Raw genomic sequence first — 57,671 nt, forward strand, 5'->3', positions numbered from 1 at the left:
GATTGATCACTTGCTGAGGCTGCGGATCAGGGTAGCGATTTAAATCCGTTAAATTGATATTTGGCGTACGTGAATACGGGCTTTCATTGGCATTTAACCACGTTGTGCCTGTTAGTTTTTCACTTTTCGCTGAACTATAGGCTGTAAGCGCTGCAATGTTATCTGGCAACAGCGTTGTTATTTTTGAATTATCGCTCATTGTTCATAGCCTCAAGACGAATTGAAACAGCATTAGCGTGAGCATCAAGCCCCTCTGCTGCGGCCAAAGGTAAAATTGCTTTAGATAATTCACGTAAGCCATTTTTACTGATGGTTTGCACTGTGTAAGTTCTAAAGAAGTCCAGTAAGTTTAAGCTCGAATAGGTCGCACTGTAACCATACGTTGGTAGTACGTGGTTCGTACCCGATGCATAGTCTCCGGCAGACTCCGGAGTGTAATCACCCACAAATACTGAACCGGCATTTTTCACTAAGCTTAAATAAGGCTGCGCATCAGCAAGCTGTAGAATAAGGTGCTCTGGACCATATTGCGCAGACACTGCAAAGGCTTGATCAACCGAGTCCACTAATATCAAGCTTGAGTTTGCTAGGGCTTGCTCGGCAGTGTCTTTACGACTTAATTTTGCTAGTTGCTCTGTTAATGCTTGCTGTGTTTTTTCAATAATGCGTTCGCTGTTACACAGTAAAATAACCTGTGAATCTGCACCGTGCTCTGCTTGCGACAATAAATCTGCCGCAATAAACTCTGGGTTTGCACGCTCATCAGCGATCACTAGCACTTCAGAAGGGCCCGCTGGCATATCAATCGCCATACCTGGAATAGTTTGCGCAACAAGTTGTTTTGCCATGGTGACAAAGCTATTTCCCGGGCCAAAAATCTTGTTCACTTTAGGCACTGATTCTGTACCGTAAGCCATCGCTGCAATCGCACCCGCGCCGCCACTTTCTACAATGGTTTTAATACCACATAGTTTTGCCGCATATAAAATGGCAGGGTTGATAGTTTCATCGGCTTTCACAGGTGTAGTAAGCACAACGGTTTGTGCACCACTCAACTGTGCAAGCACCCCTTGCATAATTACTGACGATGGCAGTGGCGCACTACCACCTGGCACGTAAATACCTACCGCTTCAATGGCTTGATATTTAAGTTCACACAATACGCCAGGTTGCGTTGTTAACTTAATGTCTTTAGGTAATTGTGCTTGGTGAAAACGTTTTACATTGGCATAGGCCGTTTCGATGGCAGCTTTTAACTCGTTTGATAATAGCTGCTCAGCTTGGTTTATTTCTTCAACTGGCACTAATAAGCGAGGTGTTTCGCGCTTATCAAACTCTGTTGCCATCTTTAATAACGCTGCGTCACCTTGTGTTTTAACTGCATTTAAGATGTCGATGCAAATTGCTTCAACCTCTTTACTTGCAGTAACAGCAGGGCGGGTAAGTACCGCCTGCTGTGCTTGTTGATTTTCCTCATTCCAGCGAAACATGGATAATTACTCCATCATTTTTTCAATTGGCATAACAAGAATTGAGTTAGCACCTAGTGCTTTTAACTGTTCCATTGTTTCCCAGAAAAGGGTTTCGCTGCTAACCATATGTAGCGCAACATAATCGTCGCTACCAGCAAGCGATAGTAAAGTTGGTTGACCTGTGCCAGGTAGTAAGTCGCATACTTCATCAAGCTTTGCTTTTGGTGCATGTAGCATGATGTATTTACTTTCTTTTGCTTGGCGTACACCACGTAAACGCGGCATTAGCGTATTGATTAAATCAAGTTTGCTTTGATCAGTTAGATTCTTGTTTTGAATTAAACATGCGTTTGATTCTAAGATGGTATCGCCTTGCATTAAGCCGTTTGCTTCTAACGTTGCACCTGTAGATACTAAGTCACAAATTGCATCAGCTAAACCAGCACGCGGCGCAACTTCAACAGAGCCCGTTAACATAACTGTGCTTGCGTTAATACCTTCGCGTTTTAGGTATTGGCTTAAGATTTCTGGGTAGGTAGTGGCAATGCGTTTACCTTCGAACCAGCTTTTATCTTGTGGACCAAGTTCTTGCGGCCATGCAAGTGCAAGGCGACAGTAACCAAAATCAAGCTTAGAAAGTTTGTTTACTTCGAATTCCACACCTTGGCGTTCGCGTTCGGCTTGTACTTCAACAAGTACGTTTTCACCTACGATACCCAAATCACACACACCGTCCATTACTAGGCCCGGAATATCGTCATCGCGTACACGAAGTACATCAATTGGCATATTGGTAGAGTGTGCGATTAAACGTTGTTCACGAAGATTTAATTTCACACCAAGTTGTTTTAGCAACTCTTGGCAGTCTTTTGATAAGCGGCCGCCTTTTTGGATGGCGATTCGTAAACGGTTGGTATTGCTCATTATTCATTTTCCTTTAATTCAAAAACTAAAAACCCCGAGGGAACCTCAGGGCGAAAATAAATAATTTGGTTGATTGCTCGCCAGAGGTTCCTTTTAGGAATAACCTCTCAGCGAAAAACCTGACAGGCTATTCCGGTGAATGATGGTGATGATGGATAGTTGTCAGATTGAAGCGCATAATTTTTCCTGTATTGCACTCGTTTATGTAAACCAGTGCGTTAATCTGTTTAAATAAGTTACGTATATAGATAAACATGCTTTGCTAATCTTTGGCAAGCATTTTTTTGCGAAATTAAAGTATATGCTATAACCGCCGATAATAAATGGATAGATAGGAGGTACAAATGGATATCATGATCCCCTTTTTAGGTCGAATTACACGGCTACAGTTAGAAAGTAAAGGCGCATTTCACATTGCGGGCGTAAAAGATGCGAACGTGCAGCGAATTGAACTTGAAAAACGCCAAAAACGAGAAATAGAGCGACGAAAAAAAGCTGCTAAAAAAGATGATAAAAGCGGTAAAAATGCCATAGAAGAAGATGAAGAGGGTAATAAACACCTAGATACATGGGCATAGCAGAAATTTAAGAAATTGTTTGTATGCAATAGACCATTTTTTTCTGCTAGGGTTAAGAAATACATGTGATTTTGATCAAAAGGCAATCTAATGGAACGACCAGCAGTGCCGTTAAATGAGCAAGCAAGGCTTGAAGAGCTTCGCTCTTTGGATGTATTAGACTCTCAGAGCGACCCCGCCTTTGACCGAATCACTCGCCTTGCCCAACAGTTTTTCTCTGTGCCAATTTGTGTCATTAGCTTAATTGACGAGCATAGACAGTGGTTTAAGTCATGTGTGGGGTTAGATGTGACAGAGACTGCAAGAGACATTTCTTTTTGCGCCCATGCAATTTTATATAAAGACCCCCTAGTGGTTGAAAATGCCTTAAACGATAAACGTTTTGCAGATAACCCGCTGGTAATGGGTGACCCAAATATTCGTTTTTATGCAGGTTGCCCAATCACACTTAAATCAGGAAATAGAATTGGCACTTTGTGCCTTATTGATCACCAACCTCGCAGTTTTAACAATAAAGATACTAAAGTTTTAAAAGACTTTGCAGCAATTGTCGAGCGTGAGTTTGCGGTTATGCAATTAGCAACCACAGACGAGCTTACCTTATTACCTAATCGTCGGGGTTTTATTAGCACAGCTGAACATTACCTTGATTTATGCATTCGCCAGCATTTAAAAGCAAAATTGGTATTTATAGATTTAGATAACTTTAAAGCAATTAACGACCAGTTCGGTCATGCTGCAGGCGACCGGTTGCTAAAAGATTTTGCAAGGTTGCTGGAAAGCTGCTGTCGCAAAGCGGATTTATATGCGCGGTTGAGCGGTGATGAGTTTGTAATTTTGTTTACAGATTTAAATACCAGTGATTGCGAGGCTATTATGCAGCGTTTATTTTTGTCATTCAGTCACTTACCTAATAGTTTTAATAACCAGGCTGAACTTAGCTTTTCCTATGGCATTGCCGATTTTTCAGATCAGCAGCCTTGCTCGCTGACTAAATTACTTGCTGTTGCAGACGCACGAATGTATGTCGATAAAGCACAAAAAAAGGCTCGATAATCGAGCCTTTAAAGTAAAAATTAGTGCTTAATTTTTGGCTTCTGCTGATTGAATACTGCTTTGGATCAACGGCGAAATTGTCAAACCTTGTACGATAATCGAAAAGATCACCACCACATAAGTGACAATAACAATCAAGTCATGTAAATCAGAGCCTGCGATCATTACTTGATCGCGTGGGATGGCAGCTGCCATTGCCAGCGCTAAACCACCCCGTAAGCCACCCCAAGTGAGTATTTTCACTGAGTGCTTATCGTACTGGCGGTACTTTTTAAAGAATACAAATGGCGTGCCTACACTTAAAAAACGAGCCAGCAACACCACAGGCACCATGAGTAAACCTAAGCCAATTTCTTCAAGAGTAATAGGCATGGTGACAATTAGCATTCCGATGATCAAAAACAGCAAGGCATTTAAAAAGCTATCTGTGGCATGCCAAAAGTCTTTCACGTAGCGAGTATCTTCAGGCCCGGTACGCTCTGTTGCTTTTGAACGAGTAATATTGCCAAGTAAGATACCACTGGTGACCATAGCAAGGGCACCTGAGATTTCCCAAATATTTGCTGCTGCAAAGCCGGCTGTTGGAATGGTCAGGGTTAGTAGCAAACGAATGTTCACATCGCGGCTATTAATAATTAAAAAATGCCCGACTAACGCAATCACCAGACCAAACACGATACCGCCAATTGCATCAACTAAAAACAATTCTGCAACATCAGTAAAGGTAGCTTCGGTGCCATAAAAGGCCACTGAAAATATCGTTGTGAAAATCACTAAACCAATACCATCATTAAACAAAGACTCACCTTCAACTTGCACAGAAATACCTTCTGGGGCTCGCATTTGTTTAATAATGGCTAACACTGCAATCGGGTCGGTTGGGCTGATCAAAGCACCAAACAATAAACAGTAAATAAACGGTACTGGCCAGCCAACAAAAGCAAACAAATAATAGCTTAAGTAACCAACGATAACCGTTGAGGTAATGGTTGAAAATAATACTAATGCGGTAATTTCCCACCGTTGCTTTCGAAGGGCTGCTAAGTTGATTTCTAGCGCACCCGCGAACAGCAAAAAGCCGAGCATCCCTTTTAATAGCAACTGATTAAAGTTGATACTGGAGACAACTTGAGTCATTTCGAGGGCGGTGGTATCACCAAGCATTTTAACGGCAAGTATAAGAAGTAGAGAAATAACAACTGAACCTGTTGTTATAGCAATTGTAGTTTGCATTTTGAGGATGAATTGGTTAGCAAAAGCAATAAAAATAGCTAATGCTGAAAGAAAACAAATGAGGTACCAAGCATTCATTGTTTGACCTTAAATATTTGTATAACAAGACGCAGAAAGCAGTCACTTTCTGGCCGCATATAGTACGCCTCTAAAATAGGTATGTCACAGTGTTTATGCGATTTTTATGACATTTTAGAGTAAAAATTCAAGGTTCTGATTGCATATGTATAATCGCTGTTAATAATGTCTAAAAAGAGACAAAAAAAACCTGATGAATGTGCAATTATAATAACTTCAGTTAGGTCAATCAGCCTGTTTAAAGTGGGCTGATTCTTGGCTGGTATTAATCGCTCTGATTGGGTAAGGGATCACAATTCCTTCTTTTGCGTAACGTTGATGTAATGCTTTGATAAACGCAGATTTTACCCAAAAGCGGTTAAAGTACTCTTTTGCTCTTAACATCACCGTAAAATTGATGCTTGATTGGTCAAAAGTATGAAAGACCACAAAGGTCTCGTAATCATCGATGCCCCATTCATGGCTTTTTAAGATCTGTCTTGCTACATCCAAAGTTACTTGCTCAACTTTTTCAAGGTCGGAGCCATAATGAACACCCACCTCAACGGGGACGCTGAGCTCTTTTTCAGGGTAAAAATAGTTAATGATGCGTGATTTAGACAGCTGACTATTGGGGATGACTATCATGTTGTTCGGCAACATTTTCACCCAGGTTGAGCGCCAACCAATTTTCTCAACAAACCCTTGATCGCCACTTTCAAGTTCTATAAAGTCGCCGACCCGAATTGGTTTATCAATCACCAACTGCACGCCAGAAAAAAAGTTTTCGAGTGTCGGTTGCAAAGCCAAAGCGACGGCAAGAGAGGTAATGCCTAATGAGGCAATAATTGGGGTGATTGATATGCCTAACGTGCCTAATAACACCAATAAGCCAACACACACAATTGCACAGCGGATCAAGCCTTTAATGATGCTATGACTATTCGAAACCACCACCGAGCGGGCACTGTAATAATCAACGGTACCAAATAAGAAATGATCTAAAAATAACACTAAGGCAAAAATACAAATGGCTTTAGCGGTGGCCGCAATAGGTAAGGGGTGCTCAGCCATAAAGCCGGTGGTGTTCAATAACTGACCAAAAATGATCACAAGCACCATCATTGTGCACAAGGTCAATGGTGTAGAGAGTGAGTCAACCAATAAAGAGTCGAACACAAAGTCAGTGCGTTGAGTCCATTTTTTTAAACAATAGATAATTACAAACCTCAATAAGAACAAAGCGATAGCGGCTAGTGCAGTGCCTCCAATGACAACCAGCCAAGGCTCATTTAGCCATTCATTTTGTATCAACTCAGTATTCATGCTTAGTCCTTAAATCCTAGGTGCTTGGTATTGCTGCAAATTATGTACCCAGGCTTTTTGTGGATATTTAAGCCTTCAGCTTTGAACCACAAATAATGAAATGAGCAATATTAAATGCAAATAAAAGGTACAAATGTATATCAAATGTTATTATTTTGTATCAATATTTTTACACTTTCACTTTATTTGTTAACAATTAATAAACTTTAATTTTCTTATCCTACTGTTAATTAAAGGGTTTTAGTTTAGAGTTAATACTTTATTTGTAAATTTTTTGTTTCATTTTCAATTTCATTCCAATCAATCTAGGCTGGTCACTAATCGGGAACAGTGCAGTCCGGTTACTAGGAAAATATTAAATACATAACAATCTAACGGAGCGTAAACGTGAATTTATCTAAAATCACACTAGCAACTCTTGCTGCTTTTGCTTTGACTCAAGCAACAAGTGCAGTAGCTGCGAACAAGAAATACCTAAACGAACAAACAGGGATTAACCAAGCTTTGCAAACCAATGCATCATCTGTATTGAGTGCAAATCCAAATCAGTTAGTTGGTTTAGGTGCAGGGAATGATTTAGTTGTATTAAAAGAAATCAAAACCAGTAACGGCAACACCACGCGCCGTTATCAGCAGATGTATCAAGGTCTACCTGTCATCGGCGATACGGTTAGCCTTACATTTGATGGTAATGGCCAATTAAAACGCGCACATGGTGCAGCAGTGTATGACATTGCCGCCGACATCGATTCAGTGTCTCCGGCACTTAACAAGAAAAAAGCAATGGCGAAGGGCCTTGCTAACTCACCCGCAGCAATTAAATCAGTTGGGTTAAAAAAGCATAATGAACAATCACGCTTAGCTATTTGGCTAGATGAAGACAGCGTTGCACACCTAGTGTATGAAGTATCTTATGTGACGTATGGTGATAACCCATCTCGTCCGTATCAAATTATTGATGCAAACAGCGGTGAAGTTTTATTTAGCTTCGATAACTTACAACATGCCAGTGCAACGGGCCCAGGCGGTAACTTAAAAACCGGTAAATACATTTACGGTACTGATTTTGATAGCCTAGATGTTACTCAGTCAGGCAGTACTTGTACGATGAATAACGCTAACGTAAGAACCATTAATTTAAATGGTGGTACAAGTGGTTCGTCAGCGTATTCGTTTACATGCCCAGAAAATACCTTTAAAGAAATAAACGGGGCATACTCGCCATTAAATGATGCACATTATTTTGGTAACGTTATTTTCAATATGTATAGCGACTGGTTAGGTACCGCGCCTTTAACCTTCCAGCTAAAAATGCGTGTTCACTATGGTAATAATTACGAAAATGCGTTTTGGGATGGTAGTGCTATGACCTTTGGTGATGGTCAAAATACCTTCTATCCACTGGTAAGTCTTGACGTATCAGCGCATGAAGTAAGCCACGGTTTTACCGAGCAAAATTCTGGGCTTATTTATTCTGGTAAATCAGGTGGTTTGAACGAAGCGTTCTCTGATATGGCAGGTGAAGCGGCCGAGTTTTACATGAAAGGCTCAAATGACTGGTTAGTGGGTCAGGAAATCTTTAAAGGTAACGGTGCATTACGTTACATGAATAACCCTACCCAAGATGGCAGCTCAATTGATCATCAAAACAACTATTACTCTGGTATGGATGTGCACTACAGCTCAGGTGTATTCAACAAGGCATTTTATAACCTTGCAACCACACCAGGTTGGGATACGCAAAAGGCGTTTGTTGTGATGGCGCGCGCTAACCAACTTTACTGGACTGCCAGCACAAACTGGGATTTAGCAGGTAACGGCGTGATGGATGCGGCGTGTGATTTAAGCTATGACCCAGCAGATGTTCAAGCGGCACTTGCTGCGGTGGGTGTGACTTCAAGCTTAAGTGCGGGTAGTAGCTGTGGCACGACAGAGCCACCTCCGGGCGGTGATGAAGAGCTAACTAATGGCGTTGCACGCACTGGGATCAGTGGTGCTGCTAAAGATCAAATGTTCTTTACTCTTGAAGTACCAGCAGACGCAACGAATTTACAATTCAATACAACAGGTGGAAGTGGTGATGCAGACCTTTACGTTATGTATGGCGCAAAACCAACACTGAGCAACTTTGATTGTAAAAGTACTTCATCTACTAGCACAGAAAGCTGCGCTATTAGCAATGTGCAAGCAGGTACTTACTACGTAATGGTAGAAGCGTGGAATCAAATTTCAGGTGTATCACTTACTGGTAGCTTTGATTCGGGCAGCGGTGGTGGTGTAACACCAATAAACCGTACTGAGTCTAACTTAAGTGTTGGCACAAATAGCTGGACTCGTTTCACGCAAGAGCTAGATGCTGGTTATTCATCTCTTGATGTGACTATTTCTGGTGGCTCTGGTGATGCTGACTTGTATGTGAACTTTGGCTCGCAATCGACAACATCTAGCTATGATTGCCGTCCTTATAAAAATGGCAATAGTGAAACCTGCACATTTACAAACCCACAAGCGGGTACTTGGTATATCGACCTTCGCGGCTATCGCGCTGCAAGTGGTGTAACACTCACCATTTCGGCTAACTAGCCACCCTTTTAGGGAGCTTCGGCTCCCTTTTTTATTTTCATTAAAATGCAAATCATAAAAGGATTGATTATGACAACCCGCCTAACACAGTGCTTAGTGGGCTTTGCCACACTGTCACTGAGCCAACTAAGTTATGCAGCGCAAGACGAAACAATTTGGGTCACCATTGATGCCCTTGCTGCAGAGCACTTTCAACAAGATACAGTAAGTAAACGTAAACAAAGCAGTAATTTTGCGATGCAAAAATCGGCTTTGAATCAAATTAATTTTATGCGCGTTAACAAGCAGGATATCGCTGGGTTAAGTGAGTTTATGCACGATAACTATCATCGCTGCGGTGGTTTTGTAGCCCATGACTCACTAGCAGATGCCGAGCTCTATACTCAGCAATTAAATGCTGTAGCTCAGACAGCTATGAATGCGAGCCTAGTAAACTACAGTATTGATAATGCCGCGACAGTTAACGCACTAATATCATCGATTGATAGTAGCGAACTGAGCGATACGGTTAATAGCATGATGAACTTTCATAACCGATATTATTCAGTGCAAAGTGGTGTTGATGCAGCTGATTGGTTAAAGAGCCATTGGCAGCAAATAGCCAGTAGCCGCAGTGATATAAGCGTTGAGTATTTTAACCATAGTTTTTCGCAATCATCAGTTATTGTGACCATTCTTGGTGCAGAAAAAGCAGATGAAATCGTCGTTATTGGTGGTCATTTAGACTCAATCAATCAGTCTAATCCAAGTAATGGTCGTGCTCCTGGTGCAGATGATAATGCCTCGGGTATTGCAGTGCTCACACAAACCTTAAAAGCAATAGTGGAAAATAACTACCAACCTCAGCGAACCATTCAAATTATGGGGTTTGCCGCTGAAGAAGTGGGTCTTAGGGGCTCAAAAGATATTGCTCAGAGTTATAAAACTCAGGGTAAGAATGTTGTAGGTATGGTGCAGTTTGATATGACTGGCAATAACGGCAGCAGCACAGATATTGTGATGATGACCGATTACACAAACTCTTCTCAAAATCAGTATTTATCGCAGTTGCTCGATGCTTACCAGCCCACAGTGAGCTATGGCTTTGATCAATGTGGTTATGGCTGCTCAGATCATGCCTCTTGGTATCAACAAGGGTTTGCCGCCTCAATGCCATTTGAATCAACAATGAGTGATATTAACCCATTGATCCACACATCAAATGATGCTCAATTTGATGCGGCTCACGCGAGTAAATTTGCAAAATTGGCAGTGAGCTATGTTGCTGAAATGGCAAAGAACGCTGGTGATGTGGTAACTGAGCCGACTAATCAGCTTGAAAATGGCGTAGCTAAAACAGGTTTGTCGGGCGCAGCAAAAGAGCAGTTATTCTTTACACTTGATGTACCCGCAATGAGCAGTAACCTTGAGTTTGTAACTGAGGGCGGCTCGGGCGATGCCGATTTATACGTTAAATTTGGCAGTAAACCAACTTTACAAGACTTTGATTGTAAAAGCACAACCTCTACAAGTAATGAAAGTTGTGTGATGTCGTCAGTTCAAACTGGCACGTATCATGTCATGGTTGAAGCGTGGAATGAGATTTCGAATGTGTCACTCACGGGAAGTTATAGCACCTCAGGTGGCGGCGAAAACGTTGACCGAACTGAGACAAACGTGAGTGTCGCTACAGGTAGTTGGCAGCGCTTTACTCAACAAATACCGGCAGGCCTTAGTAATTTAACGGTGACTATATCTGGCGGTAGTGGTGATGCAGATTTGTATGTTAACTATGGCTCAGCGTCAACAAGTTCAAATTATCTATGTCGGCCCTACAAAAATGGTAACGAAGAAAGTTGTCAATTTGATAACCCACAAAGTGGAACTTGGTACATAGATTTACAGGGTTACCGAGCTGCATCGGGCGTGACATTAACGATTCAAGGACAATGATTTAAACGCAATCATACTTTTAACCATGAGGAAGCAACGCTTCCTCATTTAGTCTTGCCCTTGGCAAGTCAGTTACGTAAAATCTGCCCATCACTTTTAATCTATTGGCGAAGTTTATCAAACAACTTTTCAGTGCCACTGGCCCCCTTGCACTTTCTCTTGATGGATATACTCCTCGGCAGCCACAAATTGACATGGCTGTTGCAGTTGATGATGCCTTAAAAAAACGTCACCAATTAGTGGTTGAGGCGGGCACAGGCACGGGTAAAACCTATGCTTACTTAGCGCCTGCGTTAAAATCAAAAGGCAAAACCATTATCTCAACGGGTTCAAAAGCACTACAAGAGCAGTTGTTTCACCGTGATTTACCCAATTTAGTCAAAGCACTGAGCGCCACTAAAAAAGTCGCCCTTTTAAAAGGCCGCGCGAATTATTTGTGTACCTATCGTTTAAGTCAGCACGTTGCGCATGTGCCAACAGATGATCCAGATGTAATGCATCAACTTGCGATGGTGGCAAAGTTTGCAAGTGAAACCCGTTCGGGCGATTTGGCAGATTGTATTGGCATAGAAGAAGATGCCAAGGTACTGCCTTATGTTAGCTCAACCGCTGATAACTGTTTGGGTAAAGAGTGCCCCGATTTTCAAGATTGCTATATTCGTAAAGCCCGCTTAAATGCCATGGAAGCTGACGTGGTGGTGATCAACCATCATTTATTCTTTGCAGATATGGCTGTAAAAGACACAGGCTTTGCTGAATTAATGCCTACGGCAGATGCCTATATTTTTGATGAGGCTCATCAGCTCAGTGAAATTGCCAGTGACTATTTTGGTGAAAGTGTTAGTACCAAAAAGCTGGTGGATTTAATTAATGACTTACGAGCAATTTACCGTGCCGATATCCCTGATATGCTGCAATTAGGCAAAACCCTCAACAAGTTAGAAACTAGCGTGGCAGATTTACGCTTGCAGTTTGGGCTTGATGGTAGCCGTGGTGATTGGCGTGAAAAGCTTGCTGATAAAGAGATTTGTGCAGCACTGCACCGGGTCATTAGCGACCTCGACTTTTTATACCAAGTATTAAAGTTATGCTTAGACCGTAGCGAAAAAATAGAGCATCCGTTTGAGCGCACACTGGCCTTTAAAGGTCAGTTAGAGCGGGTATTTGATACCGCACAAACGGGTTATAGTTATTGGTACGAAACCACTCGCCGATACCTAACGGTAAACATTACACCGCTTAATGTATCGGCTAAATTTGCACAGATGATGAAAGACACAGGAGCAGGTTTTGTGTTTACATCGGCGACTTTATCGGTCGATAACGACTTAGCGCACTTTAACGCTAGTCTTGGCTTAAAGCCAACGCAAAGCATGATTGTTGAAAGTCCGTTTGATTATCAACAACAAGCATTACTTTGTTTGCCGCGCTACTTACCTGAGTCTCATGCGAATAATATGCCCCATGCAATTATCAAGCTGACCCTTGAGTTGATTAAATCAGCAAAAGGTCGCTGCTTTGTGCTGTTTACTAGCTATCGTATGATGCACTTAGTGGCGGAAGGTTTAACCACGCAGATGGATTATCCGGTTTATATGCAAGGGCAAATGTCTAAACGCATTATCCTTGAGAAGTTTACCCGTCACGGTAATGCCGTTTTACTTGGCACAGCTTCATTTTGGGAAGGCGTAGATGTTAGAGGCAGTACATTAAGTTGTGTTATCATTGATAAATTGCCGTTTGCCGCACCAGATGACCCATTGCTGCAAGCAAAAATGCAAGATTGCCAGTTACAAGGCAAAGACCCATTTGCGCATATTCAATTACCCCAAGCGGTCATTGCATTAAAGCAAGGGGTAGGGCGACTTATTCGCGATAGTAAAGATAAAGGTGTGTTGGTTATTTGTGATAACCGCCTAGTAACACGCCATTACGGCCAAGTATTTTTAAAAAGTTTGCCACCTATGCGCCGCACGCGCGATTTAGCAATGGCAAACGCGTTTTTAGAACAGATCAATTAGAGTAACTTAGATGATTAAACACAATATTCTTGCCTTAGATGCATCAACTGAAGCGTTATCGCTGGTGCTACATTATCGAGGGCAAACATTTCATCATTTTGAAGAGTGCCCACAGCAGCACAGCCAAAAGATTTTGCCTTTAATTGATGAGTTACTCGCAAAGGCGCAATGTAAACTAACCGACTTAGATGTGATTGGTTTTGGTCAAGGACCGGGTAGCTTTACGGGCGTGCGTATCAGTGTTGCGATTGCACAAGGTTTAGCTTATGCAGCACGCTTACCTTTGGTTGGCGTATCAACATTGCAGATGATGGCACAACAAGCGTTTGAGCAAGACCAAGCTAACGATGTGTTTTCTGCTATTGATGCACGTATGGGTGAGATTTATTACGCTCATTATAAAGCTGATAATAATGGCCTGATGACGCTTGTTGATGAAGAGCAAGTCATTAAACCTGAGTTGCTAACGCTACCTGAAATGGCTGCAACAGCGGTGGGTACAGGTTGGCAGACCTATCCTGCACTTGTTACTGAACTTGCAAATGTAAGTCTAAATGAAAACATCTTACTGCCCGATGCAAAGTACATGCTGGCCTCGATTGCAACTGCTTATGCTCACGGTGATACAGTGACTGCAGCCAATGCGCAGCCTAAATATGTGCGTGATACAGTGACTTGGAAAAAGCTACCGGGCCGAGAGTAACTGAAAGAATAACGGGACTTGCGTGCCCGTCAGTTATGGCACATAATTTAGTCATGTTTGATGTGGAATTACGAGTTTGACTTTACCTATTGGCTCAGGCTTTTATACCGGTGACATTCCCGGTCAATATAGCCGTAAAAATACCATTACTGATAAGCCTAAAGCGATATCAGACCAAACGGCTGAGCAAAAATCGTCAACAGAGTATGTTAAATCAAGTCCTCAAGCTGTTGCTATTGCCGATGAATTTAAAGCTGAGTCGCAAAGCTATCAGCAAACAATTTATGACAAACCAAGCAACCCAAAAACCAGTCGCGCGATTTCAACCTATACGGAATTTGCTAACTTAGAGCGCCGCGCCGAAGTGCAAAGCCTTATTGGCGTTGATGTATATGCATAGCTAACTGGTATGATTAATAAAAGCTAAAACTGAATTCACAAAAAAGCCTAAACAATATGTTTAGGCTTTTTTATGATTGAACAGTATTTCTAAGCAATAAAATTACTGCTTAATAAAATCTATCAGCTTGTCGGCAATCGCAGTATTGTTTTGCGAACCGTAGAAATCTTCTGCACGTTTACCATAGGCAAATACTTGTACATCAATAGCGGTGTGGCCACCAGTAGTCCACCCCGTGAAGCTGGCATGATTGATGATATCTTTTACAGCAAGTAGCAGTGCTTTATCGCCCATTTTCTTAGCTTCGCTTAGCTTGATGCTGTTTGCATCAGTAAATTCGATATCAGAATACTTTTGCCATACTGCTTTTAAGTCATCGTTTTCAAGTAGATCTTTTGTGATAGTGCCGGCAGTTGCTTTAACACCTTTAACAACGTCAGTTTCCCACTTATATTGACCATGCGCGCCCAGTGTTAAGCCACCTGTTGAGTGATCGGCAGTGATAACAAGTAGGGTATTTGGGTTTTTATCTACATACGCTTTTGCTTGTTCAATCGATTTAGCAAAGTCGTCCATTTCGCCCATTGCACATGCAATGTCGTTTGCATGACCACACCAGTCAATTTGGCTGCCTTCGATCATTACAAAGAAACCTTTGTCGTTTTGACCATCAAGTAAATCAAGCGCTTTAGTCGTCATTTGCGTAAGGCGTGTTGGATTTTCGTCAAGGGCAAACGGTAAACCTACTTCAGCGAATAAACCAAGTGCAGGAACCTGTTTTAAGTCATTCATAGCTGTAAAGTCATCGCTGTACTGATAGCCAGCTGCTTTGAATTCTTCCACTAGATTACGGTCTTCTCGAACGTAATATTTCGTGCCGCCACCTAACATTAAATCAACCGGTAATTTACCCGCGATTTTGTTATCGATATAGTCGTTAGCAATCTCGTCGTAGTTACGGCGTGATTCGTTATGTGAAGCAAAGCTTGCTGGTGTAGCGTGGTTGATTTGCGAAGTAGCTACGAGTGCTGTTGTCATACCGCGCTCTTTGGCAACTTCAAGCATAGTTTTTACAGGTTTTTTATCAGTATCAACGGCAATTGCGCCATTATAACTTTTATGACCACTGCTTAGCGCTGTTGCACCTGCAGCGCTATCTGTTACATAGGTATGATCGTCAGGGTAGGTATGTGCCATACCACGCAAAATAGTATCGAAAACAGTTGGGTCAACAACTTTAGTATTTGGATCATCTTTAAAGTAACGATATGCAGTTGTGTACGCCGGGCCCATACCATCACCAATCATATAAATGATGTTTTTTGGTGCTGATTCAGCCATTACTGAGCCTGCTGAGCATAATAATGCTAAAAGACTTAATTTTAATTTCATTGATGTAACCTTATTATTGTGCCCTTATTTATACTGCGAGGATTATTGTATACTAGCCAGACGATAAATAAACGCCTTTAAGTTGAAACGCTTAATAAATAGGAGCAATTGTGCAACCTTTTTCTTTTCAAACTGGCACTCAGGCAATGCATGGCCTAACCTTTGGTCATGGCGAAGAGGTTGTGATTGCCTTACATGGTTGGCTTGATAACGCACATAGTTACATACCTATGTTACAAAATGCGCAGTTAAATCAGCGTTGGTATTGCCTTGATTTTCCTGGCCATGGTTTATCTGATTGGCGAAGTAGTGACGCCCATTATTACTTTATTGACTACATTGATGACGTCTATAAGTTTATTGAGTCGCTTGATGTAACGAAAGTGCATTTAGTCGGCCATTCTATGGGCGCCATGGTGGCTGGCGTTTTTGCGAGCTGCTTCCCTGAAAAGGTAGCATCGGTAAACTTTATTGAGGGAATTGGCTGCGTTACAACCAACAGCAATGAAGTGAGCGGCCAACTTCGTAAAGCAATATTAAATAGAGCGCGGGTAAACAGCAAAGGCCCTCGCGCATTTGACTCAAAAGCGCACATTATTAGTGCAAGGCTTGCAAGTGGTGACCTTGAATACCCACAAGCTGAGTTATTAATGACACGAAATAGCTACGAAAAAGCAGGCAAGTGGTACTTAACAACCGATCCAAAGCTTAAAAATCACTCAGGATTTCGCTTTGATGAAGCACAATGTATTGCAACCATTAAACAAATTAACGCGCCATGTCAGCTTATTTTAGGCGATGAGGGGTTTCCTTTTGTAAAGCAAAACTTAGAAGCATATGGTAAATATTACAAAGAGTTAAAAATTCATAAGATACCTGGTGGTCACCATTGCCATATGCAATTTCCTGCATTAACCTTAGAACACGTTCATGCATTTATTGGGCAGTATAAAGCAAGTTAATTGTATAATTGCACCAAATGTGGGATTATCTGCACCATTAGAGTATTTACTCCATTGAGAAACGGCCTTAGTTAGCTTAAGGTTATTAAAAAATATAATTATAAACAGGAGCTAAGAGTGGAAAAAATCTGGCTTAAACGCTACCCAGAAGGTATGCCTGAAACAATCGACCCTGAGCATTATCACTCGCTACTCGACTTGTTTGAAAAAAGTTTTGCTGACTTTAGTGACCTTCCAGCTTTTACCAACATGGGTAAAGAGTTGACCTATCGTGAGTTAGACAGTGCTACAAAACGTGTTGCGTCGTACATTCAAAATGATCTTGGTCTTAAAAAAGGCGATAAAGTAGCGGTTATGATGCCGAACTTACTACAAACGCCTGTGACTATCTTAGGTATTCTTCGTGCAGGCTGTGTAGTGGTGAATGTAAACCCACTTTATACCGTGCGTGAATTAGAGCATCAGTTAAATGACTCAGAGTCTTCAGCAATTTTTATTCTTGCAAACTTTGCCGATACTCTAGAGAAAGCATTACCAAAAACTAACGTCAAGCACATCGTGGTTACTCAAGTGGGTGACATGGTCGGCGGCCTTAAAAAGCACATCGTTAATTTTGTGGTGAAGCACGTTAAGAAAATGGTGCCTAGCTACTCATTGCCAAATGTGATCAAATTTGCAGATGCGCTTGCTGGTGATGAAGCGGGTTACAAAAAACCTGAAGTTGATTTAAACGACTTAGCATTTTTGCAATACACAGGCGGTACAACGGGTGTATCTAAAGGTGCAATGCTATCGCATGGCAACATGGTTGGTAACCTTGAGCAAGTATCAGGTTGTCTAGACAAAGTATTAGAGCGCGGAAAAGAAGTGGTTATCACAGCACTGCCGCTTTATCACATCTTTGCACTGACAGCGAACTGCCTAACATTTATGAAATACGGTGGTTTAAACGTACTTATCACAAACCCTCGTGATATGCCGGGCTTTGTTAAAGAGCTAGCACAGCACAAATTTACGGCGGTAACGGGTGTAAATACGCTATTTAACGGTTTATTAAATACCCCAGGTTTTGCTGAACTTGATTTCTCAAGCTTAAAAATGTCACTAGGTGGTGGTATGGCGGTACAGCGTCCAGTTGCTGAAAAATGGCAAGCTGTAACGAAGACCAAATTAATGGAAGGTTATGGCTTAACTGAATGTGCGCCACTTGTAACTGTTAGCCCTTACGACCTTGAAGGTTATAACGGTTCAATCGGTTTACCTGCTCCTAGCACTGATATTAAGCTTATGCTTGAAAATGGTGAAGAAGCAGCGAAAGGTGAGCCGGGCGAGCTTTGGGTTAAAGGCCCACAAGTTATGCAAGGTTATTATAACCGCCCAGATGCAACAGCAGAATGCTTAAAAGATGGCTGGTTTGCAACAGGTGACATTGCTACTTACGATGATGAAGGCTTCTTCTACATTGTTGATCGTAAGAAAGACATGATTATCGTATCTGGCTTCAACGTGTTCCCTAATGAGATCGAAGAAGTCGTCGCTATGCACGATGGCGTGCTTGAAGTAGCAGCTATCGGTATTCCTCACGAGGTCAGTGGCGAACAAGTTAAAGTTTTTGTTGTGAAAAAAGATCAATCTTTAACTGAAAAAGATATAATAAAGCACTGTCGTGATAATTTAACGAACTATAAGGTGCCTAAACTCGTTGAGTTTAGAGATGAACTACCAAAAACAAACGTTGGTAAGATTCTAAGAAGAGCCTTAAAGGACGAAGAAAAATAATTAAAGCCGGCATTAGCCGGCTTTTTTATGGTAAAGAAAGGGGTATAAGTGCAATATCAACTGATCGAAACGCAAAATCAATTAAATGATTTTGTAGAAAAAATTACAGGTAAACCGGTTCTGGCAATTGATACCGAGTTTATGCGTCGTCGTACGCTTTACCCTGAAGTTGCACTTATTCAAGTATACGATGGTGAGCACTTAGCGTTAATCGACCCTCTGGCTGAGCTGTCGCTTTTTGATTTTTGGCAAGTACTTAAAAACCCTGAGGTGTTAAAGGTACTACATTCACCGTCAGAAGATATTGAAGTGTTTCAAAAATACGCTGGCTTTGTACCAACACCGCTGTTTGATACCCAATTTGCACTGCAAATATTAGGTCATGGTAACTGCATGGGCTTTGCCCACATGGTTAAAGAGTTGCTTGATATCGAAATTGATAAAAGTGAATCGCGCACTAACTGGTTACAGCGCCCGCTAACAGAAAAACAACTAGATTATGCCGCTGCTGATACGTATCACTTACTGCCTTGTTTTGAAATTATTAAAAAACAAATTGATGAAGCTGGCTTTTTTGACATCGTGATCAGCGAAAGCGAGTTAGTCGCGCAAAAACGTGCTTACCAACCACCAGCAGATCAGCTTTATAAAGATATTAAAAATGCTTGGCAATTACGACCGCACGACTTAGCAGTATTACGCGAACTTGCCGCATGGCGCCGTGAAAAGGCAGAGCGCAAAAACCTCGCTCTTAATTTTGTGGTAAAAGAGCACAACATGGTTGAAATAGCTAAGCGTAAGCCAGCAAGTTTAAATGCCTTACGCAGAGTGCCAGGTGTTGAGCCAATGGAAGTGAACCGTTCGGGCGTTGAAATTTTAAAATGTATTGAGCGTGGTAAAGCCGTTCCTGTAAGCGAACAACCTGCACAATTAAAACGTTTAATTGATTTTCCGGCTTACAAAAAAGCCGCTAAAGATATTAAACAAAAAATTACTAAAGCTGCAAAAGAGCAGGGCATTCCTGAAGATGTATTGGCCTCTAAAAAACAGATTAACCAGCTGATCAGCTGGAATTGGAAGCTCGATGCCGATGAGCGTAAAGCTGCATCAAAGCCAGATCTGTTTAACTCATGGCGCTATGAGTATGTGAAAGACGTACTTAAAGAGTGGCAAAACTAATAAAAGCCCATTTACTTATCATTATAGGCCCTGAAACTTGCTGCGTTTATGAGTTACCTGTAACCAATGCAGCAAGTTATAATCATACCGTTTTAATCTTTGTAGTTGTCTAGACGTTAAACTATAAAAAGGGGCAAAAATAAAAAACTTTTCACCTATAATAATTACACAATTAAACCCAAACTTAGAATATTGTTTAATCAACTTCGTTTTAGTTGCTTCTATATGCGCGTTGCCAAAAGGCGAGCTATAAAATACTCCGTGGCGACAGATTGTGAGTTCACTTTTACTACTAAGTATTAATAATGTTAGAACTAACGAAATTAACATGAATAGTATAAGAAGCGGCTCATATAAAAAGTGCTTCTGTGAAAGGGTTTTTAAAAGGTATACAAAAACAGCCTCAAGGGTAGCTAACATCAGCCATATGCTTTTTTCAGAAGTCTTTCTTAAATTCAATACTTTCATTCTCAGTCCTTGAGAGGCTTTTTTAATATAATACTTCGCAACTTAGATAAAACAATCTGCCGAAAAAATGAAAGTAAAAGCTGTTTTTAATGTTTTATTATTAATTTTTAATGGTGTGATTTATTTATCTTGTTGAAAATAAATAAGATATTAAACAGTGAAAGGTATAAGGTATATCTAAAAGAGGGTAGTAGAATAAGTCACGTGATATATCTTCATTAAGGATAATGAGTTATTGAAAACGACCAAACTATTCTTTGTAGATATTTTTGTGAAAATGATCGACGAGAGTATATTAATATATTTAACTTCACATAAAAGCTTTAAAAAACTTGTGACAGCAATACTTTTAGTAATTTTTTAAAACTATATCAAAGAGGTAAGCCACATAACAAACCGCTGTAGATCTGGAAGGAACATGCTGGGATTAAAGAATGTGAATCTTTCTCGCTTGTTAATATAGCCATCCTTTTTGTCCCTATGCGAGACGGGTGGTACATTTAAGGATATTCCCGCAATTAATTTTGACGTTGATATTTTTTAAATATAAACAGATGCATTGAACGGAAATTTAGGAGTGCTTTTGTGAAAGGGAGTGCATTCATTCTTCTCATCGTAGCAGTTTTCGGTATTCTAAAACTCATTGCTCCGAAGATTGTGGAGTTTTTGCCTGAGTGGGTAAATGGACTTATTTTTCTCATTGTATTTTTAGTTTTGTGTTTTCAATTTGGGCGATTTATCTTTAAACACCGAAGAAAGGACGATTAGCTGTTTGTTTTAAAGCATATAACAAACAATTTAAGCCGTCGTTCGGTCGTTTCCACAGTGTGATTTTGGCATCAATAGGATTAAGATATGGAAAACTATGCACTAGCTGGCTTGGGGTTGCTAATAGTGTTCAATATATTAATTAGTTTAGTAATTTCTAAAAGAAATGATTTTGAAACTTTTCAAAAATTAGCACAAACAGTGCTGGTTTGGTTACTCCCCGTCATAGGTGGAGCTGGGATCTTGATATTCTATAAAAGTATAGATAAACCAATCAGGAAACCAGAAAGCTTTGCAAAACGTTCTGAAGGCAATAGCTCCTGGCAAGATGAACCCTAATATAGAGCTGTGAGTGAACGACTATTTAAATTAAACCCAAGCCATGAGCTCACGTGTTTAAAGCGAGCTCATTCCTAAAATAACTCTACAAACCAAGTAAAATCTTATCTAAGTTTTGTTTTGATTTAGCAACGCTTTGTAGTGGGGTTAACCCGTTTGGGTATTCTTCTTGCTCAAGCACTAACCACTTGGTGTTGCCGTGCGACTCTAAAGTATCGATGATGGCAGGCCAATCAATGTCGTTTTCGCCGATAATTGGGCTCAAGTTGCTACCCTGAATCGTACGTACTTTAATGTGCGTAGCAAGCGTGCGGTTAGGGTACTTTTTAATAAAGTAAATTGGATCTTTTGCAGCGTAATTGACCCAGCCAATATCTAACTGCAATGGCATGGTCTTGGGGGTATTAGTGGCAATGTAATCCCAAAACGTTGCGTTATTAAATGCATTAAACTCTTTATTATGATTGTGAAAACCGATCTTCATATCAAAGCGGGTCGCATAATCACTGACTTTAGTAAGCTCTTTAACCAGAGATTTAACTCCCTCAGGGTGCCATGCTCTTTCATCCCAAGGTACATAAAGTGTAGTAACGCCAAGGGTCTTGTAAAACAGCAGGGTGCTATCAATTGTGTTTTCACTGAGTGCATCAAAGCCTATATGAGCACTACTGGCAACTAAGCCTAATTCACTGAGCTTTGCTTTTAAGGCTGCTGGGTTATGTGAGTATGGGCCAAAGTCTCCGGCAAACTCAACGCCGTCAAACCCCATTTCGGCAAGAGACTTAAGCGTACCATGAAAGTCATTTTTTAAGGTGTCTTTGACTGACCATAGCTGCACACTCACGGGCAGTTTTGCGAATAATTGACCACTAAATACAAGGCTAATAATGAGCAATAAAATGCGGGTTTTAAACATACTTCAATCCTAAAAAAGCAGGGGGCTGCCCCCCTGCACAGTGTTACAAATAACACAAGGGGGAAAGTTAATCGATATAGGCGTACTCGCTTAAACCAAGCTCAGCTAAAACCTGATCTAAATGGGCTTTTGCTTCATCAGAAGGGCCAGGGTAATCGCCTGCAATAGGCACATTACCAAGGTAACCTATGTCTTTACAGCCTTCAGGTGTACAGAAAAAGGCAGCAAGCACTAACTCTTTAAAGCGTAAAAAAACTTTACCAATACGCTGAAATTGTAGAGGTGTTTGCTCGTTTAAAAACGCAATATCATCTAAAATCTCGCGATGTTGCTTTTCGTTAAGTGCAACAAATTGCTTTTTAAAACGAAGCTGTGCTTCATCGTTAAGCCACGCTAATGAATTTAAAATTTTAATTCTATCGCGTTGTTGACCTTCATAAGGCGCGCTCACCCACTCATTAATAACAGCTGGTACTTGTAGCTCACTGGCTGAAGGAATAGCACCTTCGCGCGGCACAATGTAATCAGCTAAAACCGCTACTAACGTGAGTTCGTCTGCTGTTAAGGTCAGTGGCCAAGGTGATTCTGGTGGCATAACCAAATTAGGATCTTGACCATAGCCTTTAGCGGTTACAGGCTTGATATCTAAATCAGGCCAATGCTCTTTTGCAGAGACAGCAACGTCATCTTCAAGTGCTTTTGTGCAACCTGCAGTTAAACTAACCGCCGAGCCCGCAGCTAATAGACCAAGCCATTTTAAAGACTCACGGCGGCTCATGTTAGAAACATAGTTATATGAGTCGTGTTCGTTACGATGATGCATAATTAAAGTACCCCGTTATCAATTTGTTGAGCAAGCCAAGTTGAATTACGCATTGCCAGTGTCATGATGGTGAGCGTACAGTTTTTATGAGGGTTTGAAGCAAATACCCCCGCATCCATTACAAATAGGTTATTACAATCCCATGTTTGGCCCCATTGATTGGTGACTGAGTCTTTCTTTGAGCTGCCCATTCGTGTGGTGCCCACTTCGTGAATGATTTCGCCACCTTTTGAAATTGCTTTTTCAGCAGGCGGGAGTTCGCCAACAGTCGCACCCATGTTTTCGAGGATTTGCTTCGCGGTTTTTAAACCATGCTCGATTTGCTTTAATTCTCTGTCAGACCACTTAAAGTGGAACTTTGATACCGGAATACCCCATTTGTCTTTAACGTTTTCGTCAATTTCCATGTAGGTATCTTTGTTCGGTAACATCTCGCCACGCAGAGCAAAACCAACGTAAGAGCCATATGCATCACGAATTTGCTGTTTAAGAGCTGGGCCATAGCCTTGTTTATCACCTGACACACCCGAACCCGGCTGGCCAAAGCCACTGCCAATTTCAAAGTGATAACCACGTGGGAAATCTAATTCATTGTTAGCTTGTGCTTGATGACCCCACCAAGGAATAAATAAGTGATTAGCGGTATGTCCATCTTCGTTATAACGTGGGCGACCTTTAAGTGCCGGAATTTGCGCACCTAACCATGCACCCGTCGAATCCATTAAGTTTCGACCTACTTGGCCACTTGAGTTAGCAAGGCCTTTAGGGTGCTTTTTATTCTTTGAATTTAATAAAATACGCGCTGATTCACAGGCGCTGGCGGCTAAGATAACCACATCGGCATCAATAGCATGTTCGGTTACAGTGTGTTTATCAACATAGGTGACGCCAGTGACTTTACCTTGCTCATCAACTTTGACTGATTTAACCATGGCATCGGTAATGACTTTTAAGTTACCAGTGGCTTTTGCCATAGGTAATAGCGATGTCGTAGTTTGAAAAGCAGCACCAATTGAACAACCAGAGCCACAAGGTGTTGCATAAAAACACGCCATGCGATCATCTTTAGGGCGAGTTAATACCGCGCGATGCATAGGCACTGCTTGAATGCCCATTTTCTTTGCCGAAGCGGCAATTAAAAGCTCAGGAACACGCGGCTTTGGTGGCGGCTGTAAAATACCCGGTGACGAATCTGGCATATCTTCATGGCCTGTATTGGTGCCACATACACCCACAAGTTCTTCAGTTTTATCGTACCAAGGTGCTAAATCAGCGTACTCAAATGGCCAGTCGGCACCGTGACCATCTCGGCTTTTGCCTTTAAAATCGTGCTCACTAAAGCGTAATGAATAGCGGCCCCAGTGATTTGTTCGACCACCTAACATACGTGCGCGCCACCAATAAAAGTCGCTTCCTTTGGCGCTGGTGTATGGCTCATCAGGCACTTGCCAGCCGCCATCAACGGTTGCATCGTAAAAGCCAAAGTTTTTGTCTTTGTTACCAGCCCCCATAAGTGGAGCCTCACTGTTACGACGAAACATCGGGCTTTCTGTTTTCGGGTCATAATTACGGCCCGCTTCAAGTAATAATACTTTGTGGCCAAGTTTGGTTAGCGTATATGCGGCCATTGCACCGCCAGCACCCGAGCCAACAACTAATACCTTATGTTTAAAATCAGACATCTTATAGCTCCTTGATTTTTATATTTTTAAACCACACTTTGTCACCATGGTCTTGAAGCCCGATATGACCTTGTTCAGCCGTTGCAAAGTTTTTCCAAGTTGCAAACTTACTGCCTTTAACAAGGGTGTTCCATGTTGTGCTACCAATTACAATGCTGGTGGTGCTAATACCGTTTTGCCAAACTTGTAAGTGGTTGTCTTGCATTTTAATGCGTACATGGTTCCAGCTATTTGCTGGTTTGTGAGCCGCAACTGGGGCTGCAAATAAATCGTAAATTGACCCCGCTAAGTGCGAGTCAATTTCGGTATCTGGGTGTTCTTCGTTATCGATAATTTGAATTTCAGGCGCATGAGAGTAAATCATCTGTCCGGTTTCATCTGCTAATACAAAAATACCGCTATTGCCTTTGGTAGAGATTTTCCAATCGATCTGTAATTCAAAGTTTTGGTACTGCTTTTTAGTAAGCAGGTCGCCACCACCTTTGGTTAATGTCATAGCGCCATCTTCAACGACCCATGCAGGATTTAAAGATTCGCTTTTAAAATTACGCCATTGCGACATATCTTTGCCGTCAAACAACAACTGCCAGCCAGCTTGCTTTTCTTGTTGTGTTAGCTGATTGTCAGCCGCATTAGCGAGTGCACAGCTACTAACGGTGAGCATTAAAGTCAGTGCTTTAAGAGATTTAAACATTGTGTGTTCCTCGACGATTTACTTGCTTAAGACGCACATTTTTCGGTGCGTTTGTTGTTATTAATTACCAAATGCAACCCAATGAATGCGACGATTAAAATAATTGGGAAGATCAGTAGGTTTTGTAATACAGCCTGTCCGGCTAAAATTTCAATTTGTTCAGCGCTTGCGCCACTTGCTTCTGCCGATGAGCGTGCCGTATCTATCCAGCTACCAATTACAGGGTTCCAGATGCTCATAGCAAACATGCCTGCACCGCCCATTAACGACATACCCAGCGCCCCTGACTTTGGAATGTATTCAGCAACACAGCCAAGCATGGTCGGCCAAAAGTAGGTAACCCCAAGAGCAAATAATATCGCTGCTAAATAAATCATGCTGCCCTCGGCTTGGCTCATCATAAAGATACCTAAGCTTGCACAAATGGCAGAGCCAAGTAATACACCGGTAGGGTTGAGCTTATGCACAATAGGGCCTGCAAAGAAGCGACCAACCGCCATTAGGCCAGTGATCAAGGCTAATACCACCATAGGAGAGGCACCCGATGAACCTAAAATACGCTCAATCCATTGTTGTGTGCCAAATTCAGTAGTTGCGGTAAACGTCATACAAGCAATTAAAAAGATGTATAACGGCGTAAATAAGTGGCGAATATTGCTGCTGGTAGAGTGAGTACGCGTATCAAAGCGTGGAAATTGTGCTTTGATCAGCATAGCGCCATAGATAACAGTAGGAATTAAAATTAACGCTACTTGCCATTGCCAGTTTAAACCTGCTCCCGACATAAAGTTCGACGCAAGTGCGCCAATCACAATGCCACCTGGGAACCAAACATGAAAACGGTTTAGCATAGTGGTGGTGTTTTTAGGGTACATTTCTGCAATTAGTGGGTTACAGCCAGCTTCAACAGCGCCGTTGGCAAAACCAATTAAAAAGGTAGAAACCAGTAAGCCCCAAAAACCATCAGCAGTGATGGTTAAAACAAGGCCAAGAAAATGACAGATAAACGCTAACGCCACTAATTTCTTCGCGCCAATGGCATTATAAATAATACCGCCGACCATAGTCGCAACCGGAAAGCCTAAAAATGCCATGGCATTAACCCAACCTAATTCGGTGTCGGTTAAGCCAAACTCACTGCCAAGTTGACCCAAAATACCAGCACGAATGGCAAAGGTCATAGAGGTCACAATCAGTGCTATACAGCAAAGCCGAAAGACAATGCGGTTATAATTATTGTTGTCCATATTGTGTGTCCTGTGTGTTCTATTGTTGTCGGTTTATAAACCTAAAATTCGATTATTCCGCTCAGTGTTTGTTGCGCCACTGGCAAAATCGTCAAAGGCTTTGTCTGTTGGGTTTATTAAGTGTGCTTTAATAAACTCAGCGCCTTCTCTTGCCCCATCTTCTGGGTGCTTTAAGCAGCATTCCCATTCAAGTACAGCCCAACCATGAAAACCATATTGAGTTAACTTGCTGAAGATTTGCTTAAAATCTACTTGGCCATCACCTAAAGAACGAAAACGCCCCGGGCGGTCTTGCCAGTTTTGAAATCCGCCATAAACACCTGAACGGCCATTTGCGATAAATTCGGCATCTTTGACATGAAACGCCTTAATGCGCGAATGATAAATATCGATAAACGCTAAATAGTCGAGCTGTTGCAATACAAAATGGCTAGGATCATATAGAATATTAACGCGTGGGTGATTATTGGTTGCTGCTAAAAAGCGCTCAAATGTCACACCATCATGCAGGTCTTCACCCGGATGTAATTCATAACACACGTCCACGCCATGCTCGTCAAAGCAATCTAAAATAGGTAACCAACGCTTAGCAAGTTCACTAAAGCCTTGTTCGACAAGTCCTTGTGGACGCTGTGGCCACGGGTAAAAGGTATGCCATAAAAAAGACCCCGAGAATGTCGCATGGGTTGTTAAGCCAAGCTTGTTACTCGCTTTCGCTGCTAGCATCAGTTGCTCTGTTGCCCACTTTGTTCGCGCTGCAGGGTTACCTTTTACATGCTCTGCTGCAAAGTTATCGAACATTTCATCGTAGGCAGGGTGAACAGCAATTAACTGGCCTTGCAAATGTGTTGATAACTCTGAAATTGTAAGTCCATACTCTGTGGCAATACCAGTGACTTCATCGCAGTAATGCTGGCTTTGAGCTGCTTTTTCTAAATCAAAAATAGTCGGGTTTGAGGTTGGCACTTGAATCGCTTTGTAACCTAAACCGCTTGCCCACTCACATAAACCACGAAAACTATTGAAGGGGGCTTGATCTGAAATAAACTGCGCCAAAAATATTGCTGGCCCTTTGATTCTATTCATTCTTTTTTATCCAATCTGTAATTTGTGCCATTTAGTATCTTGCTTCGATGAAGCAACAACATGCTCAATAAACGCCATACCACGCACAGCCTCATTGATGCCTGGTACATCAAATGCTGAATTTGTTGCGTTATCGCCTTGCTTAAATGCGTGGATCTGCGCTGCAAAATTGCGGTAAATATTGGCAAATGCTTCAAGGTAGCCTTCTGGATGACCGGCAGGGGCGCGCAGGGCATTTTGCGTGTCAGGGTGTAATTCACCTACGCCCGCTCTAAGTAATGTTGCGGCTTGATTGTGGCCTCGTAGCCATAAGCTATTTGGCTCAAGTTGCGACCATTCAAGACTGGCTTTATCGCCATAAACACGCAGGTGTAAGTTGTTCTCATCGCCAATAGCAATTTGGCTTGCCAGTAAAACGCCTTTACAACCATTATTGAATCTAAGAAGCACAGTGCCATCATCATCAAGGGCTCGGCCTTCAACCACATGATTTAAATCGGCGCAAAGCTCGGTGATTTCGAGATCAGAAACATACTCGGCTAAGTTAGCTGCATGCACGCCAATGTCGCCCATACAACAACTAATGCCAGACTTACTGGTGTCTAAACGCCAGCTTGCTTGCTTTGAACCTTCGTCTTCGCTGTGCGCTAACCAGCCTTGAGTGTACTCAACAATGACTTTACGTATGCTGCCGAGCTCGCCTGCTTTTACGCGATGCTTGGCTTCTTTGACCATAGGGTAACCGGTGTAAGTGTGGGTTAAGCCATATAAAACCTGCTGTTTTGCAATAATGCTTTGTAATTGCTCTGCTTCTGCGAGAGTAAGCGTTGCAGGTTTATCTGAGAGCACATGAAAACCATGTTCAAGCGCCATTTTCGCGACCGGAAAATGTAAGTGGTTTGGCGTAACAATAGCCACAAAATCAATACGCTCATCAGCAGGTAATTTTGCTTCTTCGGTAAATAGCGTTTGGTAACTGTCGTAGCAGCGGCTGCTATCAAGCCCAAGTAATTCGCCAGTTGTTTTACATTTGTTTGCGTCTGAACTGAATGCGCCTGCAACAAGCTCAATCATTCCGTCTAATCGCGCTGCAATTCGATGAATAGCGCCAATGAAGGCACCATCGCCACCGCCTACCATTGCCATGCGGATCTTAGCTTTGCTCATCTTAAGCGCTCCTAATTTAAATAGCGTTTGCTACTGTTAATATCATGTTATTGATAATAGGAAAGCTTAACCAATAAGCGTTAATAAAAATTCGGTTGACAATGCAACAAAATCGGCGTTTAAAATATATAGGGCTGTTCTTTATTGAGACAAAATTAAGCGATGGATATTCAAGAAATAATAAAAAAAGCTGGCGTAAATCAGCTAATTGCTGCATTTGATTTACTGCCAGACATCCTCTTTTGGGTAAAAGACACAGATAGTAGAATCTTGCATTGTAATCAGCATTTTATTGAGCATCAGGGTTATAAAACACTGGAGCAAATATTGCTAAAAACAGACTTCGATTTTTCGCCAAAGCACCTCGCGTTTCAATACGTCAATGACGATAAACGAGTGATGGAAGGCTATATAGTGACTGACCGTTTAGAGCTTAACCAAACCCAACAAGGTGAGCTTGGTTGGTTTTCTACATCAAAGCATGCTTTAAAAGATCACGATGGCAATGTGATAGGCACTTATGGAGTGACCCGACATCTACAAAAAACCTCAAAAGCGCTTTCTCATGTAAGGGCAATTGAAGAGCCGGTAAAATTTATTCGCGAGCATTATCATCGTCAGATCAGCATTGATGAATTAGCAGAGCTTGCACACTTGTCGGTAAGTGCTTTAGAGCGCCGCTTTAAAAAGCACTTAGCGAAAACACCTAATCAATTTATTAACGAAGTGCGTCTTGAAAATGCCCGTAAGCTGCTAATTGAAACGCAACTGCCCATTTCACAAGTGGCCTACCAGTGCGGGTTTTCTGAGCCAAGTTACTTCAGCAAACAATTTCGGCGTTTGTTTGGTGAAATTCCCTCACAAATGCGCTCGCAATTAGGTGATTAAATTGCCTCTCTCGCCATTAAAATAGCCCCTTGCTCTGCACTGGCAAGGGCGGGGGTTAAATGCGCTTTACTGGCATCAGGTAAGTAAGGCGTGATGGCACTGGCAATGCCGCCCATCAAGCTGACTTTTTTAATACCTTGTTTTTCAAAGTAAGTGATATAGCGGGTAATGTATGCGCACGCTTCATTGATTAATTGCTGACAAAAAGCATCGTCAGAATGGCTAAAAACGAGTGGCGCAAATTTGGCAAGCTCTGCAGGGCGCGCTGATATTAAACGCTGACTTAACGCTTGGCTTGAGTCGCAGTTAAGCTGGGTGAGTAGGGTATTTATTGCTGCAGAACTTTGAGCAACACCATCAAGTACTGCAAATGCCTTACGGCAAAGTTGTAAACCTAACCAACCCCCACTGGCACCATCGCTCAGTAATAACCCGTAACCACCTAATTCGCTAAATTGGTTTTGCTGCTGGTAACCCGCACAAAAGCCCGTGCCCAGAATAATCACTGCGCCATCATGGTGTTGATGCGCGCCTTTACAGGCAATCAGCATATCTGTTGACAGGGTAAACTTGGCAAAAGGGTGCTGCCACTTGGTCATAGCTTGATAGGCAGAGTCGATATTAGCTCCGGCAAGCCCTGCATGCACATAGGTGTTTTTCAGCTCGCTTAAGGCAAGCCCAGCTTCATGAAATGCATGTTCAGTGGCGTGCAGTATTGACTCTTGGCTTTGTTGGCAGCTGGTGGCCACGTTTGCAGAGCCACTTATGGCTTCACTCAGCAATGAGCCGTTTTCGTTTTCTAAACGAACTTTACACTTACTGCCACCGCCATCAATACCTAAAAAATACGTTGCCATGCTTAATCCTTTGAAAGTAGCTTATTGATAGCCTCAGCATTAATTGCACCATTTTCGTTGTGAACGCATGAGTGTACATGCACAGCCGCTTTTGCTGAATGGTTTTTTATTAATTGCCAAAGTGTTGCCGCGTTTTCTAAAGTAACGCCACCACCCATAACAATTTCTATCTGATTAGCGCTGTGCGCTAAGTATGTGTTGAGCTGATTTAGACCATCTACAGCACTTTGACCCCTTTGCCATGGCGTGCCTGCTGTTAAGATGCGGTCAACCTTTAAGCTAATCAGTTTCTCAAGTGCGCTTAACGGGTTTGTAAGGGTATCGAATGCACGGTGAAAGGTCACCATTAGGCCATGCTGTTTGGCTGTGGCAACTAAAGAGCGGGTCACTTTTAAATCAAGTTCGCCGTTTTTAACTGCACCAAATACCACGCCATGCGCCCCCGCGTTCGCTACCATTGTTATTTGTTTTTGCATAACTTGGTGACACTCAGCACTAACGAAAAAGTTGTTTGCTTCGGGGCGTATCATCACCACTAAATCTGCGCTATTGGTTAGGCTTTTTACAGCACAATCAATCGCATTAACACTTGGTGTTAAGCCACCTAGGTGTAAATTACTGCATAGCTCAAAGCGTTTTGCGCCTAAGTTACTAGCCAGCGAAATGTTGTTAGCAAGCAGCTTTAAGCACCCTTCGTTTAGGCATACTTCAAGAAATTTACCATTGTTCATGGACGTGTTTTTACCATATCTATTACACCTACTCATTAGTTAATTAATTTAACGTAAACTTAAAATTGTAATGAAATATAATTTAGTGTTAAATATCAATTAGTTACTATTTTAACTAAGTCTGTGTTGATGAGTGAACTAGCTCTGCAACTACAGGCCTAACTATAAAGCAGAAATTATAAAAATGAATATAAAATATTCCAAACGCCGATTTTGTCATATCTCTCACCGAATTTTTATTATCACTTTTTGACCGCTCACCCTATTCTGAGTTTGAGTTTAACAAGCTGTTAACTACCGATAATCAGTTTAAAAACCGACAACAATAAATCGTTTTTTGAGAGGTTATACCAATTCGCTTAATTAAATGGTCTATTTTGAGGCAAGAAAACCTTGTTGATAACAAGGCAAAAGTTTCGTTATTTAGTTGTTCTAAATCAGAAATTTTTAACGCAGTTAGCGACAGGTTTAATCCCTCAAAATGACTAAGTATTATTGCGGGTTGGTATTAAAGCCTCTTAAACAAAAACAGAACACACAACTGGAGATAGGCATGGGCAAGCAAACTGTAATAAAAACAAAAGGGCAAGGAAGGCATTTTAAGCGAAATGCAATTTTGATTTCGCTACTGGCGGCAATCAATACAAGTTACGCAGCAGAGCAAGTAAATGAAGATGTAGAAGTGATTGAAGTACGAGGTATTCGTTCTTCAACTGCAGAAAACTTAGCAATAAAACGACTTTCAACGGCTACCGTTGATGCAATCACCGCAGAGGATATTGGTAAGTTTCCTGATAAAAATGTCGCTGATTCTTTGCAACGTGTATCGGGCGTTTTGATTGACCGCGACGGTGGCGAAGGTAGCCGCGTGAGTATTCGTGGTACGTCACCAGATTGGACACTTACCCAATTAAACGGTAACTATATTGCTTCATCAGGTTCTGGTACTCCTACCCGTAGTTTTAATTACACGTTATTGCCTTCAAGCATGATCAAAAGTGTAGAAGTGTACAAAAGTGCAGAAGCACGCATCGATGAAGGCGGTATTGGTGGTACGGTTATTTTACACACCCGTAAACCGCTTGAGATGGAAGCAAATTCAGGGGCGTTAAGTGCCGAGGTGACTTACGATGATGTGTCTGAAGACACTAAGCCGCAAGTTAATGTGCTGTATTCATGGAAAAATGACGACGAAAACTTTGGTGTATTGGCCGGTTTTACTCGTCAAGATCGCACTGTAACAACCATCACTAACAACGCATCACACTGGCGTTTTCACTCAGATACCGTTGAAGGTGCAGAGCGTCCTGCGCTGGTAGACCAAGCCACTGGCGAAGTGTACAACAATGTATGGGCGCCTCGTGCGATGAGTGTTAATAACTCAAACCAAGACCGTACACGCGATGGGTATCAAGTCGCTGTGCAGTGGGCACCGAGTGACAGACTTGATTTAAACTTTAACTATTTTGGTGCCAAGTTAGGCTACGACCAAACAGGGCAAAGCATTACTTTTGCAGAATGGAATGATAACCACAACCCGTATTACGGCATTGTGCTTGATGGCGATACCGTGGTTGCCTACGGTAATGGCGATAATGGGTTACTTAATGATAATAACTGGGGTGATGCCGATGTAAATGGTGGTGTGGCTGTTCGCCGTGGCTTGTTATCACCGCAGTTAACAGGGCGTGAGCGTTTTGGCGAGTCAAAATCAAACACCTATGATTTTGAAGGTACTTATTTTGGCGATACGTACAGCATTACAGTAAAGCTGGGTCATACTGAAGCTGAAGGCGGCACCTCAAAAGAAACCTACGCCAATATTGATGCGCGTTTAGGCTCAGTAAACAGCTGGTTATGGTCAATTGAAAACGGTAAACCAAGCTACGAAGTGTCGACTGATTTAGCCACCGATAAAGAAGCATACCAGTATTATGATTGGTTTGACTCTTACTCATCTGAAAATGAAGACTCAGAAGATTACATTCAAACAGATGTAAAATTTGACCTCGATGGCAACTTTTTTACCCGTGTCTATGTAGGTGCTAAATACCGCGACCACGAAATTAAAGGTATTCGTAACGACTTTCGTTGGGATGACGGCATCTCTGATAACGGCGGTTACCGCGGTTACTTGCCAGGCACTGAGTGGTTCCATAATCCAGATTTTCACCCAGATGCGCCAACATTGGTAAGCGACCATGTGGTTGATAACAGTGCAGGTGATACTGGCGCATTTAACTTTTTAGCGTTTGATTTTAGAGCGCTGGATGATTACTTAAAAGAAAACTTTAGCCAGACAGTGGTGCCAACGCTTTCGGGTACTTATGCTTTAGAAGAAAAAATTTGGTCTGTTTATACACAAGCTGATTTTGAGTGGCAAGATTTCCGCGGTAATGTTGGTGTGCGCTATGTTAATACTGAACTAAGCACCTTGACCTACGATGATGTTATAGGTCAAGACGATGACGACACGGATCCAAACGAGCGTAGTAGCGATGGCAGTGAAGTACTACCAAGCTTTAACCTTGCATGGGATGCAACCGAAGATCTTGTGGTGCGCTTTGCCGCAGCACGCACTATGGCCAGAGTGAGCTATTCAGACTTAAGCCAAGCAGAGTCTTACGGTCCTCCAGTTAATATTAACTCGCCAGATTCATGGACAGGCCGCGGTAATGGTACCTCGGTAAACACAGGCCTTGAACCTATGTTATCTGACCAATTTGATTTAGGTATTGAATGGTATTACGGCGATGGTTCTGCATTGGGTGCTACGTTATTCTCTAAAGATATTTCTAACCTACCAATCTCGACGGTAGAAATTGTAGAGCGTGAACACGATTGTTGTAACGGCCCAATTGAGGTCGAAATGAACACCAAAGTGGGTGGGGGTGATGCAAAATCAGAAGGCTTAGAGCTGTTCTTCCAGCATTCGTTTGATAATGGTTTTGGTATTTTAACTAACTATACCTACACAGATACCAGCACTAGCGAAGTCTCGACAGACGGACAAAAAACAGAGGCCGAAATACCGGGCACCGCTAAGCACCAATATAATGTGTCGGTGTACTTTGAGAATGACGACTTTAGTGTTCGAGCGTCATATAACTGGAAAGATGACCGTGCTAACGGTATTCACCAAGGCTACAACTTGTATACCAAAGACTATGGTCAGCTAGATGTGAATGCCTCGTATAACCTAACAGAGGATCTTTCGTTTACCGCGTCAGTGGTGAACCTAACTGAAGAAATAGAAGAAGGATATTGGAAACAAAGCAATCGCTTTACCTATAACCAATATTCAGGCCGCCGTTTTTACTTAGGCGCAAATTATAATTTCTAACCCAAGACATGTTGTTTGTTGCAACCTAAAAAGGTACTTTTATTAAAGTACCTTTTTCTTTTTTAAGACAATAATGATTGAATTTGTAGCGGTTACAGAGCAAGACAAAGCCTATTTACTCGACTTAAGATTAAATACCATGGTTGAGCACTTAGAGAATCAAGGGTTATTTTTATCACTTGAGCAACATCAAGCAAGAGTGGCAGAACACTTTGAGCACAGTCATTTAGTGTTAAATGATGGGCAATGTGTAGGCGCTGCCAAATTCATTGTGAGTGACCAAGCAATCAGTTTATTACAGCTACAAATTGCACCTAAAGAGCAGGGCAAAGGATTAGGCACTAAGGTGTTAGGTGCACTTAAAGCGCAAACAGCAGAGATTAATTTAACGGTGCTAAAAGCGAATCCAGCGTATGGATTATATCAACGGGCAGGGTTTAAAACTCTAGGCGAAGACGACTATGAGTTTCATATGCAGTGGCAGAAATAAAAAAGGGCGCTGTTAAAAAACTAAGCGCCCAATTTTGACTATTTCTTTTCTTCGTCAGGTAAGGTGACGTTTAGCTCAAGTACTGCTAAGTCATCTTCGTTTTGGTCAAACTGCACCTGAACTGCATCAGTGTTTACATTCACGTATTTACGAATAACATCAAGGATGTCTTGTTTTAGCTGTGGTAGGTAATCTGGTGTACCACGCTGTGAACGTTCGTGCGCGACAATGATCTGCAATCGCTCTTTTGCTAATGACGCACTGCTTTTCTTTTCTGAGCGGAAGTAGTCAAGTAAAGACACATTAACCTCCAAAAATCCGTTTAAATAAGCCTTTTTTCTCTACGTCTAAGAAACGAAAATCAACAGTTTCGCCTAATAAACGATTGATTGCATCTGTGTACGCTTGGCCTGCATCCGATTCACCATCAAGGATAACCGGTTGACCAGAGTTTGATGCACTAAGTACAGCTTGTGATTCAGGAATAACGCCCAGTAGTTTAATCGCTAAGATTTCTTGTACGTCTTCTACTGAAAGCATTTCGCCTTTTTCAACACGCTCAGGATTATAGCGAGTTAATAGTAGATGTTCTTTTACGCTTTCAAGGCCTTCTTCAGCACGTTTTGATTTGCTGTGTAAAATGCCAAGAATACGGTCAGAGTCACGTACTGATGATACTTCTGGGTTCGTTGTTACAATCGCTTCATCAGCGAAGTACATTGCCATCATTGCACCAGCTTCGATACCCGCTGGAGAATCACACACAATGTAATCAAAATCTTTTTTCAGCTCGTTTAGTACGCGCTCAACACCGTCACGGGTTAGGGCGTCTTTATCACGGGTTTGTGAGGCAGGTAAAATATGTAGCTTATCTACGCGCTTATCTTTAATAAGTGCTTGATTTAGGTTAGCTTCGCCATTGATTACGTTTACGAAATCATAAACAACACGGCGTTCACAACCCATGATAAGGTCAAGATTACGTAGACCAATATCAAAGTCGATAATAACGGTTTTAAAGCCTTTAAGCGCTAAACCTGTGCCAATCGCAGCACTCGATGTGGTTTTACCAACACCACCTTTACCAGAAGTAACGACAATCACTTTTGCCATGAGATTTATCCTTTAACCAAAGCTGAAATTTCTAATGAATCATTTTTTTGTTGGATTTGTACTGCGCTGCCCCAGTGTTCACCTTGTAGAGAGTCGCTGATCCAATAACTACCATTAATCGAAACAAGTTCTGCTTCTAATTTTTGGCAAAATATATTTGCTTCGTTGTAACCTTTAGCCCCTGCAATTGCACGGCCGCGAAGGGTGCCATAAATGTGCACGTTGCCATCGCTAATCACTTCGGCGCCATGACTTACAGCACCAATTACGATTAGGTCGCGGTCTTTTGCATACACTTGCTGGCCCGAACGTACAGTGCCATGAATAACTTGCGCAGGCAGGTGAACGGTTTTTTCAACGATAGATGTATTTGTTTGTTGTTTAGCGGTTGCACCCTTAACGTCTTGTGAATAATTTAACACCGACAGGCCCGCAGCTTTTGCGCTTTCGTTTTGCTCTTGAGAGCCATTACAAACCCCAACAGGGTTTAACGAAAGGCCGCTTAACATTGATTTTAAGAAAGAGAAATCAAGCGCTTCATCTTGTACGTCGCTTAAGTTGATTACGATAGGCGCACCGGCAAAGAACTTAGGTGCTTGGGCGATTTTCTCATCTAACTGCTTACTTAAAAGGGCTGTATCTGCTGAAAATAAATGTAAAACAGATAACGTAAAAAGGTTCCCTTTTAATTCAAAAATTTGTTCCGACATACACGCTCAATTGAATTGTCTGGATTAGCATTATTTAAGTATAAACACAGGCTGAACAAGGCATATACATTAAAAATCTAATCTATTTTTTCTAACTTATTATATCACTCATGTTATAGTGTGCGCCTTCGTTAAGCAAGATATTATAGGGCCATAATGCTAACTGCGGTGTATAAAAGTATTAAAAAAGCGGATACATACCTTTTTGTAGAAAAAAGAGATGATTTCTCACGCGTACCTGAACCATTACTAGAAACGTTTGGTCAACCTAAGTACGTGATGATGATTAATCTAGCAAGCCGTGAAAAGTTAGGTGTGGCAGACTTAGACGCGGTTAAGCAAGCGTTAATTGACCAAGGGTTCTACTTGCAATTACCTCCGCCGGAAGAAAATCTGTTAACCCAATTTAAAAAAGACAAGGGAGTTGAGAGTGATTAAAAAACTTGCCGTCATTTTACTCAGTGCTTCACTAAGTACTTCAGTATTGGCAGAACAAAAGACACAAGCTGATTTTGACGTTTACGTTGCAGCATTAAAAAAAGAAGCACTTGAAAAAGGCTATGATGAAGCCTTAGTTGATCAAGCACTTGCAACAGCTAAATTCAAAAAGAAAGTGATCTCAGCTGATAAAAACCAGCCAGAAGTAAAAGAAACCCTCGAAACTTATTTACCAAAACGTGTGCCGCAATGGAAAATTGACCGCGCGCGTAAGCTATACAAAGAAAATCAAGAGGTTCTTGAAAAAGTAGCCAAAGAATACGGCGTACAAGCACGTTTTATTGTGGCACTCTGGGGCCTTGAAAGTAACTTTGGTAAAATCCAAGGTGGTCACAGTGTCATTGCATCATTAGTTACACTTGCTTTTGATGGTCGCCGCGAAACCATGTACAAAAACCAACTTTGGGCAGCACTTGATATCTTAAAAGAGGGTCACATTACCCTAGATAAGTTCAAAGGCTCTTGGGCTGGTGCAATGGGGCAAACGCAGTTTATGCCAACTTCATTTAACGCTTACGCTGTTGATTACAACGGTGATGGCCGCAAAGACATTTGGACCACAGAAGAAGACGCCTTTGCTTCAATTGCTAACTACCTTAAGCAAGCAGGTTGGAACGATGATTTAACCTGGGGCCGCCAAGTTAAACTACCTGAAGGCTTTGATAACGCAAATATTCTTAAGCGTGGCACTAAAACGCGCAGCCAATGGTTAGAGTATTGGAAAGAGTCAGAGCGCAGCCTTGCTGATTGGCAAGCAATCGGTGTACGTAAAATGGATGGTAGTGACCTACCAAACGTTGATGTTACCGCCGCAATGGTTATGCCAGATGACGTAAACGGCCGTATGTATCTAGCCTACGATAACTACAAAGCACTTATGCACTGGAATCGCTCGTATTACTTTGCAACCAGTGTTGGTTACTTATCAGATCGCATCGGTTACCCAGCGATTAAGTAATTAGATACTAGAGCCTAGGTAACTAGGTACTAGGGGATTTGCATAAAGCGCGAGTTTATCTCGCGCTTTTTATGTTAAATATTACTACTGCAAAAGATCTCTAAGTGAATTACTCACAAAGAGGCCAAGAGACGCTGCGCTTAAGAGGAAAAATACAAAATTATTAATCTATACTTGCTAACTTTACTCCTGTAACTTTCCCTTCGATACAATTTTTAAACCTTTACCTTGAGTGCTTGTTGCAGTGCATCAACGTTTTTACAGCCAAGGTATATGTTTTTTCTGTTAGCTAAAGTTATTTTAATAGCTTGACCAACTGACGCATTGTATAACCAGCCATCACTTAGCATACGAATGCCAATTCCTTGATACCACTTTGTTTTGTAAGCTGAGGTTTCTACAATCTGAGATAATTCAACATCTTTGCTAATAATCTCAAACCCAAAATACCAACGTAGCTTTTGCTCATCTATTACGATTGTGAGCGAAAAGAACAGCAAAGTAACAAGCAGGTTTATCGATAATATAATTATTTTGAGGTCAGCCAGTTCAGGCGAGAAAATTATAAAGGCACTAATTACTAATAAAATAATAATTAACGAGTAATTTATTTCTGTCTCTTTATACATAGCTTAATATCCATTTAAGTCAGAACGTAAATAAACGCTTAATTATTAGTATAGCAAAGGCAAGAGTAGTTATGACTATCCATTCAAAACGCGCTAAAGCACGGCCTACAAGAGAGCGCGCGAAACAAGTTTCACGCCTACGGTGAGTCCCGTAGGAACGGCTTCAGCCGTGAAGTTTAGATGTTCGGCGTTGAAACGCCTCCTACAAACTTTCCCCTAGCAACTCGCTAACTTATTCCCCTTTCCCCGGTTTTTTCAAAATCTTATCTTTAAAATCAAGCACCTTGCCAATGCCAGAGCCTAGTTTCATTAGGCTTTGAAGTTGTTCAGGGCTTAAGCGTTGTAGCTCTGCTGACCATTTGGTTACGGTTTCAAGTAGGTCGTGAATTTCTTGCATTTGCTGCTGAGCAAAGCGTTCATCATCATTGTGGGCTTCTTCTAAAATGTTATCGCGAAGCAGGCTAAGGGTAGGGTCTATCTCGCGCTTTTTACGCTCTTCGAATACGCGGTTGGCCATATCCCAAATGCTGCCAGCAGGGCCGTAGTATTCTTTACGGTCACCCGGAATATGATGCACTTTAATTAAGCGCCAAGACTGTAGCTCTTTAATACCCATACTTACGTTTCCGCGCGAGATACTTAAGGTATCGGCAATTTCATTGGCGGTCATTGGCTCTTTAGTAATGGTTAATAATCCACACATTTGACCAATGGTGCGGTTAAAGCCCCAACGGCTACCCATTTCACCGCAGTGCATAACAAAAGCTAAGTTTTTTTCAGATAGGCTCATAATTTTTAGTATTCAAAAATTTCAGAAATTAAATGCTAGCACGCTCGGGGTATAACTAAAAGAAATAGCCACTATGCAATCTGCTACTACTAAAGTGTAGATACGCCATTATTTAGTTTTAAGTTATTGAATTTAAAGTGTAGTTTAATTAAATGCCGCAGTGATTAGCTATTTGATGTGGATCAATAATAGTGACAGTTAATAAGTTTATCGTATAGGCTGAAATCCAATAATACCATGGAGGAACGTTATGAAAGCTGCAGTAAATAAAGAGTACAAAGGTAAATTAACAATCGAAGATATCCCATGCCCAGAGGTGGGAATTAACGATGTGCTAGTTAAAATTGCCGCGTGTGGAGTGTGCCACACAGATTTACATGCTTGTCATGGAGATTGGCCAGTTAAACCCAAAATGCCATTAGTGCCGGGCCATGAAGGGGTAGGTACTATCGAAAAAGTAGGCGCAAACATTAAACACTTATCAGTAGGCGACCGTGTCGGTGTTCCTTGGTTGTATAGCGCCTGTGGTCATTGTGAGTTTTGTTTAGAGGGCAAAGAAACCTTATGCCTTGAGCAGCACAACACTGGGTATTCAGTTGATGGAGGTTACGCCGAGTACTGTGTAGCCCATGGCGATTACGTGGTTAAAATTCCTGAAGGATTAGGCTTTTCAGAAGCCGCACCACTATTTTGTGCGGGTGTTACTACCTATAAAGCGCTTAAAGTGACTGATGCAAAAGCGGGTGATTGGGTGGCAATTGTCGGTGTTGGCGGCCTTGGCCATTTAGCAGTGCAGTACGCAAAAGCAATGGGCTTTAATGTAATTGCCGTTGATACCGGCGAGAGCAAGTTGGCCCTAGCTAAAGAGCTTGGCGCAGACATTACTATAGATTTTATGAAGCAAGTACCTTCAGAAACCATTTTTGAACAAGTGGGCGGAGCACATGGTGTTGTGTGTACTGCTGTTTCAAAACCCGGTTTTGAGCAAGCCTATAAAAGCGTTCGCCGTGGCGGTAAATGCGTGCTTGTAGGTTTACCACCCGAAGATATGCCATTGCCAATTTTCGACACCGTATTAAATGGTGTGTCTGTTGTAGGCTCAATCGTTGGTACGCGTAAAGACTTACAAGAATGCCTCGACTTTGCAGCAAAAGGGAAAGTTAAAGCCATTATTGAAGAAAAACGCCTAGAAGATATCAACGATATTTTTGACGATATGCTAAAAGGCGACATCACTGGTCGAATCGTGATGACGCTTTAAACTGAGTTAGTTGATGCAATGCTGTCAGGTTTGATTGAGTGATTCAATTGAATCTGACAGTTTTTCATATGCTAAAAAGCAGCGTGTTGTAATTCGTTATTACTTCAATACATGCTTAAGCGAATTTATCAAAAGAGCGAATTCGGCCGTTCACAATTGCATTTCTATTTCGTCAAAGTTTATTACTGCATAGTCAGAAAACGACCCTATCGTTCATTATTGTCCTAGGACAAAAGCTAGAACCACTGCATTTTCGTTGTATTGGCAATTAGTTTAGAAGTTTGTTACAAATGAGTCATTCAGAAAGCGAGTATTCGCTCGCTATATACAAATTATACAACACTTTAATCACTAGTATGAATCAAATTCTTAAATATTTAGCTCTACTCGTAAGTACATTAAGTTTAGTGAGTTTGTTCCAACAGTTTTTTACGGTTGGTCTTTCAGAAGTGTTCTCAAGTATCTTGGTGTATTATAGGTTAGTTGTATCAGGAGTATTTAAAATCTTTAGTATTGATGTGCCTCAAATTCTTTTGGATTTATGGACACTCTCTTTCATCACTTCGGCCGCATACATTAGAACTGAGAATATAGAAAACAGCCGCTTGCTTCATAAAATAGATACAACTTCGCTATATAAGCACTGGAAGATAATTTACTTTTTTATCCTAGGTTTTTTTTTCATAGGACTAGCAATTTTGTTCTCAATGTTAACCCCCCAAACCTACGTTGACGAAATGAATGAGTCACCTAACGACCTTATAAAAGGAGCTGTTTTAAACTTAATTTTAGTTGTTTGTGCTTTAGTGTTATTTTTCGGAATGAATGCTTATGCACCATCTTTGTAAGTGTTGTATAATAATCGCATTAAAGGGGGACGCAAAAATTTTGGTTGCGCTCATATTTCGCTTTATGCACCACTTATGCGGTCGTTAATGCCGTCTAATTTTTGCACAAAACTTACCTTCATCTCTGAAGCATTTTTTCCAAAAACGAACTACCAATAAAACTCGCTCTCACTAAACAAAAAAAGTGTGTAGCTGAAGGTTAATTTAGCATTACGCTTTTCTCCTAGCATACCGCATAAGAACATTACTTTTGAGTAATAGTTTTTGTTAAACAAATTATTAAAGAAAAACGCCTAGAAGATATCAACGATATATTTAACGACATGTTAAAAAGCTATATCACAGGCCTTATTGTGATGACTCTTTGAGTTGATTCAGTTAATTTGTTTAATTATTTTGGCTGATATTTACTTTGATGTGTAAAAAATATAATTGCTTATCTAGATAAGTTTAGGTGTAATGGGAACTAAAAATACGCTGAGCAATACAGGGAAAGCTGAAACAAAAGCTAAGCTAAAGCCACTAAAAATCAAATTCCCATAGCAAAAATATCCCCAACTCTGATACATCGGGCAGATATTAGCGAAGCCCAAAGCTATTATGCAACAAAAACTGTGATTCGTATAATCTCTATAGTGTTGCCATACAAAGTAGGAATAGTGGCAATCGGATCTCAGTTATTTCATAGTCCAATGTAGTTACTAAATGTTTAGGTTGGTGGCTCTAAAAGCTAAATACGGCGTTATGTCTATCATTTTAAAAACAATACTCTTAGTAAAAAAAGGAATTACTTCAAATTATGAAAAAAATTATGATTATTACATCGTTATTGCTAAGTGGCTGTGCAGCACAACCGATACAATATGATTTAGATGGTAATTACACCGGTAGCCCAATTAACATAAATAAAAATATCCCTAAAATTAGTATTAATAATTTTACTTATGAACCTCATCGGAATATCAGCCAATATGCTACATCAGGGTTTGGCTGTGCACTTTGTCAATCTGACGGGAGTTGGAGAGGGTATGTTTTTCAGCAGCCTGTAAAAGATATTATTCAAGCTGAAGTTGAATTAGCCTTCAAAGAAGTTTCAGCAGGTAAATCAAATGGAACATGTGAGTTGAACGGCCAAATACACGCTGTTGGTTGGAATAGTATTAATGGTGATACAACAGTTGATATTACTTACATATTAAAAATAGGAGAGTCATCTGAATATGTTAAAAGAGCAAAAGGCTTATATGACGGTGGCATTTTTGAAATACAAAAACTAGAAAAAATTTGGGATAAGCCTACGAGAGCCTCTGTTCAAGAATTAGTTTGGGATAAAAATTTTGTTGAGTTATTACATAACAAGTGCACGTAAGTCTGACTCGACAGAATAAGTTATTTAGCTTAGGACGAGGCTAGATCATCTTATGTTTAATATCAAAAATCTAAACAAAAAAAGCGCGGCTTAACTAAGCCGCGCTTTTTGCTATTAATTCACAATTAAAGTGTGTAGCTAAAGGTTAATTTAGCATTACGCTCTTCTCCTGGCATGCCGCCTAAGAACATTGCTTTTGAGTAATAGGTTTTGTTAAACAAGTTATTTAGGTTTAACTGTAGTTTCCAATCATCTGTTTGGTATTGAATGGCGGCGTCGTAAACCGTGTAGCTAGGTACGTAGCCATCAGGTATACCAAACGAGGTTGAGTTTGTGCTGCGGTCATCAACATATTGTACGCCTGCGCTAATTGTCAGTGGCTCGGCTAAATCAAACCATTTAGCGTCATAGCTTAACCAGCTGCTTGCTGTTACATAAGGCACACCTTTTTGGCGAGTATCGAAAGATGATGAGTTAGGGTTTTTCTTATCGCGAGCGTCTTGATACACCGCGTTTACGTTAAGTTTCCACTGCTCGTTTAAATCGGCATTTAAATCAAGCTCAACACCTTTGGTTTGCTCTTCACCATCGTAAAAGCTTTTTGGTACTGAGGCATCAGATACACCGGCTTCGTACTCTGGGTTGGCATACTCAAGGTTGGTACGGGCACTATCAAATACCACAAGTGATGCCAGTAGTTGATCGTCAAAGGCTTTTACACGCATACCAATGTCGTTACTGACTGACTCGGCGTCATCGCGGTCTGCTTCGTTACCCGATACACTACCAAGTACGCTGTAGGCTGTGCGGCCTTTAGAGTGGTTTACAAAGAACGAAATATCATCGCTAAGTTTATAAGTTGCACCTAGGTTATAGGTCATACCGCTGTCTGATGTATCTGCTTCTGGCGTTGGCTCGGCGGCACTAGCGCGGTAGCGCGCATCAACACCAAAGTGTTCGTAGCTTTGTTTAATACGGTTAAACGCAACACCTACACGGGTTGTGAAAGTGTCGTGAATATAGGCAACATGTTGAATACCCACACCCCAAGCTTGAACCTTTTTGTTGTAATCGCTGGTTTTTAGCGGGTCGTAGTCGTAAAAGCTGCCTTCGCCCCAGTTCGGGTTACGAATATCAAAAATGTAAGGTAATTGACCTTGGTAAATAACCTCTCCATCTTTGTTTTTAATGACCTTGTCGGCATCGTAAATTGAGTATTGTTTAAAACGAATATCGCGGTCTTCGTAGTTGGCGTTTACAAGTAGTTCGTTATCGATTCCGGCAAAGCTAAAGTCATAACGCAAGTCTGCAAAGTATTGCCATGATTTTTCGTCAGCTTCTACTTGGCGGTACTCTTGGCGACGCGCTGCAAATGGGTAAAGTACGTCATCAACCACTAAAGGAGCGCGCGGGTCGGCATTGATCACGCCATTACGGTTCCAATAAACATAGTTATAAGCACCCGTTTGGCGGGCAAAGCTCGATTCGTAATTACGATATTGTAATTGCTGATTTAAAAATAAATTATCAGTAATAAAGTAGTTATGAGTTAACTTAAAGCGCAGCTCTTCGCCTTCGTTATCATTTGCCATCGGCGAGATAATACCGTTATGACCAAAGGTGTAAGGAGTTAAGCCATCATTTGCTGCCAGTGAGCCAGCTAATTGTTGGCGTTGCTGTTCGGTTAGTTGCAGGCCTTGTGCAGTTGCGTCGTTAATTAAATCGGCGGCGGTTACTTCACCTGCGGTTTTGCCATTCACTGAGTCGCTGTTAAAAATACGAATAGGGTGGCCAATTGAGTCAACGGCAATGGCATCTTTAATATAAGCGGCAGAAATCATGATGTCTTGTTTGTCGCTTAATACGTATTTTAACGCGCCATAAATTTCATCACGGTCGTCTTTTAAGTCGCGGTAGCCATCGCTGCGAGCGGTTTTTGCGTTAACGCGATAAGCAAGGTTGTCGGTTAATGCTGCTGTGCTATCAAAGCCTAATGAGTAGCTATCCCATTGACCAAGCTCAGCATTTACCGTGTGTTTTTCAGTAAATTGCGGTTTCTTCTCGATTAGGTTGATAACACCACCTGCGCTACCCATACCATATAAACCTGTTGCAGGGCCTTTAAGTACTTCTACAGATTCAACATTGGTCATTGAGCGTGTAGGGTTAAAGGTGTTACCTAGGCCTGCACCGCCATACATGCCATCGTAAGTATAGTTAGCGCCTAAACCGCGGATCACTAAGTTATCACCAATACCGTAGTTGTTACCGGCTTGGGTTACACCACTGATGTTACGCACTAAGTCTTGTAAGTTAGTTGCGCCTTGCGAGTTGATAAGCTCTTGATCAACAACTACAACAGGTGCAGGTGTTTCCATTAGGGTCATATTTGACTTTGTGGCAAGGCCAGATTCAAGTACCACACGGTTTTGTTTGTCGTAAACGGTAATACGTTCAACTGAGTCTAAATCGCTGGCGTTTGCATTGAATGCGCTTAAGCAGGCTAGGGCTAAAATTGAATATTTATATGTCATGATTATAGGTAATTGTCGAAATTTTTCGGCAATGATAATGCGAGACATTTTCATTTCAAGTTTTATTTAACCATTATGAGTATTTTTTTAACCTAGATACATTTTTTTAACGGGTGTGTTTTTTGTTGGTAAATTTGTTTTCAAAATGGTTACATGAGGTGTGGTTGGCTTTGCAAGTGCAAAGCCAACATTGTGGCTTATTTAAAAACTTTACCGTCTTTCATTACAAATTGTACATCTTCAAGTACTGCAATGTTTTCAAGCGGGTTGCCTTTAACGGCGATAATATCGGCTAAGAAACCGTTTTTGATTTGCCCAAGTTGATTATCAGCTTTAAGTAGTTTGGCACTATTGATGGTGGCAGACTGCAAGGCTTGCAGCGGTGTCATACCAAATTCAATCATACGCGAAAACTGCTTTGCGTTATCGCCATGAGGGTAAATCGCTGCATCGGTACCAAATACCATGTTTACGCCTGCTTTTACTGCGCGGCTAAAGCTATCGCGTTGCTTTTTAGATACTTGGCGCTCTTTGTTGAGGTTTTCTTCTGCAACCCCATTTTGTTCACCAAAGGCAAGGGTGTACTCAGTGTTGTAAATATCCATTGAGAACCAAGTGCCGTGTTTTTTAGCCAGTTTAATGGCTTCGTTATCGACAAAACTAACATGCTCAACACTGTCTACACCGGCAACAATGGCCGCTTTAATACCACTGGTACCGTGCGCATGGGCTGCAACGGTTAGGCCACGTAAATGAGCTTCGTCAACAATGGCATTCATTTCGTCTTGGCTATATTGTTGAATACCGACTTTTGTGCCTTTTGAAAATACCCCGCCTGTAGCGCAAAACTTAATGGCATTAGCACCGTACTTAATGTTTTCCCGTACTTTAGCGCGCACTGCCCATGGTCCATCAGCAACACCTTCGGCGGTGTATTTCATTTCTGGTGGTAAACGGTTGTTATCACAGTGACCGCCAGTAACACCTAAAGACGGGCCAGCCGCCCAAATACGCGGGCCAACAATATCGCCTGCATTAATGCCATCGCGTACTGCAATCACGCTGTAGCCTTCTGCGCCTAAGTTACGCAGCGTTGTAAAACCTGCATACAGTGTTTTTTCGGCAAAGTGTGCCGCTTTAATTGCTTTACGCGGAATCGATTGACCAATTCGCTCACTGCGCGGTACGGTAGGATCGCTCGTTAAATGCACATGCATATCCATTAAACCCGGCAGCAAAGTCAGTTCTGGTAATTGAATGTGCTTATCGCCGTCTTTTAAGTTTGGCTGTTTATTGCTTTGCACAGCTGTAATTTGACCATTATCTATACTAATGAGTGGTGATTTAATCAGTTTACCTGAATTTACATCTACCATGGCTTTTGCCGATAAGTAGGTTGTTGCGTAGGTATTTAAAGGGGTTAGGCAAGCTAGGCCTAGGCTAATAGCAAGAGCTGTCTTTTTCATTTTTATTCAAAATTGGTAAGTCGAGCCGCCACTCTAGCAATCAGCTTACAAAGTGTAAATAAACTGCGATAAGTTGCAGCGATACTTGCTAAATAGGGAACTAAACCCTCATAATTTACGCGTACTTAATATAAGGGCAGGGAAAGAATGAAAAACGTAAAACTAGCACTACTTAGTTCGGCAGTGATGTTTGCATTACTTGGTTGTAATGAATCAACGCCAAGCAACGAAAAAACAACGCAGGCAGTAAGCAAACAAGCACCAAGCGCAACGTCAGCCACAGAGCAACTTGATACATTACTAGCAGATTACTTTGAAGCAGGCTTAAAGTTTAGCCCTGTTAGCGGCACTTACATTGGCCGTAGTGAATTTAACGATCAATTTATTGCACCCATTAGTAAAGCCAACCGCGACGAGCGGCTTAATTTTGTTAAAGAATACCAAACTAAATTAGCAAATATCGACAAAGCGCAATTAAAGGGTCAGTCATTATTGAGCTACGAAATTCTAGCTCGCGATTTAGACCTTGCGATTGAAGGTGCTCAATTTCCAAGTTACTTAATGCCAATTAATCAAATGGGCGGGGCGCACAATACCTTTGCTGCGTTAGGCTCTGGGCAAAGTGCACAGCCTTTTAACACGGTTGAAGATTATCAAGCATTTGAAAAACGTGCTGACGGTTTTATCGCGTGGTTAGACAGTGTTGAGCAATCAATGCGCCAAGGCATGAAAGACAAAGTGGTTCTTCCTAAACCGCTTGCTGAAAAACTATTACCGCAATTTCAAACTCATATTGTAGAAAAACCAGAAGAGTCATTATTCTGGGGGCCAATTGCTCAGTTACCTGAATCTTTCAGCGACGAGCAAAAAGCACAGCTAACAAGCGCGTACACGGCGATGATCAGCGAACGTTTAGTGCCTGCGTATCAAAAAATGGCTGACTTTTTAGCGAATGAATACATTCCAAATGCCCGTGAAAGCATTGGTTACAGCGACCTACCAAATGGTAAAGCATGGTATGAGTATCAAATTAAACAGCATACAACGCTTAGCCTAAACGCCGATGAAATTCATGACATTGGTTTAAACGAAGTATCGCGCATTTTATCTGAGATGAAAAAAGTCAAAGAGGCTGTTGGTTTTGAAGGCGATTTAAAAGCGTTTTTTGAACACCTAAGAACTTCAGATGAGTTTTACTACGATACGCCAGAAGAGCTAATTGCCGCGTACGAAGCAGTAAAAGAAAAGATTGATGCTAAGCTGCCGCAAATGTTCGATATTGCGCCAAAAGCGCCATACGTTGTAAAAGCAGTTGAAGATTTCCGCGCTGAATCTGCTGCAGGTGCATCTTATCAGTCGCCAGCACCAGATGGCTCACGCCCAGGTATTTTCTATATCAATACCTTTAATCTAAAAGCACAGCCTAAGTTTTTACTTGAAACCTTGTCTATTCACGAAGCGGCACCGGGTCACCATTTTCAAATTGCCTTGCAACAAGAAATTGAAGGATTACCACTATTCCGTAAATTCGGTGGCTACACGGTATTTGCAGAAGGTTGGGCATTGTATGCAGAAAGCTTAGGAAAAGAGCTTGGCTTATTTACCGACCCTTACATGTGGTACGGCCGTTTATCAGATGAGCAATTACGTGCAATGCGCTTAGTGCTTGATACTGGTTTCCACGCAAAAGGCTGGACACGTCAACAAGGTATTGATTACATGTTGGCTAACTCATCAATGGCCGAAAGTGACATTATCGCCGAAGTTGAGCGTTATATCGCATGGCCGGGCCAAGCGCTGTCGTACAAGTTAGGTCAGTTCAAAATTCAAGAACTACGTGACTACGCGAGCAAAGAGTTAGGCGATAAGTTCGATATTAAAGCTTTCCATACGCAAGTGCTAATTGATGGCGCATTACCGATGCCGATTCTTGAAGAGAAAATTAAGCGTTGGGTTAACGAGCAAAAATAGCACCTTTGCGCGCATGCTGGCTTTACGCTAGAATGCGCGCTGTTTAGGGGCTTTGAGTAATACCATGTTAGAAGATCAATTTTGGCTTAAGCGCTCGCTTGAGCAAATGTCACAACCCGAATGGGAAGCCATTTGTGACGGCTGTGGTAAATGTTGTTTAAACACGTTTATCGACAGCGAAGACGAAGATGAATTTACCGCAACGGATCAACTTCGCGAGGGTGAAGAACTCATTTTCACTAATATCGTTTGCCAATACCTAGACAACGACACCTGTGGGTGTAGCGAATATGCGAACCGCCAAACTTTGGTGCCTTCATGTGTAAAGCTCACTAAAGAAAACCTTAAAGATATCTTTTTTATGCCGCAAAGCTGTAGCTACCGTCGCCTTTACGAAGGCCGTGGCCTTGCGTCTTGGCACCCGCTACTGAACGGTGGCAGTAAAGATATGATGCATGAGCTGGGTATTTCTGTGCGTGACAAAACAGTAAAAGACTGTGATGTAGACCTAGATGATTTTGACCTTTACGTGGCCGAGTGGCCAACCAGAGACATTGATTAATGAGCGCCCTTAAAGCAAGCATTGGCCTGTTAAACCCAAAAAGTCCAACCAATGTGGGTGGCGTACTACGTGCCGCGGGTTGTTACAATGCCAAGCAGGTGTTTTTTACTGGTAGCCGCTATTTACGCGCTAATAAGTACCATACTGATACTAAAAATGTGCTTGAGCATATTCCGCTAACGCAAGTTGAAAGCCTAGAGCAAGCAAAGCCTGAAGGTGCCACAACTGTGGTGATTGAGCTTGTTGAAGGTGCAACGCCGCTGCCTGAATTTAAGCACCCTGAAAACGCATTTTATGTATTTGGCCCTGAAGATGGCTCGGTGAGTAAAGACGTGCTGAAATGGTGTGATGAAGTAGTGTATGTGCCAACCATAGGCTGTATGAACCTAGCCGCAACCTGCAATGTTGTGCTGTACGACCGACTTGCCAAACTCGGTGGTATTGAAAGTTCAAACGACACCATTTGTAATAGTCGAGACACTAACAACTCACTTAAATGGCAACAAAAAAAGAGCGCTAAATAGCGCTCTTTTTAGATTCAAACTCAAAATTACTTTTTAGTAATTTGTACGTTACTTTCAAGGCCAATGCCGTTGTCGGTAATGTCTGTGGCAAAATAAACACCGACAGGTTGGTCGCGTAGCGAATCAAGCTCAGCCATTTCTTCATCACTTAATTGACCCGTTGCAGCAATCGTATCAAGCAAAGGTAATAAGATTTTTTGTACGTCGAATGCCATGTTCACAAAGCCATTTTTAGTGACACTTTGCGACTCTAAAGTCTCGGCAATCTGCGCTGACTTATCACCCGTGAAAATCACAATATGATTGCCTTTAAGTGCCATTTTTATATCAAAGTTAAGTGGCACAGGCGATGGAATGTATTCATTGATCAGTACTGCATCACCATTGGCTGGTAGTTTTATGTTAGCAAGCGGCGGTACAAAACCTTGCGCAATTGAATACAAGCCATGGGCATCAGTCGCCGATAGGGTAACGATGGCATCAAGCTTGTCTATTTGTGGGCCGTTGTAGTCATCGATAGTAAATGCAGCGTCTTGAACGCTGACACTCATACCTTGTACGCCATTAGCAAAGCCCGACATCATAGCAAGGCCAGCAGTGCTTACTTCTTGCATTTCATTTTGTAGTGCGACAATTGGGCCACAGTTAAACTCAGCCGACTTAATTGCACCGGTTAGTGTATTGGCCAGTGGCAGTACTTTTGCCACATCAATACCATAGGCAACACTCATCATTTGCCCGTCAAGCCCGGTGGTATGTTTTGGTACAAAACCACGCACAGCTTGTAGGGTATTTAGTAAGTCTTGATCTGTGCTTTGCAGTACTGCTTTTACGTCAAAGTCAGCGTAGTCGGCGGTAATACGTGTTTTTGTTGTGCCAGATACTGTTGCAGGCCATTTAGCGGCAATGGCTGCTATATCATCTTGACACTCAGGTGTTGAAATCATTGCTAACGCATTCGCTTGCTGGGCTTTATCAAGTAGCTCTTTGAGCATCTGGTGTAAGCGAGAGTCTTCTTTGCCTGTTACAGCATTGGCGATACGTTGATGATCAACAAAGCCAACCGAGTTACCATCAAGTGAGAAAGTTTTAATAAGCTCAGGTAGTTTTTTAGTCTCAGCCAGTGATTGAGCAGGTTTTTCTACGCCAAGGGCTATACGTAAGTCTTGGTCATTAGAAAGAGCAGTGGTTAGCGTGATGGTAGCCCAATTGTTGTGTGTTGATGCAATTAGGTTGAAGTTATCTAAGCCTTCAAGCTCAATGGCAAAGCGCGTGTAACTTACGCCTTCAAGGTTTTCTGTAGTATAAGCAATACCGGCTTCATCAGCAGATTGTTTAATGCTTTTGATAATGCTGCTTTGATCAGCGACCTGAAAACGCACAATCGGCATTAAACCTTGCGCGTACATCATGCCTTTGTAGTCATCACCAAAGCCCCATATCGATTTGAAGGCATCGTAAGAGCTCAATGATTGCTGGTATTTTTCCATCAGTGATGCAAGGAATAGGGCATTCTTATCATCAACTGTTTTAAGCTCAGCAATGATGGGCGTTAAATCGCTCGTGCCTTTCATTGCATCTGGCATAAGCGCAAAGTATTTACTGTACGGAAACGGTTTAAGTTGACCATAAAAAACTGCCGTATCGGCAGGAACGTATGCAAGCTCAGGTAAATCTACATCAACACTGGCTTTATTTTGTGAGTACAACAACGCACCTGCAACAATGGCAATCGCGCCCCCAGCAAGAAGCTTATTATTCATAGGATGAATTCCTTTTTCTAAAATTAGGAGAAAACATACCATGAAAGCCGTTTTCTGACCAATGTTGCTGTATTAAACGGATTGAATTTTTGTAACAAGTTATTCACCGCAAAGCACAGTTTTAACTTTTAACCTATGTCATATTTTAATAATACAAATAACAACATGGAGTAGATGTTTTGCAGGTAACTCAATTATTTAAAAGCGTGTCAGCCGTTGCTATGATCGCCATTCTAGCTGGCTGTAGTGTTAAACCTTTGCCACTTGATCCAAGCGTTGGTGATACTGGTCAGCCATTATCGGCAGTTGCACTAAAAAGCGATGTGCAATTTTACGACTTATCACTTGAAGTGTTTCCTGATGATAAACGCATTAAAGGGGTGTCGAAAACGCAGTTTAAAATGCTATCTGCAAGCCAATTTGTTGAACTAAAACTTGATAGCCGATTTTTAATCACTGCAATTACCTCAGACGATAAAACACTTAACTATACCCGCAATGCAGGTGTGCTAAACATTGATTTAGGTAAGCAATACCCTGCGGGCAGCACAGTAAGTGTTGCTGTGGCCTATGAGGGCAACCCCCATATTGCTAAAAACGCGCCTTGGGATGGCGGGTTTGGATTTGCTGAAACAGAAAGCGGCGAGCCGTGGATAGCTACCGCAGTGCAGGGCGAAGGCTGTGATTTATTCTGGCCTTGTAAAGATCATTTTGCTGACAAAGCCGATAGCATGCGCATAAGGCTCACGGTACCAAATGGCTTAAGTGCAGTAACCAACGGGGTATTGCAAAGCGTAAAACCAGTCGGAGCAAACAAACAACAATTTGATTGGCTGCTATCTGTGCCTGCAAGCGACTATAACATTGCCCTGAACATAGGCCCGTATCAACGTATTGAGCGTAGTTATACTAGTATTAATGGCACTGAGGTTCCGATTGAATTTTGGGCACTTGCTAAACACACACAGCAAGCGTCGATGCTAATAGAGCAGGATTTGCGTTCTCAAGTCGCGTTTTTTGAGCGCTTTTTAGGGCCTTACCCATGGGGGAATGACAAACTGGGCTTTGTTGAAACACCGCATTTAGGTATGGAACATCAAACGATCAATGCTTATGGTAAAAAATATAAGCGTGATGCTGGCGGTTATGATTGGTTATTACAGCATGAGTTAGCTCATGAGTGGTTTGGTAATTTAATGACCCATGAAAAACTCAACGATGCATGGCTACACGAAGGCTTTGGCAGTTACATGCAGCCAAGTTATAGCTTGTATAAATTCGGTGAAGCGGCCTATAACCACAGCATGTATAAGTCGTATTTAGGGCTTAAAAACTGTAAAGCCATTGTACTTGATGGCGACATAACCTCAGATCAAGCATTCAACCCTGATATTTATGGCAAAGGCAGTTGGACTTTACATTCCTTACGCTGGTTAATTGGTGATGAGTTATTTTGGCAAGCCACCCGTGAGCTGCTTTATGGGGTGAACGACACCAAGCAATTAGCTTACCCAATTTCACCGCGATATCGAAATACCGATGAGTTTATTGCTATTGTTAACCGCTTAACGGCGAAAGATTATAGCTGGCTGTTTGATGTGTATTTAAAACAGGCTCAATTACCTGAACTTGATGTTATTCAATCAGCTAACAGCTTAACGCTGAAATGGAACAAAAACTCTTTGCAAGATAAGCCATTCCCTATGCCAGTTCCGGTGCAAATAAACGGTTCGTTGCAAACTTATTATGTTGAAAATGGCGAGATTAGCATTGCTTTAAAAGCGGGGGATCATGTGGTGATCGATCCAAACATGAAGGTGTTTAGGTATTTACCAATTATCGATAAATGTAAAACTGAGCAATAGCGAAGAAGCCCAGCATAAACTACTTTATACTGGGCTTATTACTCAACCTAAACAAAGTTCTAGGCTAAATCGGCTGCGCTTGGTAAAGACGCAAATGCACCATAACGGCTTACAGCAAAAGCGCCAGCTTTAGCTGCATAAGCAATGGTTTGTTCGATGTTAGCTGGGGTTTGGCAAAACGCTTTAAAACTTTGTTTGTTTTCACAGTGCTGACCAATCTTTGACAGCATGCCGCCAATAAACGCATCACCTGCAGCTGTGGTATCAACCACTTTTGTCGCTGGTGGGCTAACTTGACCTTTAAAGTCTGCGTGATAAAAGCTGATTGCTTCGCCGCCATTGGTAACTAGCAAACAGGTTACACCGGCCTTTAAAATGGCATCAATAGTATGCTCAAGTGGCATTTCTTGATGGCTTCTTTGATTTAAAAACTCAAGCTCTTCAAATGAGAGTTTAACGATATCTGCCAGAGAAATAACATGCCACATTCTATCAAGCGTATGGCGCATACTAGGCCACAGGTTTTCGCGCAGATTCATATCAAAGCTACAAATTGCACCAGCTTTTTTCGCCTGCGTTAAACCATAAATTGTTGTTTGATAGATATTGTGCTCAGTCAAACTGTTGCTGCATACGTGCATGATGGCGTGATTTGCAAACATTGCATGCTCAAAGTCGTCCACTCGATACAGTAAATCGGCAGCTGGTGGGCGATAAAAACTAAACGAGCGTTCGCCATTTTCATCGAGTGATACAAACGCCAATGCTGTTTTAGCCGCATCGGTGAATGTACAGTAATCAGTGTTTACCGCATGCTGCTCAAGCTCTTGTTTAATAAAGTGACCGAACATATCATCGCCTAGCATACCGCAAAAGCTGGTGTTTAGGCCTAGTTTTGCTGCTGCAACAGCCACATTGGCAGGTGCGCCACCTGCGTATTTGGTAAATGACTCTGGTTGTTTACCATCTGATAAAAAGTCGATTAATGCTTCGCCAAAACACACTAAACTCATTATGCATTCCTCAAGGTTAAGGTTCTTAATACTTCGTAGCAGGCACCCATAGTATGGTAGTCGGTTTTGCCTGCTGGCGATTTTGCGTCACTGTAGGGTTGGTTTTGTGCTGATAAAATGCGATACCACGCACCATATTGGTGATCTACCATATGTTGCCAACTGTATTGCCAAATTTTTTCGTACCATTGCCAATAGCTTTCGTCATTTGTGGCATCAGCTAGTAGGGCTGCTGCGGCTAATGATTCGGCCTGCACCCAAAAGTATTTATCTCTATCACAAATTTGTTTATCTGGTGCAAAGCCATAGAAAATGCCCCCATGTTGCTGATCCCACGCAATGCTCAGGGTTTCATCAAACAGGCTTTTAGCGCGCGTTACCAGCCAAGGTTCATCAATATGGCGGTTTAAAATAAGTAACAGTTTTGCCCACTCAGTTTGATGACCTGGTTGAAATCCCCAAGGTCTAAATAAATGCTGCGGGTCATCTTTGTTGTAATCTAAATCGAGTTGCCAATTTTTAGAATAGTGTTCCCAGACAAACTGTTGGCTCTGTGCAGCCAGTTTTACTGTGAAAGTTTCGGCAAGTTGTTTAGCACGTTTTAAATAACGGGTCTCGTTGGTTGCTTCAAAACACATCAGTAAGGCTTCGCATAAATGCATATTGGCATTTTGGCCGCGATAGTCATCTGCACAGCTAAAATCGGCATTTTGCTCATCTAAATAGGCATTATGCTGGGGTTCAAAGTAGTGCTGCTCTAATAAATCCCAAACTTGCGAAAGGGTATTTTTGCAGTCGTTTACCCCTGCTTTTAAGGCTACTGCGTTTGCAAGCATAACAAAGGCAAGCCCGTAGCAATGATTGGTGTCGTCTAACACGGTTACTTTGCCGTTATCATCTTGCTCAATAAGCCAAGCATAACCACCAGATGCTTGTTTATGCGCATGTTCAAGGTGAGCTAAACCATGTTTAGTGAGGCTTAAATATTCTGGCTCTTTAAACTCTATGTACGCCATTGCATAGTTAAAAACAAAGCGGGTGCTCGAGACTAAATGGCGAGTGTGTTTATCGTAGATCGCGCCATTATTTTTAAAAAACTGATAAAAGCCAGCTAAGCCATGGGCTGAATGATCAACACAATGGGGGTGATAAAAAGCAAGGGTATCTTGAATATGCTGCTTAAGAAAATCAGGGCTTTTAAAGTTAACTGTGGCCATGCGTTATTAATAAATCTGTGTACATCTTGCAACTATAGCAGGAAATAAAAATATTGGAACGTTCCTAGTAAATCTTTGTGCTATTTTTACTTCAATGTGTAGAATCAAAGGTAACTTGTTAACGGAGTGAAAACCACGTGAGTGAAATAAATACAAACCAATCGTTTGTCGCCGATGGTTCGCAGCAAAATAAAAACTACCTGCTACCACTGACAGCAATGACAACCCTGTTCTTTTTATGGGGTTTTATTACAGTTTTAAATGACGTGTTGATCCCGCGCTTAAAAGGGGTATTCGATTTAACCTACACAGAAGCAATGCTGGTTCAGTTTTGTTTCTTTGGTGCTTACTTTATTGTGTCGCTACCAGCGGGTATGTTGGTTAAAAAAATGGGCTACAAAAATGGTGTACTAACAGGCTTAGTCGTAGCATCAATTGGCTGTATGTTATTTTACCCAGCGGTTGTAGTACATGAGTACTGGTTATTTTTAGGTGCGTTATTTGTTCTAGCGGCAGGTATTACCGTATTACAGGTATCTGCTAACCCGTATGTTGTGGCGTTAGGTCCTGAAAAAACGGCGTCGTCACGTTTAAATTTAGCTCAAGCACTTAACTCACTCGGTACCACAGTTGGTCCATATGTGGGTGGTATTTTATTCTTTGGTACAGCAGGCACGTTAGCTGCAAACGCGGCAACTGCTGAATCTGTCAAAGTGCCTTACCTTATGCTTGCAGCTGCACTACTGACCATTGCTGTAGTATTTGCCTTCTTTAAATTACCCGTGATTGCAGAGCACACAGAAGAGCAAGACTGCAAAGCGAAAGGCCACAGCCTAGCTGAAGCACCTCATTTAATGATGGGTGTTGTAGGTATCTTCTGTTACGTCGGTGCTGAGGTTTCAATTGGTAGCTTCTTAGTAAACTACTTTGGCGAAGCGCACATTGCAGGCCTTGAAGAGCATGCGGCGGCAAGCCTAATTGCTTATTATTGGGGCGGTGCAATGGTGGGTCGTTTCATTGGCTCTGCAGCACTGCAAAAGATTGCGCCATCAAAAGCGTTATTCTTTAATGCCATGATGGTTATTGTATTGCTGTTAGTGACTATATTCACTGAAGGTGATGTGGCGCTTTATTCAGTACTTGCGATTGGTTTATTCAATTCAATCATGTTTCCGACTATTTTCTCTGTTGCTATTGAAGGCCTAGGTTCACTCACAAGTAAAGGTTCGGGTTGGTTATGTCTAGCAATCGTTGGTGGCGCCTTAGTACCATTAGTACAAGGTGTGGTAGCTGATACAGTAAACATTCAACAAAGCTTCTTTGTACCTGTGATTTGTTATGCATTTATCGCTTGGTATGGCTTAAACGTTGTACGCTTAGCAGATAGCTGGAAAAAACGCATCAGCTAAAAATAACTATTAATAAAAACCCCGCACAGAGTTGCGGGGTTTTTTTGTGCCATTTTTTGCTTTAGCCAACAAAAT

The 57,671-nt window shown here is 41.7% G+C and carries 49 protein-coding genes (1 of these 49 only partly in view); 24 read left to right on the forward strand and 25 right to left on the reverse strand.

What is annotated here, in order from left to right:
- The 3 genes in view from hisC to hisG are tightly spaced (at most 6 nt apart) and all read right to left on the reverse strand, a layout consistent with a single transcriptional unit that may run on beyond the window.
- On the reverse strand, nt 1–199 hold the start of the coding sequence (gene hisC, locus AOG27_RS05530; protein ID WP_054552018.1) for a histidinol-phosphate transaminase. Its footprint begins 899 nt before the window's first position; the window shows 199 of its 1,098 coding nt (coding positions 1–199); its start codon is at nt 197–199; its stop codon lies off the left edge, out of view.
- On the reverse strand, nt 189–1,490 hold the full coding sequence (hisD, locus tag AOG27_RS05535) for a histidinol dehydrogenase (RefSeq protein ID WP_054552019.1): 1,302 nt from the start codon (nt 1,488–1,490) through the stop codon (nt 189–191). Before hisD ends, hisC begins: the two co-directional genes overlap by 11 nt.
- Nucleotides 1,491–1,496: 6 nt before the next feature.
- A complete protein-coding gene (hisG, locus tag AOG27_RS05540; protein WP_054552020.1) occupies nt 1,497–2,396 on the reverse strand; it encodes an ATP phosphoribosyltransferase in 900 nt (299 codons plus the stop codon).
- A 344-nt stretch (nt 2,397–2,740) separates the two neighbouring features.
- On the opposite strand from hisG, the gene AOG27_RS05545 reads away from it, so the two are divergent.
- Both AOG27_RS05545 and AOG27_RS05550 read left to right on the forward strand, forming a co-directional pair.
- Nucleotides 2,741–2,974, forward strand: a complete 234-nt coding sequence (locus AOG27_RS05545; protein ID WP_054552021.1) for a hypothetical protein — start codon at nt 2,741–2,743, stop codon at nt 2,972–2,974.
- A gap of 90 nt (nt 2,975–3,064) precedes the next feature.
- The gene (locus tag AOG27_RS05550) at nt 3,065–4,030 is read left to right on the forward strand and encodes a sensor domain-containing diguanylate cyclase (RefSeq protein WP_054552022.1); all 966 of its coding nucleotides are present in this window, start codon (nt 3,065–3,067) and stop codon (nt 4,028–4,030) included.
- A 27-nt stretch (nt 4,031–4,057) separates the two neighbouring features.
- Here AOG27_RS05550 and AOG27_RS05555 read toward each other — a convergent pair whose 3' ends face one another.
- The gene (locus AOG27_RS05555) at nt 4,058–5,341 is read right to left on the reverse strand and encodes a cation:proton antiporter (RefSeq protein ID WP_054552023.1); all 1,284 of its coding nucleotides are present in this window, start codon (nt 5,339–5,341) and stop codon (nt 4,058–4,060) included.
- Between the two features lie 225 nt (nt 5,342–5,566).
- Nucleotides 5,567–6,646, reverse strand: a complete 1,080-nt coding sequence (locus AOG27_RS05560) for a mechanosensitive ion channel family protein (RefSeq protein WP_082389202.1) — start codon at nt 6,644–6,646, stop codon at nt 5,567–5,569.
- A gap of 387 nt (nt 6,647–7,033) precedes the next feature.
- On the opposite strand from AOG27_RS05560, the gene AOG27_RS05565 reads away from it, so the two are divergent.
- The 5 genes from AOG27_RS05565 (at nt 7,034) to AOG27_RS05585 (ending at nt 14,285) form a co-directional block, all read left to right on the forward strand.
- Entirely contained in the window at nt 7,034–9,229 is a 2,196-nt protein-coding gene (locus tag AOG27_RS05565) for a M4 family metallopeptidase (RefSeq protein ID WP_054552024.1), read from the forward strand.
- A gap of 69 nt (nt 9,230–9,298) precedes the next feature.
- The gene (locus AOG27_RS05570) at nt 9,299–11,161 is read left to right on the forward strand and encodes a M28 family metallopeptidase (protein WP_082389203.1); all 1,863 of its coding nucleotides are present in this window, start codon (nt 9,299–9,301) and stop codon (nt 11,159–11,161) included.
- 104 nt (nt 11,162–11,265) lie between these two features.
- Nucleotides 11,266–13,182 carry an ATP-dependent DNA helicase gene (locus AOG27_RS05575; RefSeq protein WP_054552025.1) on the forward strand — a complete coding sequence of 639 codons (1,917 nt, stop codon included), beginning with the start codon at nt 11,266–11,268 and terminating at the stop codon, nt 13,180–13,182.
- 10 nt (nt 13,183–13,192) lie between these two features.
- On the forward strand, nt 13,193–13,885 hold the full coding sequence (gene tsaB, locus AOG27_RS05580; RefSeq protein WP_054552026.1) for a tRNA (adenosine(37)-N6)-threonylcarbamoyltransferase complex dimerization subunit type 1 TsaB: 693 nt from the start codon (nt 13,193–13,195) through the stop codon (nt 13,883–13,885).
- Between the two features lie 76 nt (nt 13,886–13,961).
- The gene (locus AOG27_RS05585) at nt 13,962–14,285 is read left to right on the forward strand and encodes a hypothetical protein (protein ID WP_054552027.1); all 324 of its coding nucleotides are present in this window, start codon (nt 13,962–13,964) and stop codon (nt 14,283–14,285) included.
- A 102-nt stretch (nt 14,286–14,387) separates the two neighbouring features.
- Here the strand turns inward: AOG27_RS05585 and AOG27_RS05590 are convergent, their stop codons facing one another.
- Nucleotides 14,388–15,677, reverse strand: coding sequence for an alkaline phosphatase (locus AOG27_RS05590; protein WP_054552028.1), 1,290 nt, complete (start codon nt 15,675–15,677; stop codon nt 14,388–14,390).
- 110 nt (nt 15,678–15,787) lie between these two features.
- On the opposite strand from AOG27_RS05590, the gene AOG27_RS05595 reads away from it, so the two are divergent.
- The 4 genes from AOG27_RS05595 (at nt 15,788) to AOG27_RS05620 (ending at nt 21,172) form a co-directional block, all read left to right on the forward strand.
- Entirely contained in the window at nt 15,788–16,639 is an 852-nt protein-coding gene (locus tag AOG27_RS05595) for an alpha/beta fold hydrolase (protein WP_054552029.1), read from the forward strand.
- Nucleotides 16,640–16,756: 117 nt separating this feature from the next.
- Entirely contained in the window at nt 16,757–18,418 is a 1,662-nt protein-coding gene (gene fadD / locus AOG27_RS05600; RefSeq protein ID WP_054552030.1) for a long-chain-fatty-acid--CoA ligase FadD, read from the forward strand.
- Nucleotides 18,419–18,466: 48 nt separating this feature from the next.
- Complete coding sequence (rnd, locus tag AOG27_RS05605; protein ID WP_054552031.1) at nt 18,467–19,597, forward strand: ribonuclease D; 1,131 nt, start codon at nt 18,467–18,469, stop codon at nt 19,595–19,597.
- 1,323 nt (nt 19,598–20,920) lie between these two features.
- A complete protein-coding gene (locus AOG27_RS05620) occupies nt 20,921–21,172 on the forward strand; it encodes a hypothetical protein (RefSeq protein WP_054552034.1) in 252 nt (83 codons plus the stop codon).
- 85 nt (nt 21,173–21,257) lie between these two features.
- Here the strand turns inward: AOG27_RS05620 and AOG27_RS05625 are convergent, their stop codons facing one another.
- From AOG27_RS05625 to AOG27_RS05655, 7 genes are all read right to left on the reverse strand, one after another.
- Nucleotides 21,258–22,088, reverse strand: coding sequence for a sugar phosphate isomerase/epimerase family protein (locus tag AOG27_RS05625; RefSeq protein ID WP_054552035.1), 831 nt, complete (start codon nt 22,086–22,088; stop codon nt 21,258–21,260).
- Nucleotides 22,089–22,155: 67 nt separating this feature from the next.
- On the reverse strand, nt 22,156–22,911 hold the full coding sequence (locus AOG27_RS05630; protein ID WP_054552036.1) for a gluconate 2-dehydrogenase subunit 3 family protein: 756 nt from the start codon (nt 22,909–22,911) through the stop codon (nt 22,156–22,158).
- Nucleotides 22,912–22,913: 2 nt separating this feature from the next.
- Nucleotides 22,914–24,593: a GMC family oxidoreductase gene (locus tag AOG27_RS05635; protein WP_054552037.1), complete on the reverse strand. Its 1,680-nt coding sequence runs from the start codon at nt 24,591–24,593 to the stop codon at nt 22,914–22,916.
- A 1-nt stretch (nt 24,594) separates the two neighbouring features.
- Complete coding sequence (locus AOG27_RS05640; protein ID WP_054552038.1) at nt 24,595–25,287, reverse strand: 3-keto-disaccharide hydrolase; 693 nt, start codon at nt 25,285–25,287, stop codon at nt 24,595–24,597.
- 26 nt (nt 25,288–25,313) lie between these two features.
- Entirely contained in the window at nt 25,314–26,534 is a 1,221-nt protein-coding gene (locus AOG27_RS05645; protein ID WP_054552039.1) for an MFS transporter, read from the reverse strand.
- Nucleotides 26,535–26,567: 33 nt separating this feature from the next.
- Complete coding sequence (locus AOG27_RS05650; protein WP_054552040.1) at nt 26,568–27,620, reverse strand: sugar phosphate isomerase/epimerase family protein; 1,053 nt, start codon at nt 27,618–27,620, stop codon at nt 26,568–26,570.
- 6 nt (nt 27,621–27,626) lie between these two features.
- A complete protein-coding gene (locus tag AOG27_RS05655) occupies nt 27,627–28,787 on the reverse strand; it encodes a Gfo/Idh/MocA family protein (protein WP_054552041.1) in 1,161 nt (386 codons plus the stop codon).
- Nucleotides 28,788–28,949: 162 nt separating this feature from the next.
- Here AOG27_RS05655 and AOG27_RS05660 point away from each other — a divergent pair, with 162 nt between their 5' ends.
- Nucleotides 28,950–29,675, forward strand: coding sequence for an AraC family transcriptional regulator (locus tag AOG27_RS05660; RefSeq protein WP_054552042.1), 726 nt, complete (start codon nt 28,950–28,952; stop codon nt 29,673–29,675).
- Here AOG27_RS05660 and AOG27_RS05665 read toward each other — a convergent pair.
- Both AOG27_RS05665 and AOG27_RS05670 read right to left on the reverse strand, forming a co-directional pair.
- Entirely contained in the window at nt 29,672–30,532 is an 861-nt protein-coding gene (locus tag AOG27_RS05665) for a BadF/BadG/BcrA/BcrD ATPase family protein (RefSeq protein ID WP_054552043.1), read from the reverse strand. The genes AOG27_RS05660 and AOG27_RS05665 overlap by 4 nt on opposite strands.
- A gap of 2 nt (nt 30,533–30,534) precedes the next feature.
- Nucleotides 30,535–31,263: a copper homeostasis protein CutC gene (locus AOG27_RS05670; protein ID WP_054552044.1), complete on the reverse strand. Its 729-nt coding sequence runs from the start codon at nt 31,261–31,263 to the stop codon at nt 30,535–30,537.
- 553 nt (nt 31,264–31,816) lie between these two features.
- On the opposite strand from AOG27_RS05670, the gene AOG27_RS05675 reads away from it, so the two are divergent.
- Both AOG27_RS05675 and AOG27_RS05680 read left to right on the forward strand, forming a co-directional pair.
- Nucleotides 31,817–34,606 carry a TonB-dependent receptor gene (locus AOG27_RS05675; protein ID WP_054552045.1) on the forward strand — a complete coding sequence of 930 codons (2,790 nt, stop codon included), beginning with the start codon at nt 31,817–31,819 and terminating at the stop codon, nt 34,604–34,606.
- Nucleotides 34,607–34,679: 73 nt separating this feature from the next.
- Nucleotides 34,680–35,096, forward strand: a complete 417-nt coding sequence (locus AOG27_RS05680; protein WP_054552046.1) for a GNAT family N-acetyltransferase — start codon at nt 34,680–34,682, stop codon at nt 35,094–35,096.
- A gap of 38 nt (nt 35,097–35,134) precedes the next feature.
- Here the strand turns inward: AOG27_RS05680 and minE are convergent, their stop codons facing one another.
- Genes minE through minC form a run of 3 tightly spaced genes read right to left on the reverse strand, consistent with a single transcriptional unit; the run spans nt 35,135 to nt 36,919 of the window.
- The gene (minE, locus tag AOG27_RS05685; RefSeq protein WP_054552047.1) at nt 35,135–35,398 is read right to left on the reverse strand and encodes a cell division topological specificity factor MinE; all 264 of its coding nucleotides are present in this window, start codon (nt 35,396–35,398) and stop codon (nt 35,135–35,137) included.
- 1 nt (nt 35,399) lies between these two features.
- Nucleotides 35,400–36,209: a septum site-determining protein MinD gene (gene minD, locus AOG27_RS05690; protein WP_054552048.1), complete on the reverse strand. Its 810-nt coding sequence runs from the start codon at nt 36,207–36,209 to the stop codon at nt 35,400–35,402.
- Nucleotides 36,210–36,214: 5 nt separating this feature from the next.
- On the reverse strand, nt 36,215–36,919 hold the full coding sequence (gene minC / locus AOG27_RS05695; RefSeq protein WP_054552049.1) for a septum site-determining protein MinC: 705 nt from the start codon (nt 36,917–36,919) through the stop codon (nt 36,215–36,217).
- 156 nt (nt 36,920–37,075) lie between these two features.
- Between minC and AOG27_RS05700 the strand changes: the two genes are divergently transcribed.
- Entirely contained in the window at nt 37,076–37,357 is a 282-nt protein-coding gene (locus AOG27_RS05700) for a YcgL domain-containing protein (protein ID WP_054552050.1), read from the forward strand.
- A complete protein-coding gene (locus tag AOG27_RS05705) occupies nt 37,350–38,375 on the forward strand; it encodes a lytic murein transglycosylase (protein WP_054552051.1) in 1,026 nt (341 codons plus the stop codon). Before AOG27_RS05700 ends, AOG27_RS05705 begins: the two co-directional genes overlap by 8 nt.
- A 215-nt stretch (nt 38,376–38,590) precedes the next feature.
- Here AOG27_RS05705 and AOG27_RS05710 read toward each other — a convergent pair whose 3' ends face one another.
- Both AOG27_RS05710 and AOG27_RS05715 read right to left on the reverse strand, forming a co-directional pair.
- Complete coding sequence (locus tag AOG27_RS05710) at nt 38,591–39,004, reverse strand: hypothetical protein (RefSeq protein WP_054552052.1); 414 nt, start codon at nt 39,002–39,004, stop codon at nt 38,591–38,593.
- Between the two features lie 232 nt (nt 39,005–39,236).
- Complete coding sequence (locus tag AOG27_RS05715; protein WP_054552053.1) at nt 39,237–39,794, reverse strand: GbsR/MarR family transcriptional regulator; 558 nt, start codon at nt 39,792–39,794, stop codon at nt 39,237–39,239.
- A 250-nt stretch (nt 39,795–40,044) separates the two neighbouring features.
- Between AOG27_RS05715 and adhP the strand changes: the two genes are divergently transcribed.
- The 3 genes from adhP (at nt 40,045) to AOG27_RS05730 (ending at nt 43,272) form a co-directional block, all read left to right on the forward strand.
- Nucleotides 40,045–41,055 (forward strand): alcohol dehydrogenase AdhP, encoded by a 1,011-nt coding sequence (gene adhP, locus AOG27_RS05720; protein ID WP_054552054.1) that lies wholly within the window; start codon nt 40,045–40,047, stop codon nt 41,053–41,055.
- 290 nt (nt 41,056–41,345) lie between these two features.
- Nucleotides 41,346–41,903 (forward strand): hypothetical protein, encoded by a 558-nt coding sequence (locus AOG27_RS05725; protein ID WP_054552055.1) that lies wholly within the window; start codon nt 41,346–41,348, stop codon nt 41,901–41,903.
- A 799-nt stretch (nt 41,904–42,702) separates the two neighbouring features.
- Nucleotides 42,703–43,272: a hypothetical protein gene (locus tag AOG27_RS05730; protein WP_054552056.1), complete on the forward strand. Its 570-nt coding sequence runs from the start codon at nt 42,703–42,705 to the stop codon at nt 43,270–43,272.
- Nucleotides 43,273–43,397: 125 nt separating this feature from the next.
- Here AOG27_RS05730 and AOG27_RS05735 read toward each other — a convergent pair whose 3' ends face one another.
- Both AOG27_RS05735 and AOG27_RS05740 read right to left on the reverse strand, forming a co-directional pair.
- The gene (locus tag AOG27_RS05735) at nt 43,398–45,806 is read right to left on the reverse strand and encodes a TonB-dependent receptor (RefSeq protein WP_054552231.1); all 2,409 of its coding nucleotides are present in this window, start codon (nt 45,804–45,806) and stop codon (nt 43,398–43,400) included.
- Between the two features lie 197 nt (nt 45,807–46,003).
- Complete coding sequence (locus AOG27_RS05740) at nt 46,004–47,272, reverse strand: metal-dependent hydrolase family protein (protein WP_054552057.1); 1,269 nt, start codon at nt 47,270–47,272, stop codon at nt 46,004–46,006.
- A gap of 147 nt (nt 47,273–47,419) precedes the next feature.
- Between AOG27_RS05740 and AOG27_RS05745 the strand changes: the two genes are divergently transcribed.
- From AOG27_RS05745 to AOG27_RS05755, 3 genes are all read left to right on the forward strand, one after another.
- The gene (locus AOG27_RS05745; protein ID WP_054552058.1) at nt 47,420–49,243 is read left to right on the forward strand and encodes a DUF885 domain-containing protein; all 1,824 of its coding nucleotides are present in this window, start codon (nt 47,420–47,422) and stop codon (nt 49,241–49,243) included.
- Between the two features lie 64 nt (nt 49,244–49,307).
- Nucleotides 49,308–49,805 carry a YcgN family cysteine cluster protein gene (locus tag AOG27_RS05750; protein WP_054552059.1) on the forward strand — a complete coding sequence of 166 codons (498 nt, stop codon included), beginning with the start codon at nt 49,308–49,310 and terminating at the stop codon, nt 49,803–49,805.
- Complete coding sequence (locus AOG27_RS05755; RefSeq protein ID WP_054552060.1) at nt 49,805–50,329, forward strand: RNA methyltransferase; 525 nt, start codon at nt 49,805–49,807, stop codon at nt 50,327–50,329. The genes AOG27_RS05750 and AOG27_RS05755 overlap by 1 nt, the downstream gene beginning before the upstream one ends.
- A 26-nt stretch (nt 50,330–50,355) precedes the next feature.
- Here AOG27_RS05755 and AOG27_RS05760 read toward each other — a convergent pair whose 3' ends face one another.
- Nucleotides 50,356–52,092 (reverse strand): hypothetical protein, encoded by a 1,737-nt coding sequence (locus AOG27_RS05760; protein WP_054552061.1) that lies wholly within the window; start codon nt 52,090–52,092, stop codon nt 50,356–50,358.
- 179 nt (nt 52,093–52,271) lie between these two features.
- On the opposite strand from AOG27_RS05760, the gene AOG27_RS05765 reads away from it, so the two are divergent.
- On the forward strand, nt 52,272–53,957 hold the full coding sequence (locus AOG27_RS05765) for a M1 family metallopeptidase (protein ID WP_235523676.1): 1,686 nt from the start codon (nt 52,272–52,274) through the stop codon (nt 53,955–53,957).
- Nucleotides 53,958–54,016: 59 nt separating this feature from the next.
- Here the strand turns inward: AOG27_RS05765 and AOG27_RS05770 are convergent, their stop codons facing one another.
- Entirely contained in the window at nt 54,017–54,970 is a 954-nt protein-coding gene (locus AOG27_RS05770) for a carbohydrate kinase family protein (protein ID WP_054552062.1), read from the reverse strand.
- The gene (locus tag AOG27_RS05775) at nt 54,970–56,187 is read right to left on the reverse strand and encodes an AGE family epimerase/isomerase (RefSeq protein ID WP_054552063.1); all 1,218 of its coding nucleotides are present in this window, start codon (nt 56,185–56,187) and stop codon (nt 54,970–54,972) included. Before AOG27_RS05775 ends, AOG27_RS05770 begins: the two co-directional genes overlap by 1 nt.
- 137 nt (nt 56,188–56,324) lie before the next feature.
- Between AOG27_RS05775 and AOG27_RS05780 the strand changes: the two genes are divergently transcribed.
- The gene (locus AOG27_RS05780) at nt 56,325–57,596 is read left to right on the forward strand and encodes a sugar MFS transporter (protein WP_054552064.1); all 1,272 of its coding nucleotides are present in this window, start codon (nt 56,325–56,327) and stop codon (nt 57,594–57,596) included.
- Nucleotides 57,597–57,671: the final 75 nt, after the last annotated feature.

Source organism: Pseudoalteromonas lipolytica, assembly GCF_001306915.1.
Classification (GTDB): Bacteria; Pseudomonadota; Gammaproteobacteria; order Enterobacterales; family Alteromonadaceae; genus Pseudoalteromonas; species Pseudoalteromonas simplex.

Excerpts from the sequence above, each read along its gene's own strand:
- minD (WP_054552048.1), bottom strand. The coding sequence starts at position 36,209 with ATGGCAAAAGTGATTGTCGTTACTTCTGGTAAAGGTGGTGTTGGTAAA.
- AOG27_RS05725 (WP_054552055.1), top strand. The coding sequence starts at position 41,346 with ATGAGTCATTCAGAAAGCGAGTATTCGCTCGCTATATACAAATTATAC.
- AOG27_RS05670 (WP_054552044.1), bottom strand. The coding sequence starts at position 31,263 with ATGAACAATGGTAAATTTCTTGAAGTATGCCTAAACGAAGGGTGCTTA.
- AOG27_RS05665 (WP_054552043.1), bottom strand. The coding sequence starts at position 30,532 with ATGGCAACGTATTTTTTAGGTATTGATGGCGGTGGCAGTAAGTGTAAA.
- AOG27_RS05715 (WP_054552053.1), bottom strand. The coding sequence starts at position 39,794 with ATGAGCCTATCTGAAAAAAACTTAGCTTTTGTTATGCACTGCGGTGAA.
- AOG27_RS05750 (WP_054552059.1), top strand. The coding sequence starts at position 49,308 with ATGTTAGAAGATCAATTTTGGCTTAAGCGCTCGCTTGAGCAAATGTCA.
- AOG27_RS05775 (WP_054552063.1), bottom strand. The coding sequence starts at position 56,187 with ATGGCCACAGTTAACTTTAAAAGCCCTGATTTTCTTAAGCAGCATATT.
- AOG27_RS05755 (WP_054552060.1), top strand. The coding sequence starts at position 49,805 with ATGAGCGCCCTTAAAGCAAGCATTGGCCTGTTAAACCCAAAAAGTCCA.
- AOG27_RS05625 (WP_054552035.1), bottom strand. The coding sequence starts at position 22,088 with ATGTTTAAAACCCGCATTTTATTGCTCATTATTAGCCTTGTATTTAGT.
- AOG27_RS05630 (WP_054552036.1), bottom strand. The coding sequence starts at position 22,911 with ATGCATCATCGTAACGAACACGACTCATATAACTATGTTTCTAACATG.
- AOG27_RS05620 (WP_054552034.1), top strand. The coding sequence starts at position 20,921 with ATGGAAAACTATGCACTAGCTGGCTTGGGGTTGCTAATAGTGTTCAAT.
- AOG27_RS05655 (WP_054552041.1), bottom strand. The coding sequence starts at position 28,787 with ATGAGCAAAGCTAAGATCCGCATGGCAATGGTAGGCGGTGGCGATGGT.
- minC (WP_054552049.1), bottom strand. The coding sequence starts at position 36,919 with ATGTCGGAACAAATTTTTGAATTAAAAGGGAACCTTTTTACGTTATCT.
- adhP (WP_054552054.1), top strand. The coding sequence starts at position 40,045 with ATGAAAGCTGCAGTAAATAAAGAGTACAAAGGTAAATTAACAATCGAA.
- AOG27_RS05730 (WP_054552056.1), top strand. The coding sequence starts at position 42,703 with ATGAAAAAAATTATGATTATTACATCGTTATTGCTAAGTGGCTGTGCA.
- AOG27_RS05645 (WP_054552039.1), bottom strand. The coding sequence starts at position 26,534 with ATGGACAACAATAATTATAACCGCATTGTCTTTCGGCTTTGCTGTATA.
- AOG27_RS05560 (WP_082389202.1), bottom strand. The coding sequence starts at position 6,646 with ATGAATACTGAGTTGATACAAAATGAATGGCTAAATGAGCCTTGGCTG.
- AOG27_RS05770 (WP_054552062.1), bottom strand. The coding sequence starts at position 54,970 with ATGAGTTTAGTGTGTTTTGGCGAAGCATTAATCGACTTTTTATCAGAT.
- AOG27_RS05700 (WP_054552050.1), top strand. The coding sequence starts at position 37,076 with ATGCTAACTGCGGTGTATAAAAGTATTAAAAAAGCGGATACATACCTT.
- tsaB (WP_054552026.1), top strand. The coding sequence starts at position 13,193 with ATGATTAAACACAATATTCTTGCCTTAGATGCATCAACTGAAGCGTTA.
- AOG27_RS05550 (WP_054552022.1), top strand. The coding sequence starts at position 3,065 with ATGGAACGACCAGCAGTGCCGTTAAATGAGCAAGCAAGGCTTGAAGAG.
- AOG27_RS05745 (WP_054552058.1), top strand. The coding sequence starts at position 47,420 with ATGAAAAACGTAAAACTAGCACTACTTAGTTCGGCAGTGATGTTTGCA.
- AOG27_RS05650 (WP_054552040.1), bottom strand. The coding sequence starts at position 27,620 with ATGAATAGAATCAAAGGGCCAGCAATATTTTTGGCGCAGTTTATTTCA.
- AOG27_RS05680 (WP_054552046.1), top strand. The coding sequence starts at position 34,680 with ATGATTGAATTTGTAGCGGTTACAGAGCAAGACAAAGCCTATTTACTC.
- AOG27_RS05640 (WP_054552038.1), bottom strand. The coding sequence starts at position 25,287 with ATGTTTAAATCTCTTAAAGCACTGACTTTAATGCTCACCGTTAGTAGC.
- AOG27_RS05570 (WP_082389203.1), top strand. The coding sequence starts at position 9,299 with ATGACAACCCGCCTAACACAGTGCTTAGTGGGCTTTGCCACACTGTCA.
- AOG27_RS05545 (WP_054552021.1), top strand. The coding sequence starts at position 2,741 with ATGGATATCATGATCCCCTTTTTAGGTCGAATTACACGGCTACAGTTA.
- AOG27_RS05740 (WP_054552057.1), bottom strand. The coding sequence starts at position 47,272 with ATGAAAAAGACAGCTCTTGCTATTAGCCTAGGCCTAGCTTGCCTAACC.
- hisG (WP_054552020.1), bottom strand. The coding sequence starts at position 2,396 with ATGAGCAATACCAACCGTTTACGAATCGCCATCCAAAAAGGCGGCCGC.
- AOG27_RS05675 (WP_054552045.1), top strand. The coding sequence starts at position 31,817 with ATGGGCAAGCAAACTGTAATAAAAACAAAAGGGCAAGGAAGGCATTTT.
- AOG27_RS05555 (WP_054552023.1), bottom strand. The coding sequence starts at position 5,341 with ATGAATGCTTGGTACCTCATTTGTTTTCTTTCAGCATTAGCTATTTTT.
- AOG27_RS05760 (WP_054552061.1), bottom strand. The coding sequence starts at position 52,092 with ATGAATAATAAGCTTCTTGCTGGGGGCGCGATTGCCATTGTTGCAGGT.
- AOG27_RS05710 (WP_054552052.1), bottom strand. The coding sequence starts at position 39,004 with ATGTATAAAGAGACAGAAATAAATTACTCGTTAATTATTATTTTATTA.
- AOG27_RS05660 (WP_054552042.1), top strand. The coding sequence starts at position 28,950 with ATGGATATTCAAGAAATAATAAAAAAAGCTGGCGTAAATCAGCTAATT.
- AOG27_RS05635 (WP_054552037.1), bottom strand. The coding sequence starts at position 24,593 with ATGTCTGATTTTAAACATAAGGTATTAGTTGTTGGCTCGGGTGCTGGC.
- hisD (WP_054552019.1), bottom strand. The coding sequence starts at position 1,490 with ATGTTTCGCTGGAATGAGGAAAATCAACAAGCACAGCAGGCGGTACTT.
- AOG27_RS05590 (WP_054552028.1), bottom strand. The coding sequence starts at position 15,677 with ATGAAATTAAAATTAAGTCTTTTAGCATTATTATGCTCAGCAGGCTCA.
- AOG27_RS05735 (WP_054552231.1), bottom strand. The coding sequence starts at position 45,806 with ATGACATATAAATATTCAATTTTAGCCCTAGCCTGCTTAAGCGCATTC.